Genomic DNA, 57,671 nt, shown 5'->3' on the forward strand with positions numbered 1-57,671 from the left:
CCCACAACGTGTGCATCTACGCGATCAACACCCCCAGCGGCAACAACCCCACCCTCGCCTGCCGCACCGTCACGGTCCGCAACCAGGACCCCACCGGGTTCGTCGACACCCTCACCGGCACCCCCACCGGCATCAACCTGTCCGGATGGGTCCTCGACCCCGACAGCACCGACCCGGTCACCCTGCACATCTACGTCGACGGCACCCCCACCATCCTCAGCGCCGCCGCCCCCCGCCCCGACATCGACGCCATCTTCGGCAAGGGCCCCAACCACGGCTTCAGCACCACGATCGCTGCAAGCACCGGCACCCACAACGTGTGCATCTACGCGATCAACACCCCCAGCGGCAACAACCCCACCCTCGCCTGCCGCACCGTCACGGTCTGACCCCGCGGACCCCCTAGGCTCTCCCCATGCGCGGAATCATCCTGGCAGGCGGGTCCGGCACTCGCCTTCATCCGATCACCCTCGGCGTCAGCAAGCAGCTCGTGCCGGTCTACGACAAGCCGATGGTGTACTACCCGCTGACGACGCTGATGCTCGCGGGGATCAAGGACGTCCTCGTCATCACCACTCCGAACGACGCGGCGCAGTTCCAGAGACTGCTGCGTGACGGGTCGCAGTTCGGGATCTCGATCTCGTACGCCGTGCAGGACGTGCCGAACGGTCTGGCTCAGGCCTTCGTGCTCGGCCGGTCGTTCATCGGCGACGACGACGCAGCGCTCGTGCTGGGCGACAACATCTTCTACGGGCACGGGCTCGGATCCCAGCTGGAGCGCTTCTCCGAGCAGGACGGCGCCACAGTGTTCGCCTACCGGGTCAGCAACCCGTCGGAGTACGGGGTCGTCGAGTTCGACGCCGACGGGCGTGCACTCTCGCTGCAGGAGAAGCCGGTCAAGCCGCGGTCGAACTTCGCCGTGCCGGGTCTCTACTTCTACGACAACGACGTGGTCGAGATCGCCCGCGATCTCAAGCCATCGGCACGTGGCGAGTACGAGATCACCGACGTCAACCGCACCTACCTGGAGCAGGGGCGCCTCAGCGTCGAGCGGTTGCCCCGCGGCACCGCGTGGCTCGACACCGGCACCTTCGACTCGCTGCTCGGCGCGTCCAACTTCGTCCGCACGATCGAGGAGCGTCAGGGCACCAAGATCGGCGCACCCGAGGAGGTGGCGTGGCGGCGCGGCTTCCTGTCGGACGACGAACTGCGCGAGCGAGCCGAGCCCTTGGTCAAGTCCGGCTACGGCACATACCTGCTGGGGCTCCTGGCCGAAGAGTCCTGAGTACCGAGACCAGGCAGCCCGGGATCACCATGTCGCGACCCGGCCTGCCTGGTCCCCGGCCGCCTCTCGTACGCGCGCCACATTCACGGGGTCGACGACGACCACGGCCGAGCGGGCTCGGCGCAGGACGGTGAGTGCGTCGCCGACCGGATCCCCGACGTCCGGTCCCAGCTGACCGATCGCGGGGTTGCTGCCATCCGTCCAGCTGGCGGTCAGCGCGAGGTACCACTGCGCGGCGTGCGAGCCTCCCATACCCGGCGCCAGCGGGTCGGAGATGAACACCACGGGGCGGCCGTCCGCGACTGCGGCCCGTCGGCCCACGCCCGGAGCCATGGCTGCCTGGACCACCCTGTCCGTGGCGGGGTTCGGCAGGTCGACGGCCTGCTGGAGCGCATCGCGGACGGCCCACCCGCCGGTGGGCACCGCCCGCCAGGGGACAAGACTGCCGAACGCCTGGGTCACCGCCACCGCGGCGAGCACCGCGAGCGGAAGCGCCAGGCGCCTGCTCCTCCGGGTGGGCGCGGGCCGTAGCGCGAGAGTCGTGCCGAGCACGACGGCGACGACGCCCGTCCCGGCTGCGACGACACCCGTCGAGTACTTCCAGAAGTAGTAGCTCACCCACCCGGCGTCGCGCAGTTGCCACCACGCGAGCAGACCGGCGCTGGCCAGCCCCACGACCGGCACGACGACCAGAGCGATGCAGCGGAGCACACGCCCGCGCCGAGCCAGCGGTCCGGCCCAGGGCCGCGCGGCCGCCAGCACCAGCGGTAGCAGCAGGGCGGCCGCCGCCAACCAGCCGAGCTCGCGCAGCGCAGGCGGGCGGATCGCTCCGCCGAGCACGAGCTGGTCGGACAGCTGCGTACCGGCCAGCAGGCCCAGGGCCGTCCCGACGCCGAGCGTCGTGACGATCCCGACCGCCCAGGTGACCGCGACGGCGCCCCTCGTCCCCCGCCACCGGCGGCGGTCGAGCGGCACGACGCACGGGACGACGAAGGCGGCCGCGACAAGCAGCAGCAACGCCCACGACTGCGCGACCCCGACGACCGCGGCGCCGATCGCGGCGACGTGGAACGGCTGATGCACTCGCTCGAGCTGGACGGCCAGGGCGGGCAGGACCGCCAGGAAGCCACAGCACAGAAGCAGGTTGGGGAAGCCGTCGAGCAGGATCCTGGCTCCCGGGCCGAGCAGAAGAACGCACGCCGGCAGGAGCGCGATCGGCCACAGCCCGGCCCGGTTGCGCAGACCCGGCAGCGCGCACACCGCGGAGGTCACGAGCACGCAGGTCAACACCGTGAGCACGGCGAGGGCATGCGCGTACACCACCAGCTCGACATCGGCCGAGAGCGGTCGCGGACCCAGCTGCGCCTCGGTCACGGTCGCGAGAACCGCTGCCGCACCCGGCGGGTAGCCGGAGTACGCCCAGGTCGTCCCGTCGGGCGGCGGGTCCAGCAACGCCGCGACGACACCGTGCTGGCGGAGCATCTGCGCCATCGCGTAGTGCGCGGAGTGGTCCCAGCCGAGCACGAACATCCGCATCGCCTCGCCTGCGTTGGCGACCTTCCACCACGGCGCCACCACGTATGCCGCGAGGAGCGCGGTGAGCCCCATGGGTGCGTCGGACAGGCGCGTGCGAGGAACGAGGCGGCGCGCACGAGTACCCACGCGGCCCGGCACCCACCACATCCAGGTGACGAGCACGCCCAGCACTGCGGCACTGACCAGCGTGACCCGGCCCGCGTCCCTGGGGACGGGCAGCCACCACGCCAGTGAGAGCATCCCGAGCGCGATGGTCCCGTTGAGCAGGACCCGACGTGACAGGTCGCGAGCGCTCGGCACGGCGAGCAGTGAGAGCGCGACCAGGAGTAGACCCGGGGCCCCCAGGAGCAGACCCGAGAGGCGTCCTGCGACCACGGCTCCGGCCGTCAGCACCCCGAGGAACACCGCCCCCGTGACCCGCCGGGCCGACGGACGCGCCGCTCGCACCGGAACCAGCACGCGCACGTCCTGGGCTTCGCTGACGGAGCTCACCGGGCGTTCATCCGACCAGCCCGAAGGCCCTCCTCGGAGCAGAGGGGGTTCCCCATGCGTTCCTCCATGCGTGTCGTGCGCGTCGTCGAGCAGGTATGGGGACGGCGGGGGTCCGGCGTCACGCCTCGGGAGTGCGGCCTGCCACCTGGTAGCGGGCCGGGAGTGGACGACCGGCGGCCCCGTCGCGCAGCCCGCCGAGCAGGGCGCCGAGCCGTCGGAACCGCGGCGGCTCGAACAGCAGGATCGTCAGCGCCCAGTACCCGACGATCGCGGCCCACTGGATGGACCATCCCCGAGCCCTGGCGCCGTGCTCGCGCAGCATCACCGCGGAGTTGCGCCCGATCCAGTACAGGCGCCACGTCGCGTGGTGCGTGGCCCGCAGCCGGAACGGCCCCCGGCCGTGCCACCGGGTCTCGCCCAGCTCGTGGGGCAGCAGCACGGTCCGGTCCTGCACCACTCGCCACCCTGCCGCGCGGGTCCTCAGGCAGAACTCCTGGTCCACGCAGTCGACGAAGAAGTCCTCGCGGAACGGCCCGACCTCGTCGATGAGCGTGCGCCGCAGCAGCATGCCGGACGTGATCACGGCCCCGAGGTCGGCCAGCTGCGGACGGCGCGCGGCGCGCGGATCCAGGTACCTGCCCGCCTCGGCATCCCACGGCGCGGGGGCGACGATCCCGATCGAGGGGTCCTCGTCGAGCCGGGCGCGAAGGCGGCTCACCATGTCCGTCGGGATCGTCGAGTCCTGGTCCAGGAGCAGGACCAGCGCATGGTCTGGGTGTCGTGCGATCCCGGCGTTCAGAGCCGCGGCGAGCCCGGAGTTGTAGCCCATGGCCACGATCTCCACCTGGTCCGACGGCGGCAGGACGTCCGCCGCTCCGGCGGCTCCAACCGGGGTGTTGTCGACGACGACCACGACGTCGACCTGGTCCGCGGCCGAGGCCACGACGGCCGCGAGCCCCGGTCCGGGCAGGTACGAGGTCACGACCGCGACGGTCGCGCCCTGGTCCGCGGTCTGCCTCTTCACTGGTGGTTGGTCCCGTTCACAGGTAGTAGTGACGCGCGATGACGGCGATGGACACGAGGTGGAGCGCCAGCACGAGGCCGGCGAGGCTCCATGCGGTGATCGCGGCGGCCCGGGCCCGCGGCACGAACCGCTGGACCAGCAGGACCGGCAGCGCCAGCAGCACCGGCACCACCATCAGGAGGTATCGGCCCTGCAGCAGGTCGGTGCGTCCGGTCGACCGGAAGAACAGGTACTCGATGGCGTACATCCCGAGCAACGACAGCACGCCCGTGCCGACGCACAAGGTCACCAGTCGGTCCAGGCGACGCTGCTCCTGGTCGCGACTGCGCCACCGACGGACGACGGCGACGAACCAGGCGACGACAGCGACCCCGAGCGCCAGGTACGACCACCACAGGATCTCGTAGGCGAGCTGCGGCAGAGGCGTGTTGACCCAGCCGAAGTTGCCCCAGAACTGGGTCACCCACAGGCCGCGGAACTCGACGAACCCAGGGTCCCACTGGGTGGCCAGGTACGTGACCGGGTCACGGGGCACAGGATCGGCGGACGTCGGGAACCCGATCCCCGAACCGATCCCCAGCGCGCGGGAGAGCACGGTCCACAGACCGTATGTGCCCGCCACGCCGAGAGCGGCGAGCAGCGGCTCCCCCACCAGACGACGCCAGTCCGTCACCCGGTGCTGGACCTTTCCGAACACCCATCCGATCGCGACGGGGAACAGGGCGATGGCCCCGAACGGCTTGCCGAGAGCACCGAGTCCCACGGCGGCGCCCGCCGCCAGCATCACCCACGGGGCCCGTGCCGAGCGCACCAGGCGCGCGCCGAGCCACAGGGCGGCGAATCCGCAGGTGATGACCCATCCGTCGTTGTTCACGATCGCGAACTGGTGCGCCAGCATGGGCTGCAGCGCCACGGCCACGACGACGCCCGCCCGCGTCCACCGCTGCAACGGGAAGAGCTCCCCGGCGAAGAGCCACGCGAACGCGATCGCCAGCGCCCCCAGGAGCGCGGACCACAGCCGCACGGCCTGCACCTGCGACACGGTGTCGTCGCCCGCAGCCAGGTAGAAGACGGCGGCGGGACCGTAGTAGGTGGGCGGGTAGGACGCGGCAGGACCCGTCCCGTCGGAGTCGGTGCCCGCCGCACCGTCGGCGGCCAGCAGCGCGTCGACGGCGGCCTCGCCGTAGTCGGGCCGGTCGGTGGGCCGGTGCGACGAGACGTGCATGGCCTCCGTCGCGACACCCATCGACTCCGAGTAGGCGCCGTACCGGTGCTCGGTGGTGTTCCAGACCGGCAGGCGCCCCTCCTCCGCGATGTACTGCACGTTGGCGAAGTGCGCACCCTCGTCCATGCCCTGCAACGGCGGGATGAGTGCGGCCCACACGACCCCGCGGACCAGGACCATCACGACGAGCGCGACGAGCCCCCACCGCGGTCGTGCCACGAGCAGACCCAGGGCACCCACCGCGACGAGGCACAGGAGCGCGAGCGCGCCGGGGGCGCCCCAGGGCGCCGCGTAGTCGCCCATGCGGTCGAGGACCAGCGCGACCCGGTCCCCGATGCGTCGACCTGGGTCGTAGTAGGTCATGAACGAGTCGGTACCCCGGGTGGACTCCCACACCGAGGGGCCCACGACACTGCCGGGGGTGACCTCCAGCGTGAGGTCGTAGGACTGACCGGCCGAGTCCTCGATCGGGTCGAACGCCAGGATCGTCGTCGGCTCGTTGTCCGGGATGCCACCGCACGGCACGGTGCCCGTCGCGACCGTCTGCGAGCCGTCGCGGAGGGTCGCGCGCAGGTCGCAGCTGATCGTGCCCTGGTAGGTCGCGAGGACGGCCCGGATCTCGCTGAGCCGGTCGTCGCGCGCGCGGACCGTGAACTCCTGCGGCTCACCGGGGAGGATGGCCGGCTCCGGGGTCGCGAGGTCGAAGTGCTCGGTCACGTCGGCGCGGACCGCGCCTGCGGGCTGGACGAGCACCAGCGCCGTGCCGGCCATCACGACCACGGCGGCCACCGCGATCCACAGCACGCGCGAACGGCTCCACCACCGACGCCGGAGCGGCGGGGCCGCTGGTCCGACCTCCTGCTGCGCCTGTCCCTGATCGGGCTCGGGCAACGCGGTGTCCTCGGCCATCTCGCGCAACGCGCGTTCCCTTCGTCGACGACCCGGCATGCGGCCGGCGAGCGGGTACCGAGTCTCTCACAGCGCCCGCTGCCCACGGGGCGAACCGTCTGGATCGCAGACGGCTTCGGCTAGAGTCGGGCCCGTGACAGCGCCACCCCGAGTTCTCGCCGTGCTACCCGCGTGGAACGAGGAGGCATCGCTCCCGCTGGTCCTCGAGGAGCTCCGCGCGGCCGCGCCGGACGTCGACGTCCTCGTGGTCTCCGACGGCTCCACCGACCGGACCGTGGCGAGCGCACGCGCGGCGGGCGTCCGGGTGCTCGACCTGCCGATCAACCTCGGCGTCGGCGGCGCCATGCGGGCCGGTTTCAAGTTCGCCCTGGCGAACGGGTACGACGCCGTGGTGCAGTGCGACGCCGACGGCCAGCACGATCCGCTGGACATCCCCCGCCTCGTCGAGGTGGCCGCCGAGACCGGAGCCGACGTGGTCATCGGCGCGCGGTTCGCGGGAGCCGGCGACTACTCGGCCCGCGGGCCTCGCAGGTGGGCCATGCGGCTGCTGTCCACCGTGCTGTCCCGCCTCGTCGGGACCACGCTCACCGACACGACCTCCGGGTTCAAGCTCTCTGGGCCCCGCGCGGTGGCACTGTTCGCCCGTGAGTACCCGGCCGAGTACCTCGGGGACACCATCGAGGCGCTCGTCATCGCTCACCGCGCCGGTCTCACGGTGCACCAGCTGCCCGTCGTGATGCGACCGCGCGCAGCCGGCGAACCGTCGCACAGCCCGTGGAGGGCCGGGATCTTCCTCGCCCGGGCGGGGCTCGCCCTGGCCGTCGCGCTCTCCCGGCCGACGCCGCGCCCGACCACCACGCACGACCTGGTCACCGCGGCATGAGCGGCTACCTGTTCGCCCTGGCCGGGGCCCTGGTCACGCTCGTCTTCATCCTGCAGCTGCTGCGTCGCCGCCGGCTGCGGGAGAAGTACGCCGGCACCTGGCTGGTCGTCTCGCTCGCCATCATCGTCCTGGCGGCGTTCCCCGGGCTGGCCGTGCGGCTCGCGGACCTCGTCGGGGTCGAGACGCCGTCCAACCTGCTCTTCGCGGCGAGCCTCATCGTGCTCCTCCTGGTCTCCGTCCAGCTCAGCACGGAGACCTCGACGCTGGAGGAGGAGACGCGGACGATCGCGGAGCACGTGGCGATGCTGGACGAGCGGCTCGGTCGGCTCGAGGCCGACAGCACCACGCCCGCCAGCCCGCCTCAGCCGCACGCGCACGACGATGTGCCCTGAGGTCGCCGCGGTCTCGGTCGTCATGCTGGCGTTCGGCGACGAGCCGTACCTCGCGGACGCCGTCGCAGCGGTCCTGGCCTCCGTCGAGGTCGACGTCGAGCTCGTCCTGGTGGACAACGGTGCGGCCGGCGACTCCGTGGAGCGCGCGCTGCGCGGCACCGACGGCCGGGTGCGGCTCCTCACGCCGCCGACGAACCTCGGGTTCACCGGTGGCGTCAACCTCGGAGTCAGCGAGACGACGGCTCCTGTCGTCGCGCTCGTGAACTCGGACGCGATCGTCCAGCCGCGCGCCCTGGCCGAGCTCGTCCGCGCCCTCGACGACCCGGAGGTGGGTCTGGTGAGCGGTCTCGTCCGGCTCGCGGCGAGCCCGGACCAGGTCAACACCGTCGGCAACCCGGTGCACGTGCTGGGCCTGTCGTGGGCCGGCCACCTGGGCGACCCCGTCGCCGATCACCAGCAGGCGGTCGACATCGCCTCGGTGACCGGCGCGACGATGGCGATCCGGCGCACGGTCTGGGACGCCCTGGGTGGTTTCCCGGAGGAGTACTTCGCCTACCTGGAGGACCTCGAGCTCAGCTGGCGCGCCTGGCAGCGTGGGCTGAGGGTGCGGTTCGTCCCGACGGCGGTCTCCGACCACCACTACGAGTTCAGCCGAAGCCCGTTGAAGATGTACCTGGTCGATCGCAACAGGCTCCTCTTCGTCCTCACGTGCTACTCCGGCAGGACGCTGGCTCTGCTGGCGCTCCCCCTCGTCGCCTTCGACATCGCCCTGCTCGCCGTCTCCGTCGCCCAGGGCTGGGGGCGGCAGTGGTGGAAGGCCAGGGTGTGGGTCCTGAGCCACCCGGGGTGGTTGCGGTCTCGACGCCGGACGGTGCAGTCCGCACGCCTGGTGGCAGACGCCGCGCTCGTGCCCCGATGGACCGACACGTTCGACACGACGCAGATGCCGCTGCCGCCCGGCGGCGGTGCCATCGAGAAGGTCCTCCAGCTCTACTGGCGGCTCGTGCGGCGTGCCGTCTGACCCCGGCGCGGCCTCGTCCGGACACCTTTCGTGTGAGCGGCACCGGCGCCGCGCGAGCGCCGGTGCCGCTCACCGCACACCCCACCGTGTGCCAGAATCTGTGGCCGTATCGCCTGACCGGCCGAACCGCGACGAAGAATGGATGCCGAAATGAAGAAGGCGCTGGTGACCGGAATCACCGGTCAGGACGGTTCGTACCTGGCGGAGCTCCTGCTGGAGAAGGGCTACGAGGTCCACGGGATCGTCCGGCGCTCCAGCACGTTCAGCACCGATCGCATCGAGCACGTCTACAAGGACCCGCACGACCCTGAGGCGCACCTCTTCCTCCACTACGGCGACCTGAGCGACGGTACGGGCCTGCGCCACATCATCGAGAAGGTCGAGCCTTCCGAGGTCTACAACCTCGCGGCGCAGTCGCACGTCGGTGTGTCGTTCTTCCAGTCGGAGTACACGGCTGACGTGGACGCGCTCGGGACGCTGCGGCTGCTCGAGGCGATCCGCGACTACTCGCAGCGGACCGGGCGCGAGGTGCGCTTCTACCAGGCCGGCACCTCCGAGCAGTTCGGCTCCACCCCGCCCCCGCAGTCGGAGACCTCCCCCATGCACCCGCGGAGCCCGTACGCGGTGGCGAAGCTGTTCTCGTACTGGCAGACGATCAACTACCGCGAGTCGTACGGACTGTTCGCCTCGAACGGCATCCTCTTCAACCACGAGTCCGAGCGCCGCGGCGAGACGTTCGTGACGCGCAAGATCACGCGGGCAGCGACGCGGATCTCGCTGGGGCTCCAGGACAAGCTCTACCTGGGCAACCTCGACGCCAAGCGCGACTGGGGTCACGCACGGGACTACGTCGAGGCCATGTGGCGCATCCTCCAGCACGACACCCCCGACGACTTCGTCGTGGCCACCGGGCAGATGTACTCCGTGCGCGAGTTCGTCGAGAAGGTCTTCGGTCGGCTCGGCCTCGACTGGACGAAGTACGTCGAGATCGACCCCCGGTACTTCCGACCCGCGGAGGTCGAGGCGCTCCAGGGCGACGCGACCAAGACGCGCACCGTGCTCGGCTGGGAGCCGAAGGTCGACCTCGACGAGCTCGTGCGGCTCATGGTGGACAACGACCTGGAGCTCGCGCGCCAGGAGCGCACCCTCCGCGACGCGGGGCACGTCGTGGCGGCACGATCCGGGGCCAACGATTGACGAAGCGCGTCTACGTCGCCGGCCACCGCGGGCTGCTCGGGTCGGCGCTGACCCGGGCGGTCCTGCGGTCCGGTGACGAGTGCGTCCATCCGGACGAGCACGTCGACTTCCGCGACCGTGAGCGAACCGGCGCCGCCCTGGCCGCCGCCCGACCCGACGTGGTCGTGCTGGCGGCAGGGCGCGTCGGCGGCCTCGGTGCGAACCTCGCGGAGCCGGTCTCGTTCCTCGACGACAACCTGCTCATCCAGTCGAACGTCCTCGCGGCCAGCCTGAGTGCGGGTGTCGAGCGCCTGCTGTTCATCGGGAGCGCCAACGCGTACCCGGCCGCCGCGCCCCAGCCGATCTCGGAGAGTTCCCTCGAGGAGGGTCCGCTGGACCCGTCGACCAGGTCCTACGGCCTGGCCAAGCTCGCCGGCGTGCGCCTGTGCGACGCGTACAGCACGCAGCACGGCGTGACCTATCACTCGGTCATGCCCTGCAACCTGTACGGCCCGGGTGACCGGTTCGACCCCCAGACGGCCCACGTCGTGGCGGCCACGCTGCGCCGCTTCGGCCACGCGGTGGCGAACGGCATCGACGAGGTGGTCGTCTGGGGCTCGGGCAACCAACGCCGCCAGCTCCTGCTCGCGGACGACCTCGCGGACGCCTGCATGGTCCTCCTGGACCAGGCGGAGCCGCCGTCGATCGTCAACGCGGGTCCTGTCGGGGACACCTCGATCCGCGAGCTCGCCGAGCTCGCGGCGTCGGTCGTGGGATTCGACGGTGCGATAGCCTTCGACACCACGAAGCCCGAGGGTGTCCTGCGCCGTGAGCTCGACACGACACGCATGCACCAGCTCGGATGGCAGCCTCGGCACACGCTCGAGGAAGGCCTCTGTTCGACGTGGAAGTGGTACGTCGAGCAGCACGACAAGCCCCTGTAACGGAGACCCCTGCATGACCGCGTCGCCTCGCGAGATCCGCTATTCCCTGTCGCAGTCGTCATGGGACGACGCCGAGTACGACGCGCTCCAGCGCGTCATCGCCAGCGGCCAGTTCACCATGGCGGCCGAGACCGCCGAGTACGAGCGGGTCTTCGCGCAGTACCTCGGAACGCCCTACTGCGTGGCGGTCAACTCCGGCAGCACCGCGAACCTGCTGATGGCGGCGGCCCTGCGGTACCGCAAGGAACGGCCGCTCCAGCCGGGTGACGAGGTCATCGTCCCCGCCGTGTCGTGGCCGACGACGTACTACCCGCTGAGCCAGTACGGCCTGCGCCTGAAGTTCGTCGACATCGACGCCGAGACGCTCAACTACGACCTCGACGCACTCGAGGCGGCCGTCACCGACCGGACGCGCCTCGTGATGGTGGTGAACCTGCTCGGGAACTCCAACGACTTCGAGCGCATCCGCGCCATCTGCGAGCCGCGCGGCATCGAGTTCATCGAGGACAACTGCGAGTCGCTGGGCGCGCGGTTCCAGGGCCGGCAGTGCGGTACGCACGGGCTGATGGGGAGCTTCAGCGGCTTCTTCTCGCACCACATCTCCACGATGGAGGGCGGCGTCATCTGCACCGCCGACGAGGAGCTGTACCACATCCTCCTCTCGCTGCGCGCGCACGGGTGGACCCGGAACCTGCCGAAGTTCAACCACGTCACGGGTGAGAAGAGCGACGACCCCTTCGAGGAGTCGTTCAAGTTCGTGCTCCCGGGCTACAGCGTGCGCCCGCTCGAGATGAGCGCGGCCGTCGGCATCGAGCAGGTGGCCAAGCTCCCCCGGTTCATCGACGAGCGCCGCCGCAACGCAGCCCGGTACCTCGAGCTCATGTCCCGGTACCCGGACTTCATCACCCAGCGCGAGATCGGCGAGTCGAGCTGGTTCGGCTTCAGCATGGTCGTGCGGCCAGGGGCACCCTTCGGTCGAGCCGAGGTGGTCCGGGCGCTCCAGGCGGCGGGTATCGAGTGCCGACCGATCGTCGCCGGCAACTTCGCCAAGAACCCGGTCATGCGGTGGCTCGACCACGAGGTCCACGCCTCCCTCAGCAACGCCGACCTGATCGACACCAACGGCCTCTTCGTCGGCAACCGTGAGGGCGACCTCGACGCCGAGCTCGCCCTCCTGGCGTCCGTCCTGGACGAGCTGGTCGGAGCGTGACCGGGGAACGACGACCGCATGTGCTGGTCGACATGCTGTTCTGGACGGGCACCAAGGGCGGGATCGAGACCTACGCCCGCGAGCTCTACTCGGCCTTGCGCGAGACCGACCGGTTCTCGTTCACCGCGCTCGCCAGCACCGAGTTCGCGGCGAGCGACACGTCGTGGTTCCCGGGCACCGTGGTCGACTCCGGCATCAGCGGCAACATCGCCGGGCTGAACCGTCTGCGCTGGTCGTGGGAGGAGCTGTTCGGGGTCTCCCGCTGGGCTCGACGCCTCCACGCGGACCTCATCCACTGCCCGTCGCTGCTGGGGCCGCGTCGCCCGCCCGTCCCGTCCGTGGTGTCGATGCACGACCTGCTCTACTGGACGAACCCCGAGCACATGCCGTCGCAGCTCTTCGTCAAGCCTGCGCAGTGGATGGAGTCGATGGTCGCGTCGGGCGCGACCAGGATGATCACCATCAGCGAGTCGTCGGCCCGTGACATCGACAAGCACCTCGGCTTCCCGCGCGAGCGTCTCGATGTCATCCCCCTGGCGGGCTCCGTCAGGGAGTCCGCGGCCCGTCTGCGCACCGGCACACCGCAGAACGTGATCCTGGCGACCGGGAACCGCCTCGGCCACAAGAACTGGGGCTCCCTGATCCGTGCGTTGCCCCTGGTGCCGGAGGACGTGCGGCCCCGCCTGGTCATCACGGGCAGCAAGGGCGACGACCCGCTCGTGCCGATCGTCGACGAGGTGGGCATGCAGGACTGGGTCGACCTGAGGGGTTGGGTCACGTCGGAGGAGATGGACCAGCTCCTGGCCAGTTCCGCCGCCCTGGCGATCCCCTCGTTCCACGACGGGTTCTGCCTCCCGGCGCTCGACGCCATGCTGATCGGACTCCCCGTCCTGCTCAGCGACATCCCGGTCTACCGGGAGGTCGGCGGGGACGCCGCCATCTACGTCGACCCGCACTCGCTGGAGTCGATCGCTGAGGGGATGACGGTCGTCGCGACCGACCCGGACCGCATGGCTCGTGCCGCAGAGCTCGGCCGCGAGCAGGCGGCCCGCTTCTCGTGGCCGTCCACGGCCGCGCGGACCCTGGATGTCTTCGACAAGGCCCTGGCACCGTCCGCATGAGTCAGGTCACGCGGTCTGCCCCCCTGCATCGGCTCTCCTTGCTCTCGCTGATCGGGGGGGCGGCCTCGGGCGTCGGGATGTTCGTGCTGAACATCGTCGTGGCACGGTCGACGAGTCCGAGCGGGTTTGCGGACTTCGCGTTCTTCCTGGCTCTGTCGCAGGTGTGGTTCATCCTCACCGTCGCGGGTCTGGAGCTGGCCGCGCCTCGGCTCCTGGCACGGCATCCTGCCGAGCAGCACGGCGAGGCCGTCGGCAGCATCCTCGCGCTGGCGTCGGTCCTGGCGCTTGTCGCCTGCCTCGTCGCCGCGATCGCAGCTGATCCGCTCGCGGGACTGACGAAGTCGTCACGCGCCCTCGTGGTCATGGCCGCCGCGTTCGGTATCGCGACGGGTTGGCGGGCGATCGGGGAACGCATGACTGCTGCCGTCGGGCGGGTCGGCGCGGTCGCTGCGGTCAAGTCCGTGGAGGCGAGCATCATCGTCACGGGCGCGCTCGCCGCCGCGCTCCTGGTGGGTGGCCCTTCGTGGAGCGTGTTCGCCGGCCTGGTGGTCGTAGCTGCGTTCCTTGCGGTCGGCGCCTATCTCGCGCTCGTCCGCCACCGGACTGGCCCGTGGAGGACGACCGCGCACACGCGGCGCCAGCTCGTCTCGTTCGCCCGCTACGCCGCACCGACGACAGTGTTCGCCGTGGCGATCGTGTACATCGACAAGTTCGCCATGCGGATCGGCGGCACCGATCTGCAGTATGCGCAGTACTCCGCGTACTTCTCCGGATCCGTCCTTCTGGCCGCCCAGGCGGTCTTCGTGCTGCAGAGCGTGGTCCTACCTGCCACCGTTCGTGCCGCGTCCGGCGCGCAGGTGCGCCACCAGATCTTCAGGCTGCTCCCGCTGCTCGCAGTCGGGCTGCCCGTCCTCTACATGTGCTCCGGCTGGACCGTGCTGAAGGTCCTCGGCCCGAACTACCACTACCTGCTGGCCGAGGGCGTGCTCTTCGCCTGCTGGGCCACGCTCTACACGATCAACATCCTCGGGATGACGGCGTGCGTCGGCCGGTCCTCCCGAGCCATGCGCCGGGAGTCCCTCGTGCTGGTGGCACGGGTGCTGCTCGCCGCCGGCGCGCTCGGAGGGCTGATCGCCGCCGACCGGATCAGCATCACGTCCGTCGTGCTCGTCATGGTCACGCTCGAGCTGTGCGAGACCGCCAACGTCGTGACGATGATGCGGCGCTACCTCGTCTGACGGCGGTCCACGCCACCCGAGATCACCAGGTGTAGACCCGGTTGGCCATCGGGCCCGCCGCGGCACGGACCTGCTCGACGTGCGCGGGGTCCACCACGACGACAGCGTCCGGGTCGGCGCCCAGGATCGTGACGGCCATCGAGGCCGGTTCCTGCGTGGTGAGGCCGAGCAGCCCGAGCGACGGGTTGGCCCCGTCGGTCCAGGCGCCCGTGAGCGCGAGGTACCACTGCCCGGCCTGGGCAGCGAAGAGACCTGGTGCGTCCGGGTCGGACAGCAGGACGGCGTGACCGGCCACGAGCGGGGGCGCGGGTACTCGCGCGGCCTCGACGAGCCGCTGCGCGGCCGCTGACGGGTCGACCGACCCGACGCTCAGTGCGCCACGGGCAGGCATGGCGGGCGACAGCGGCGTGAACGGGGCGGGGATGTGCGCGGGAGCGGCGAAGCCGAACGCCTGCGTCACGACCAGCGCCGCGACCGAGGCGGCCGGCCACGCGAGACGCGGGGCACGCGTCCGGTTCGGGCGAGCGACGACGGCCAGGACGACGCACACCGCCACGACGGAGGACGCCGTGACGCTCGCCGCGATCGCGTACTTCCAGAAGTAGTAGCTGAGCGCACCCGTCGAACGGGTCTGCCACCAGGCAAGGGCCAGTGCACCGCCGGCCCCCACGAGGGCCACGGCAAGGAGCGCGACGCCACGGGTCACACTGCCGGCCCCGGACGTGAGCCGGCCGCGGGCCTTGAGCACCCACAGGACCACGGGCGCCAGGACCGCCGCGCCGCAGATCGCGACGACCTGCCGCAGCGATGGTGCGTTGACTCCCCCGCCGAGGGTCAGCTGGCGGCCGAGGTCGGTACCCGCCAGCAGCATCAGCGCACGGGCGGTCGCGCCTGCGGTGACCGCGGCGATGACGCCCGTCGACCAGAGGCGGGCGCGGGACCCGTGCCAGCGTCGCCTGGCCCACGGGAGCAGGGCGGGCACGGCGAAGGCCCCGGCCACGGGGAGCAGCAGAGCCCACGAGTGCGCGACGCCCACGACCGCAGCGCCGAGAGAGAGCAGGACCACGGGCAGGTGCACACGCTCGAGCAGCACGACGAGCGCGGGCAGCACGGCGAGGAAGCCGATGGCGACCATCAAGTTCGGGAAACCGTCGAGGAGCAGCCGCGCCCCGGGGCCGAGGGCCAGGACGGTGACGGGGACGAGAGAGAGCGGGAGCACGAGGGGGCGGCGACGGGCACCGGGGATCGAGCACACGGCCGCCGCGGCAAGGATGCACACCACGACGGCCAGGAACCCCAGACCGTGCGCGTAGGCGACGAGCTCCTCCCTCACCGGGCCCACGGCGCTACCGCGCTGAGTCTCGACGAGCGCGGCGAGAACCGCGTGGGTGCCCTGGGGGTAGCTCGCGTAGGACCAGTGCTGGCCGTCCGGCGCCGGACCGAGCGTCGACGTCAGAACCCCGTGCACGCGGATCATGTGCGTCATCGCGTAGTGAGCGGAGTGATCCCACCCGAGCGCGAGGGCCCCGAGCGCCGAGGCGCCCTCACGCAGACGCCACCACGGCGTGACGATCGCTGCCGTCCCGAGCCCGGCGAGCAGCGGGCCGAGGTCGGCGAGCGCCACCTGCGGGACCAGCCTGCGTGACCGCGCACGGATCGAGGGCCCGCCGCCGACCCATCCCACGAGCACACCGGTGGTGATCGCCATCAGCAAGGTCACCCGCCCGAGCGGATCGACCGGAAGCCGGACCCACCACAGCAGAGGGAGCCATCCGAGGGTGATGGTCGCGTTGAGCAGGATCCGGCGGGACAGCAGCCGTGAGCTCGGCACCGCAAGCACGAGCAGCGAGCACAGACCGAGCCCCCACCACCCCTCGAGGATCCCGGCCGTGCGGAGCGCGGCGATAGCGGTCGCGGTCAGGAGACCCAGCAGAACGCCCCGCGCGCGCCGGCGCGCGTCCGCGCGCGGGGTCTCGGCGGAGACAGGGTCGACGGCCGGGAGCCGGGCCGGGACGTCGCGGGTACTGACCAGCAGGTCGGCCGTGACGCCACTCAACGAGGCTGCGCCCTCCGACATGTGTGCTCAAGACCCCTTCGCGCAGCGTCGACCACACGGCCGACGGACGGCCCGATCCTCCCACAGGGGAGGCAGGCGCCAGGGCCGTAGCGGGCACCGGATCGCCACACGCCCCGCAGCGCACGCATGACGACCTGACGCCATCACCGCACGTGACGGCTCAGGTGCTGGGTTCAGCCCGCGAGCACGGTCTGCGCAGCCGCCTCCCACCGCTCGGCCCAGGGGCCGATCGGTGCCACTCCGACGGCGTCCAGCTGGTCGTGGGCGAGCACCGAGTACGCGGGCCGCACGGCCGCCCGCTTGAACTCGCCGCTGGTCGTCTCCCGGACGATCTCGGGGTCCATGCCGGCGGACCTGACTGCTGCCTGGGCGAAGCCGTGCCAGGACGTCTGCCCGCCCGACGTGCCGTGGTAGATGCCCGACGGGGCGGCAGCGCGCACGAGGCGAAGCACCAGCCCTGCGAGGTCCACGGTCCACGTCGGCTGACCGACCTGGTCGGCCACCACGTCCAGGCCGCCGCGCTCCCCGGCGACCCGCACGATCGTCCGGGGGAAGCAGGGCCCGTGCGCCCCGTACAGCCACGCGGTCCGCACGACGAGGTGGTCGGGGTTCTCCGCCCTGACAGCCCACTCCCCTGCTGCCTTGGTCCGGCCGTAGGCCGACGCAGGCGCCACGGGACCGTCGGCGGGGTACGGGACCGTGCCCACGCCGTCGAACACGTAGTCGGTCGAGATCTGGACGATCCGTGCCTCGCGCTCACGGGCGGCACGAGCAAGGTTCGCGGCGCCGACGGCGTTGACGGCGAACGCGAGCGACTCCTGCTCCTCGGCGGGATCGACCGCGGTGAAGGCCGCGCAGTTCAGCACGACGTCGACGTCACCGACGGCGGCGGCGACGGACCGCGGGTCGGTGATGTCGATCGCCTCGCGGTCGATCCCGACGGCCTGCTCGCCCTCGCGCTCCAGCAGCGTCATCGCGTCCTGCCCGAGCATTCCCGCTGCCCCGACCACCAACCACCTCACGTGCAGACCTCCCGCTCGACAACCGGCGGCCAGCATAGCGAGGACGCCCCGACGCACCACCCCGCGCCCGGACAAGCATTAGCCTGTGCCGGTCCCTCGTCACCGTCGCCTCACCCAGGAGTCCACCGATGCAGGTTCGCGAGCTCGCCGTCCCCGGAGCGCTGGAGCTGACGCCACGACAGTTCGGGGACGACCGCGGCGTCTTCCTCGAGTGGTTCAAGGCCGACACCTTCACCGAGGCGACCGGTCACCCGTTCGAGCTCGCGCAGGCCAACTGCTCGGTCTCCGCCGCGGGCGTGCTCCGCGGCGTGCACTTCGCTGACGTCCCGCCCGGTCAGGCCAAGTACGTCACCTGCGCACGCGGTGCCGTGCTCGACGTGGTCGTCGACATCCGGGTCGGGTCTCCGACCTTCGGCACCTGGGACACCGTGCTGCTCGACGACGTGGACCGCCGGGTGATCTACCTGGCCGAAGGGCTGGGGCACGCGTTCATGTCCCTGGAGGACGCATCCACGGTCCTCTACCTGTGCTCCACCGGGTACGCGCCGGGTCGCGAGCACGGCATCCACCCCCTCGACCCGGACCTCGCGATCGCGTGGCCGACCACCGGCCGCGACGGTGCACCGCTGACCCCGCTGCTGTCGGACAAGGACGCGGCAGCGCCTGGTCTGCGGGACGCCGCCGACCAGGGTCTCCTCCCCACGTGGCAGGCGGTCAACGAGTACGTCGAGGGGTTGCGTGCCTGAGCCTCGCAGTAGCCACCCGGAGGTCGCCGCGATCGTGGTGACCTACCACCCGGACCCGGCCGCGCTCGACGCACTGATCGGCGCGCTCGCCCCCCAGGTCGGTCACCTCGTCGTCGTCGACAACGGGTCCTCCAACGCCGAGCTCGGGCGGTGCCGGGCCTCGATCGAGGCCGCCGGTGGCATGCTCGTCGAGCTGGGCGCGAACCGCGGCATCGCGACCGCCCAGAACATCGGGTGCCAACGCGCCGTCGCCGCGGGCGGAGTGACGCGCCTGCTTCTGATGGACCAGGACTCGGTGCCGGCCGCCGACATGGTCGGCCGCCTCGCCGCAGCCCTGGACGAGGGGCCCGGCCCGGACGGGCTCCCTGTCGCTGCGGTCGGCGCCGTCGCCACGGACGGCCGCGACGGTGAGCCACCGTTCGTGTACGCGTCTCGTCGGTGGGGCCCCCGTCGGGTGGAGCTGCCTGACACGGACGGCGCCCGCGTGCAAGCCGGGTTCCTCATCGCCTCCGGCTGCATGATCGAGGCCAGCGCACTGGCGTCCGTCGGGCCCATGGCGGACGACATGTTCATCGACCACGTCGACCTGGAGTGGTGCGTGCGCGCGCGCCGCGCGGGGTGGGCCGTGTACGCGGTGGTCGGCGCGACCATGTCGCACTCACTGGGCGACGAGCCTGCGCACCTGCCGGGGCGCCGTCGCTCCGTGCATGTCCAGTCCACGTCACGCAACTACTACATGGTGCGCAACACGGTCCGGCTCATGAGGTGGCGCGGTCTGCCGCTCGGGTGGCGCCTGGGGTACGTGCTGTACCTGGGGAAGTACCTGGCCTACTACTCGCTCGTCGCGGGGCCCCGACGGGTGCGGGTGCCGCTGCTCGCCCGCGGTCTGGTCGACGGGATGCTCGGCCGCACCGGGCCGATGCCCGCGCGCCGGTAGCCGCAGGGAGCCCGTGCAGGCGCCCGTCGAGCCTCAGCCGCGGCGCACGCGGCGCCGGACACCGGCGACCACGGCACGAACTCCACCGTCGCTGTAGGTGTGGCGCACGACCGCGACGTACCGACGCCACGCGGCGGCCGGCCGTCCGGCGGGTGGCGGGTAGGCCTCCACCCAGTGCGCGGCAGCCGCCGTGTAGGGCTCGTCGTCGGACACGGGGCTCCACGTCGAGACGCGGGCCTCACCGCCCTCGGCCACCCGGCGTGCGGCGTCCAGGAGGATGGCGCGGTACCGCTCACCCTGCCGGGCGGGCGAGTAGCGCAGCAGCGCCGACCGTTGAGCCCTGGCACCGATGAGTGCCCGTTGGTGCTCGTCGCCGATGAGCATGTCGAGCGCCTCGACCCACTCCTGCGACGTCGCCGCCAGCAGGCCCGTCTGCCCGTGCTCGATCGCCTCGGCGAACGGCTGGGTCGGTGAGGCGACGGTCGGTGTCGCGACGAGCGCGGCCTCCAACCACTTGATGGCCGACTTGGCCTCGTTGAACACGCTGCCGAGGACCAGAGGGGCCAGGTTGACGTCGAGGTCCCGGAGGCGACCCGGAAGGTCCGTCCACGCCAGCATCGGCAGCCTGCGCACGCGGTGTTCGAACGGCGTGAGGTCGTCGCCGGTGCGCAGGTGCCCGCCGAGCCACAGCTCGATCTCGGGATACCTGCGCAGGATCTCGACGACCGCCGGCTCGATCAGGGCCCAGTCCGCGTCATGCGTGGTCGTCCCCGAGAAGTAGCCGATCCGGAGCGGCCCCGGGCTGCGGGGGCGGCCCAGCGCGTGCTCGGCCAGCTGTCCCATGGTCGTCCCGACGCCATTGGCGTAGCGGTAGGTCGGCAACCCGGTCAGCGCGCCGACCTGCTCGCACAGGGCGTCGGTGCTGCCGATGTACGCGTCGGCGGCCTCCAGAGTGGTCCGGTAGCGCGCCACACCACGCCACCACAGGTCGAGCTCCGCCTCGGCCATACCCTCGAGCCCGTGGACCTGGCCGCGAAGCTCAGGGTCCACGATCAGGTCGTCGACGTCGAAGAGGATGGGCACCCGCCGTTCACGGGAGCGGATGGAGCCGACCAGCTCCAGCACCTGGTCGGTGGCCGGCACTCGGTAGAGCACGACCGCGTCGGCGAATGCCGCCAGTGCCGGGAGCTCGGGGTCTCGGTAGTGGCGGACCTCGCTGACGATCCCCATCTCGGCCAGCGCCTCGGCAGGTAGCTGGGCCCGGTACCTCAAGGGCGCCCCGGGGATGCCGACGATGAACAGCACTCGTCGCACGAGCGGCTCGACCGCAGACGCCACGTCGGCCGGCTCCGCGAGGAGCTCGACGAACAGGGCCTCCGTGCTCGCGACCTGCTCGTCGAGTGTGCGGACGCGGACGTCCGGTGCATGCTCCTGGAGCGTTGCCACCCGTGCGGGGTCGGTCACGAGCGAACGGATGGCCACCGCCAGCGCGTGCGCGTCACCGGCCGGGACCACGAGACCGTTGGCGCCGTCGACCACGACCTCCTCGGGCCCGAGCGTGTCGGTGCACACGACCGCGAGTCCGGCCATCAGGGCTTCCCGGGTCAGGATCGAGTGCGACTCGCGCATGACCGAGGCCAGCACGAGCACGTCGTGCTCCGCCAGGACCCCGGCCAGCTCGTCGGGGCGGTAACGCTCCCGCGCCCGCACGTGCGACCCCAGGCCTTCGACGTCCTCCGGGGTCACACCGAACAGGTCGATGCTCCACGCGCCGGGCGGCACCTCGGCCAGCGCCTCCCGCAGCACCGGCAGCCCCTTCATCGGGTCACGCCCCCCGGCGAACACGAGGCGGATCGCCCCGTCAGCGGGCGACACGTGATCGACCGCCTGCGGGGTCGGGATGCCGTTCTCGTCGACACGCATCCGGCCGGCGGGCACACCGTTGGCGATCATGACGTCGGCGGCCGTACGAGAGGGTGCCAGGACGACGTCCGCGCGAGCGAGGTGCGTGCCGAGCGCACGGTTGCGGGCGCGCAGCCACTCGTGGTCCACGGCACAGGGGCATCCACCGCACGCGACGACGAGCGAGCAAGGCCTGCGGTCCGGCGCGACGAGGAACTGACGGGCGCACGACCACCAGAAGTCGTGCATCGTGACGACCACCCGCGCGCCCGACTCCGCAGCGATGCTGACGAGACCTGCCCCGAAGGTCTGCAACGAGTGCAGATGGACGACGTCGACCGGGTGCTCGCGCAACCACGCGCGGAACTCGTCCTCCACGGCCGGGTTGAGGCTGTTGAGCGGGTCGGACCACGACGTGAAGGGCGTGATGGAGATCCAGTGGATCGGTAGGCCCGTCTCGTCCCTCTCGTCCCAGGTGCTGAGCGGTTCGCGTTCGTCTCCGAGGTGCCCGGCGTAGACACTCACCTCGTGCCCGCGGGCGGCCAGGCCGCGCGCCAGCCGTTGCGGGACGAGGGTGCCACCGCTGGTGTGGTTCGGCGGGTAGTGAGCCGACACGACGAGGATGCGCACCCGCCCATGCTAGGTGGGCACCATCGTGAAGGTCCTGTGAAGAGGGCGGGAGCCCCAAATGCCCTACCCTGTGCGCATGCCGATCGACGACCGACGCGCTGCCTGGTTGACCGGGCTTCGCACCAGCGACGACGCGGTGCACCGCCGCCTCAGCGACGAGGCAGCCCACCGCGAGGTCGAGGCGCTCGAGGGCCGTCTTCTCACCCTCCAGGCAGAGCTCGTCGCGTTGCGCCGCGCCGTCGGGGTCCGGGACCACCTCCTGCACGATCAACGCGTCGCGATCGCGGAGCGGGACGCACGGATCGATCACCTCGCCGCCCTCGACCAGAGGTCCCACCAGCACCCGACGGGCCGTGCCACCGCGGCCCGGGCGGGCCGCGCGGCGGCGCGGGTCGCCCGGGCGCTCGTGCGAGCTCCGCGCAGGGCCCTCGGTCGCCTGAGGGCGAGCGTGACCGCGCGATGACGGTGTCCTTCTCCCTCCTCGTGGCCGCAGGGCTGGACGGGAGCGGGTTGGCTCAGACCATCGCCGCCGCGCGCGCGGCCCGCTCGCCGGGTGCACGGTGGGAGCTCGTGCTCATCGGCCGGGACCCCGTGCCGGAGGCCCCCGGGTGGGTTCGCTGGGTGAGCAGCCAGGAGCACTCGACGGCCGGCCTCCTCGGCGCGGGCCTCGAGGTGTCCCGCGGCACGTGGGTCGGTGTCCTCGGCCCCGGTGACCAGCTTGAGGTCGGCGCCATGGAGGCGCTGGAGTGGTGGCTGGCCGAGAAGCCGGGCTCGGATGTCGTCTACACCGACGAGCAGTGGCAGGCCGCGGACGCCTCAGGGATCTTCACCAAGCCGGCGTGGAACCCCGAGTACGAGCGCGGCCTCGACTACCTCGGACGGCTGTGCCTCATGCGCAGGTCGCTGCTGGTCGAGGCCGGTGGGTTCCAGGCTGACGCAGGCCCGGCCGTCGAGTGGGACACCCACCTGCGGGTCGTGGAGCGCACGGACGCGATCGACCACATCCCGGTGATCGGGGTGACGCGCGCCGAGCCGCCCGCCGTCGACGCGAGCACCTGGGACTCCGGGGTCGGCGCCGTCGAACGCCACTTCGCACGCTGCGGCCAGGACGTGCGGTGCGAGCGCGGGCCATTCCCGGGGTCGGTCACGACCTGGCGAGCGGTGCCGGAGCCGCCGCTCGTCTCGATCGTCGTGCCGACCGGCGGTGGCCGCCGGGCGATCAGAGGCACCGAGCAGGTCCTCGCCGAGATGTGCGCCCGGTCGCTCGTCGACCGGACCAGCTACGCGCCGTGGGAGCTGGTCCTCGTCCCGTCCGAGGGAACGGACCCGGCCGTGGTCCAGGCCGTCCGGGAGATCGTCGGTGACCGCCTCGTCGTCGCTCCTGCCAGAGGGCCGTTCAACTTCTCCGCATCGGTCAACACCGGCGTCGCGGCGGCCACCGGCGAGCTCGTCCTCCTGCTCAACGACGACGTCGAGGCGATCGAGGCGACCTGGCTGGACCGGATGGTCTCGGTAGCCCAGGACCCCTCCATCGGGGTCGTGGGCGCTCGACTCGTGCACGAGAACGGGCTGATCCAGCACGCCGGGGTCGTGCACAACGACGAGTGGGTGCCTGTCCACCTGTTCCAGCAACGACCCGACGGCGAGACTCACTTCGGCATGGGGCTCATCGACGCGGAGTTCTCGGCGACCACCGGCGCATGCCTGCTCATCAGCAGAGAGCTGTTCACGGAGCTCGGCGGCCTGACCGAGGAGCTGCCGCTGAACTACAACGACGTGGATCTCTGCCACAAGGTCGCCGCGGCCTCCCGACGCGTCGTGGTCACGCCGCTCGCGCACCTCCACCACTACGAGTCGTCGAGCCGGGTACCGGTGCTGCTGCCGGAGGAGACTGCCCACCTGCGCCGGTACTGGTCGTGGCGGGCATGGAGCGACCCGTGGACCAACGCACGGTCGACCCGGTGAGGACTCCCCGTTCCGCACCCACGCACCGCAGCCCGTACGCTGACGCGCCGGCCGCCCGCCGTCGCCGAGAAGGAGAACCTGTGACCGACCAACCCGCCATCGCCGACACCGGCGAGCGCATGGTGCCCGAGTTCCACCGAGGAACGCTGCTCTACGCCGAGCACCTCACCCGCTACACCGTGGCGGCCGAGGCTGTTCGCGGCCTGCGCGTCCTCGACATCGCCTCAGGCTCGGGATACGGCAGCCGCCTGCTCGCCGACTCCGCGGCGTCCGTCATCGGCGTGGACGCCAGCCTCGAGGCGGTGACCTACGCCCGGGCGCACTTCTCGGGCAGCAACGTGGAGTTCCGTCACGGCGACGCCACGGCCATCCCGCTCGAGGACGACTCCGTGGACGTCGTCGTGTCGTTCGAGACGATCGAGCACATCGACGACTACGAGAAGTTCCTGGCCGAGATCGATCGGGTGCTCGCGCCCGACGGCATCCTGCTCCTCTCCACGCCGAACGACCCGGAGTTCGTGGAGGACAACCACTTCCACCTGCACGAGTTCGTGCGCGACGAGCTGCTCTCGCTCGTGCGCACCCGCTTCGAGCACGTCGACGAGTACTTCCAGTCGACGTGGAAGGCAGTGACGATCGGAACGGAGGCACAGCTGACGGAGCTGGGCGCGCTCGAGGTGCCGCTGGAGCGCCTGAGCACGGCAGCGCCGGAGCAGTGCCTGTACTTCTACCTCGTCTGCTCGCGCGTCCCCGTCACCACGCGGTTGACGCCGCTCGCCGCGCTCGGCGAGCGGTACTCGGACCGCGCCCTGCAGGAGATCGCACGGGACGCCTCGGAGCGGATCACCAGGCTCGAGGCCGAGCTCGACACGGCTCGACAGGACCTGGTCGCCATCCGGGCGACGCGTTCATACCGGCTGGCCCACCGGCTCTCGACCGTGTGGGGCTCGGTGCGTCGGACTCCCACCGAGCGCTGACCAGCGGCCCGGCCGCGCTGCGCGGACACTCCCGGCGCCGCTCACAGGACGGGCCGCTGTGCAACCCGCGATGCGGGTGCACAGCGGCCCGTCGACCGGAGAGCGCAGGGCGACCTCAGTGCGTCCCCTTCCGCCGGGCAAGCCGGAGACGGACGGCGTCGACCACCCCGCGGATCCCGCGCGTGCGCAGCGTCCGCCACACCCGGCGGGCATCGCGTGCCGGCGACGCCGACAGCGCCGGCCTGGGCGAACGATCCACCCTCACCCGTGCCGCATCAGCGGCCGGTTCCGCACCCTCGCACAGGTCGACCACCGGCTGGAGCACGACCGGCCAGACGAACTCACGTGCGACCTCGCGGACGTTGTCCCGGTGCCGCGCAAGCGCGACCTGGTCCGTCAGCTCCGCGCGGAGCGCCGCCGCTAGCGCGTCAGGGTCCTCCGCGGGGACGACCCTGCCGAGGTCGCGCTCGGCGATGATGCGGGCGAACGCGTCCCCCTCGGTCGCGACGATCGGCAGACCGGCCCACAGGTAGTCGAGCATGCGCGTGCGGAAGCTGAACTGCGTCTCGAGGCTCGGGAAGTGGCAGCTGACGCCGAGGTCGGCGTCGAGCAGGAAGTCCGCGCGACGCTCGTAGGGGACCCACTCCTCGTTGAAGAACACGTGGCGCCCTGTCAGACCAAGTTCGTCGGCCAGCTCGCGCGTGCGCACCGCCATCCGCATCCGGGGGACGTCGGGGTTCGGGTGCGCCATGCCCATGAACACCAGCCGGACGTCCGGGACGTCCGCTCGGAGCCGGTCGATGGCGTGCACGAGCGTCAGCGGGTCGAACCAGTTGTAGACCCCACCACCCCACAGCACGACCCGGTCATCGGCCGAGATGCCCGGGATGACACCCCGGATGGCGGGCTCGGTCCTGACGGGCGGTTCGGCCGAGATGCCGAACGGCACGATCCGGACCAGATCGGTGAGCGAGGGGTCGGCGTCGTACGTCAACGGGTTGATCCGGCCGGCCGCCGCCAGATGCCCGATCCACAGGTCACGCTGGCGGTCGGATGCGCACAGGACCACGTCGGCGCGCCCGAGCTGGAGGTTGATCTCCCCCAGGGCGGAGGCCAGCGCCTGGTCGCGTACCCCCAGCGCGTCCTCACGCTGCACCTCGAGGCTCTCGATGTGGAACGGGTCGTACATGTCGGCGACCATCAGGACGTCTGCGGTACGCAGCCAGGGGAAGGCGACCCCGATGTAGCCCTGCACGATCAGCACGTCCGCGTCGTCCACGCACGCGCGGAAGTCCTCGACCGCGATCCGCTCGACGACGAACCGGTCCGAGCGCCGCGTGCACTCACCGAACGTCACCAGGCGCACGTCATGCCGCTCGGCGAGCACCGAGGACAGCTCCCACGCGCGGATCGCGGGCCCGGCCATCCGCTCACCGAGGGTGTCCAGGGTCGCCACGAGAACCCTGCGCCTCACCGGCAGGCTCATCCCTCGCTCACCTCGACGGCCGCGGACCACCGGGCGGGGATCGCCAGGTAACCGCCCGACCACGTCCGGCCACCGTTCTCCACGGTGAATCGCGTGATGTCGCGCACATGGTCGATCGCGTGGGTAGTCGTCTCGTCGGTGACCGCAGCCGTGACCAGGTAGGACCCCGGGTGCAAGGTCACCGACGGGATCTCGCACTCGATCGTGCCACTGCCCTTCACGACACCGAGCACCTGTCCTGCGTCGCGGGTGTTGGTCGCGCCCAGATACGTGCCGTCGGTCGCCTCGAAGGCGAAGCCGATGACCGGGCTCGTGACGGCCTCGGTCGCGGTGTACCGCAGCCGGACGATCCCCGGTTCGCCCACGGCGACCGCACCGGGGCGCCCATCCGCCCGGACCACCTCGGCCGAGTCGATCCTGATCTCGCCGGTCCCGGAGTGAGTGAGTCCGCCGTAGGTGGTGCTGGTGCTGGCGTGCGTGAAGTCCTCGTAGCGTTCGAGGACACCGGATGCCGGCCCGATCTCACGCAGGCGGCCGTGGTCGATCCACGCTGCGGTGTCTGCCATCGCCCGCACCGACGGCAAGGAGTGCGAGACCAGGACCACGGTGCGGCCCTCGCGCTTGAAGGTGGCGAACTTCTCGGTGCACTTCTCCTGGAAAGCGGCATCGCCGACGGCGAGCACCTCGTCGACGAGCAGGATCTCGGGCTCGACGTTGATGGCGACGGAGAAGCCCAGCCGGACGTACATCCCCGAGGAGTAGTTCTTCACCGGCTGGTCGATGAACTGCTCGACCCCCGAGAAGTCGACGATCTCGTCGAACTTCCGCTCGATCTCCTTGCGCGACATACCCAGGATCGAGCCGTTGAGGTAGATGTTGTCGCGGCCGGACAGCTCCGGGTGGAAACCGGACCCCACTTCGAGGAGCGCTGCCACACGCCCGTTCATCGTGATGTTCCCGCTCTCCGGGAACAGGATCTTGGCCATGCACTTGAGCAGCGTCGACTTGCCCGACCCGTTGTCGCCGATGAGGGCAAAGCTGCTCGCCTCCGGAACCTCGAGACTCACACCGTCCAGCGCGAGGAAATCCTCGTAGCTGCCACGTCCGCGGCGCATGACGGCAGCCTTCAGACTCTGGTTGCGTTCGTGGTAGATGCGGAACTTCTTGACCACGTCCTGGACCTCGATGGCCGTGCTCACAGCGCCTCCGCCAGTCGCCGCTGGTGCCGACCGAAGACCCAGCCGCCGAGCAGGATCGCTCCGACGGCCCAGCAGCAGACCCACAGCACGGAGTCGCCTGCGGGCAGCCTGTTGTCGTACAGCAGGTTGCGGAACACCTCGGCGAATCGCTCCATCGGGTTGAGGCGGTACAGGTCCAGGAGGGTCACGTCACCCACGAGTGGGCCGACGGCCTCCGACTGCCGGGCGACCTCCTTGATCGGGTACACGATCGGCGTCAGGTAGAACCAGACCTGGAAGAGGATCGCGACCAGGTGCTGCATGTCCCGGAAGTACACGTTCGCGATGCTCAGCAGCAGGGCGACACCGACCGAGAACACGAACAGGACGAGCATGAAGAGCATCGTCAGTGGGATCCACGGGAGAACCTCGGCACCGAACAGAACCAGCACGACGACCAGGACCAGCATCTCGATCGCCCAGGTGTACAAGGCGGCGAGCCCACTCGAGATGACCAGGGTCGATCGCGGGAAGTAGACCTTCTTGATCAGGTTCTCATTCCCCACCAGGGAGTTCATCCCGCCGGTCACCACACCGGTGAAGAAGGACCACGGGAGCAAGGCGCACATGAGCCAGATCGCGAAGACGTCCAGGCCGCTGGGATCACCGGGGTCGGGCTCCATCCGGATGATGAAGGAGAAGACGAGCGAGTAGACCAGCATCTGGGCCACGGGGTTGGCCAACGACCACAGCTGACCCAGGGCGGTGCGCTTGTACTTCCCCTTGATCTCTCGGCGTGTGAGGTTGACCAGCAACTCACGGGACCCGATCACGTCGGCGACGAGACTCAACACACCTCCTGGTGGGAACCGTCCGGCGTCGTGAGATGAGCCCGCAGCGGCCTCCTGCCCGGTTCGGCGCCCTAGGATAACGCGATCCGGACACTGCCCCAGGTCACCGGAAGTAGCCGAGCACGTCGACCACGAGATCCGCCTGGCCTCGATCGTTGTAGCCCTGGACGCGGGGATCAGCGCCGTCGACCGGCACGGCGGTGGAGTTCGCCTGGTCGCGTCCGGCCCCGGTGTTGAGGTCGGAGGCGACGGGTCGCGGCACCGCCCGCGGCCACACGCTGAGGAACGTCACGCCGGCACTCTGACGGGTCGCCGCGAGCGAGAGCACAGCCACCCTCGCGTCCGCGGGGAGCATGGCCGCCGCCAACGAGTACTCGCGGGTCTGACCCTCGCCCAGCTGCGTGCCGTCGGTGCGGGTGTCGAAGGCCCGCTTGGGCGTGATCGGCGTGAAGGCGAGCGTGCCCGACGGTCCGTACCAGCCGACGACATCGAGCACCACGTCCGCGCTCGCCCCCTGCAGCGCGAGGTCGAGCCGCCCCGATGCGCTCAACGGCACGACAGACCGGTTGCTGACGTTGCCCCCCGGAAGGTGGTTCACGCTCGCCGTGGTGGGCACCGCTCCGCCGGAGGGGAAGGCCGAGACGTTGCCGCCGCCCGACGGCAGGACCGAGGAGACGTTCACGAGCACCGCGGTGGCGTCGGCCGGGATGCCGTCGCGACCGGCGACCTGCACCGTCCTGCGCTCGGCGGAGGTCATCCGCCCGCCCTCCGTCCGCGTGTCGAGCACGCGCGCACCCGCAGGCAGCGGCGAGTACAGCGCCCCAACCCCCGGGGAGTCGGTGTAGTAGCCGAAGACGTCGACGACCAGGTGGGTCGCACCGGCGTTGTTCGACAGGCTGACCTTGCCCTGGCCGCCGACTCCGACCATCGTCCCTGCCCCGGTCGTCCTGCTGGGATCGGTGTTGAGGATCGAGGCGTCCGGCGTGGCCTGACCTGCCGGCCACGCCCGCACGAAGGTGCCGGCCGAGCTGTGCACCGCGGTGACGTTCAGAGCCACCGCCTTCGCGTCGGCGGGGATGCCGCCGACGCCCGCCACGGTGAGGTCGATGCGGGAGCCCGCCCCGAGCGACTGCCCCGTCTGACGAGTGTCGAGCAGGCGCTGCGGCGTCATGGGAACGAAGGTCAGGTCGTCGGCTGCGGGCACGGGAGCGACCGTGGCGGGATTCGGGCCGGTCGTCACCGTGACGGTCGCCGCCCAGGGAACGGCTGGCGTGCCCGTCGCCGCGCCGGTGCCCGTCAAGGTCAGCCGGTACGGTCCGGGTCCCACGGGCACGCCGGCCGGGCCACGCCCGTCCCAGGCGGCCAGCTGACCTCCTGACGGCTGGTCGACCACGCCCGTCCTGCTCGCCATCGTCACGCCCGTGCGCTCATCCACGACTGTGAGCGTCCATGCGGTCGAGCCCAACGTCGCACCGTTGACCGAGATGGGCGTCCCGGAGACGACCGAACCCGCGCTCAGGGACGGGTTGACCCACCCGGTGTCGATGAGCTGACGCGCACGAGCCCTGAGCCCACCCAGGAGCGAGTACCCGGCCTGCCCGGGGCACGCGGTGTAGGCCACGTCACGATGGCCGATCACCGTCGGGAGTGCCAGGTACGTGCCGGCCGCGTAGCGGGAGTTCTCACCGCCGCCCGTGGTGTACCCCACCGTGCTCATCGGGTCCCTGTGGTAGCTGCCGAGCCGCCACGCGATGACCTTCGCGACTGCCTCCTGCATCGCAGGCGACGGCGTGATCGTGCTGAAGTCGCCCAGCATCGCGATGCCCACGGTCGCGGTGTTGAAGCCTCCGGCATGGACGCCGATGACCGGCCGGTCACCGCTGCCGGCCCGGCCTTCGTACACGTTGCCCCACTTGTCGACGACGAAGTTGTAGCCGATGTCGCACCAGCCGCGTCCGTCGATGTGATACGCCTGATCGTTGCGGATCTGCTGCATCGCCTGCGCGACGGTGGAGTAGGAGTTCGAGTCCGCCGTGTGGTGCACCACCGCCGTCAGCAGCGTGCCCGCCACACCGGGCGCACACACCTCGGGACGGGCGCCCCACGCAGCACGGGTGTACATCTGCGGTGCGACGGCCTGAGCGGGTACATAGGCGGCGGTCCGCACGACCGCCTCCTGCGTGGCGGCGTCCGGGTCAACCTCGTCCGGAGCGGCCTCGTCCGACCCGGACGCCTGCGGGGCTCCGATCAGTGCCAGGCGCATGCCCTCGACCGCCTCGTTCCCAGCGGGATCGAAGGACAGCTGGATGGCCTCGGCATCGCCGATCCAGAGCGAGTCCGTTCCCCCGCGCACCTCGCGCGCGTCGTCGGGCGTCCCGGGGTCCGGGGCGGCGTCAGACACGTCGAGCGCTCGCCAGGGCGACCACCCGTCGCCGTCGAACGTGCGGACCTCCGGGGTCAGGGCCGACCCGTCCGCCCCCTCCGGCCAGGTCACCCCGATGGTCTGCGCCCCGCTGGTGTCCACCGCGGGCGTCTCGAGCCGACCTTCGACAGTGGGCTCTGAGGCCACCACGTCCTCGTTCGCCGGGTCGACGAGGTCGGCTTCGCCACTGGGCTCGCTCGCCTCGGCGGGCTGGTCGACCGAGTCGATGACGATCTCCGTCTCGACGACCTCGACCTGCGCACCCGCCGCGTCCGGCGCATCACTCGCAGCGCGAACCACCGCCGCGCGCCCGACGACGCCGTCGACGCCGCCCCCCGCAGTGGTCGCCGACGTCTCCGGAGCCACCTGCCCGCCCACGAGGAGACCGAGGGCGACGGCGAGCGCGGCCAGGGAGACGAGTGCGCGCTGACGCATGGGATGACCTCGGATCGCGAGTGGGGGTGACAGGGGAAGCGTGAGCCCCCGGAACGACCGGGTCAAGGACGTCCGGCGCGTGTCAGAGCAACCTGTCGCCAGGCTCGCAGACGTGATGACGGCGAGGCTGGGCCGTGAGAACGGCCCGACGGACGCCTGCGCCTAGCCCCACCTTGGCTATCGTGGGGCACCACCACCCGTCCTCGAAGGAGTGCCCCGTGCGCATGCTCGTCACCGGCGGAGCCGGTTTCATCGGCTCCAACTTCGTCCACCACACGGTGCGCACACGCCCCGACGTGCACGTCACGGTGCTCGACGCTCTCACGTACGCCGGCGACGAGCGCAGCCTGGACCCGGTGGAGGGCAAGGTCGTCTTCGCCAAGGGCGACATCGCGGACCCCGACATCGTCGACGCGCTCGTGAAGGACGTCGACCTGGTCGTGCACTTCGCGGCCGAGTCGCACAACGACAACTCGCTGCACGACCCGTGGCCGTTCCTGCGCACGAACGTGATCGGCACGTACCAGCTGCTCGAGGCGGTCCGCCGCCACGGTGTGCGCTACCACCACATCTCGACCGACGAGGTCTACGGCGACCTCGAGCTGGACGACCCGGCGAAGTTCACGCCGGACACCCCGTACAACCCGTCGAGCCCGTACTCCTCGACCAAGGCGTCCTCCGACCTGCTGGTGCGGGCGTGGGCGCGCAGCTTCGGCGTGCAGGCCACGATCTCCAACTGCTCGAACAACTACGGCCCGTACCAGCACGTGGAGAAGTTCATCCCGCGCCAGATCACCAACGTGGTCGACGGTGTGCGGCCCAAGCTGTACGGCACGGGCGAGAACGTGCGCGACTGGATCCACGTCGACGACCACAACGCAGCCGTGTGGGCGATCATCGACAAGGGCCGCATCGGCGAGACGTACCTGATCGGCGCCGACGGCGAGAAGGACAACAAGACCGTCATCGAGCTGATCCTCGAGCTGATGGGCCAGGAGCCGACCGCGTACGACCACGTCAACGACCGGCCGGGCCACGACATGCGGTACGCGATCGACGCGAGCAAGCTGCGCACCGAGCTGGGCTGGGTGCCGCAGTACACGACGTTCCGGGACGGGTTGGCGGCGACAATCGACTGGTATCGGGCGAACGAGGCGTGGTGGCGGCCGCAGAAGGACGCCACCGAGGCGAAGTACGCCCAGCTGGGTCGCTGATCTGCACAGTTCCTCCACCACGCCCGCGCGCGGGCTCCCGGTCGAGGGCCGTCCCGCCTCCTAGGATCCCGATGTGACCACCCGCCACGCGGCTTCTCCGCGCCCTCGCGTCGTCCGCCATGCGCGGACGACGGGCACGCACCGGGTCCTGCGTGGCCTGGCGATCACCATGACCGGTGTCGTGACCTTCGGGCTCGCGGGGGCAGCCTCCGTGTACGCCAAGATGAACTCGAACATGGACAGCGTCAGCGTGGCGGGGCTCGTCGACCCGATCATCGAGGCGACGCCGGCCGACCCGGACGACCCGAATGCCGGCAAGGACGTCAACATCCTCATCATGGGCTCCGACGTCCGTGACGGTGAGAACGCCTCGATCGGCGGCGAGGCCTCCGGCATGCGCTCCGACACGACGATCGTGGTGCACGTCTCTGCCGACCGGCAGCGGGTCGAGCTCGTCTCGATCCCCCGCGACTCCCTGGTCGACGTCCCCGCCTGCCGGATGACGGACGGCTCCTCCACCGGCGCCTACAACGGCATGTTCAACTCGGCCTTCGCCACGGGCGCGGACAACGGCGGCGACATCGCCTCGGCCGCCGCGTGCACCATCAACACGGTCCAGAAGAACACCAACGTGCGGATCGACCACTTCGTCGTGGTCGACTTCGTCGGCTTCATCTCGATGGTCGACGCGCTGGGCGGTGTGAACATCTGCATCCCCGAGGCGATCGACTCACCCAAGGCCGCGCTCGTCCTCTCCGCAGGCAACCAGACCTTGAACGGGTCCCAGGCGCTCGGTTACGCGCGTGCGCGCACCGGCGAGGGGCTCGGGGACGGCTCCGACACCAACCGGCTCGGGCGCCAGCAGCGCCTGATCGCCGCGGTCGTCAACGAGGTGCTCTCCAAGAACCTGCTGACGGACCTGCCGTCGCTGCTCCAGTTCGCCTCCGCAGCGACGTCGTCGCTCACGACCGACCCGGGGCTGGCGTCCGTCGACGCGATCCCTGGCCTCGCCTACAGCCTGCGGGGGGTCTCGACGAGCAACGTGTCATTCATGACGATCCCGTTCGCCGCAGCCCCCAACGACCCGAACCGCGTCGTGTGGACGTCCGAGGCCGACGAGGTGTGGGCGAACATCGCGTCGGACGTGCCCATGCTGGGGGTCGAGGAGACGCCCTCGGCCACGCAGACCACGGCCCCCTCCGACCCCACGACCGCACCGCCGGCGGACACCACCACGACGGCGCCCGTCGACCCGACGACAGTCGTGCCCGAACCCGTCGAGACGAAGGAGGCCGGCAAGGAGGCGTTCGACGCCGGCGACGTCACGGGGGTGTGCGCGCCGTGACGCCGCGCGTGCCGGACGACCAGAACCCGCCCAGTTTCGCCCCGAAGAAGGCGGGTGCCCGGCCCGTGCCACCGGAGACGCCTCCCGTGGTCGTGGGCCGCGGTCCGCAGGCAGAGCGGCCCGCCACCGACCGAGGGCGACCGGATCCCGTGGCCCGCCAGACGTCGAGCGCACCGCGTCGCCCCGCCCAGCCGCATCGCCCGGCCTCCGCACCGTCCGCAGCTCCGGCGTCCATCGCACCCGGCACAGCCCGACCAGGACGACCGAGCCGGCCACCGGCACCGGCGACCCCAGCCTCGGGCGAGACAGCCCCGGCGACCCGCAGCACCTCTTCGCATCCGCGCACGGCAAGCCGGGCGGGCAACAGCCAGCCACGCCCCGTGGCGTCGCGGCGAGCAGCGTCCGGTCCGGGCGCGAGCGGCAGCCGACCTCCGGCCGCAGGTTCCGGCGAGCACTCCGGTGGCGCCGGCGCCACGGCAGCCGGCGGGCGACAGCGCCTGCGTCGCCGTGTGCTCATCGTCGGCGCCCTGGTCCTCGTCCTGGCGCTGGCCTGGCCGATCGGTCTGGCGATCTGGGCCAACGGGCTCGTGCAGCACACGTCCGCGCTCTCCGGGGCGCCCGACACCCCCGGCACGACCTACCTGCTCACCGGCTCCGACTCGCGGGCGGACGGTGCCATCGCGGAGGACGGCACGGAGGGTGCTCGCACCGACACGATCCTCGTGCTGCACGTGCCCGACAGCGGGCCGGCGGCGCTGATCTCCCTGCCCCGGGACACCCTCGTCGACGTCCCTGACAACGGCCAGGCGAAGCTCAACGCGGCCTTCGCCTGGGGGGGTGCGCCCCTGCTGGTGCGCACGGTCGAGGGGCTCACGGGACTGACGGTCGACCACTACGCCGAGATCGGGATGGCCGGCGTCGAGCAGGTCGTGGACGCGGTCGGCGGTGTGGAGCTGTGCTACGACAGCGACGTGAACGACGCCGACTCGGGCATGGTGTGGACGGCGGGCTGCCACCAGGTGGACGGCGTGCAGGCCCTGGCCTACGCCCGCATGCGCAAGGCCGACGTCGAGGGCGATATCGGCCGGGCGAAGCGGCAGCGTGCGCTGATCAGCGCCGTGACCGGGGCCGTCTCGCCGTCGCAGCTGCTGCTGAACCCGGGCAAGCAGGTCGCCCTGATCCGATCCGGCACCGGAGCTCTCACGGTCGACGACGGCAGCGACGCCATCGATCTGGTGCGCCTCGCGCTCGCCTTCAAGGCCGCCAACGGTCCGGGCGGGATCACAGGGACGCCGCCGATCGTGAGCCTCGACTACCGCCCGGGCGACGGTCTCGGGTCGACCGTCCTCCTCGACCCCGACGCGACACCGACGTTCTTCGCGGCGATCGCCGACGGTTCGCTTCCGCCCGGTCAGGTCGGAGGAGTGCCCAGCTCCTGACGGGCACCTCGGTCAGCGCTGGTGCGCGGTGAAGCCCGTCGCAGGACCACGGCCGTCCGCCAGGGAGCGCAGGCGCGCGCCCTTCGCCTCCGCCTGGGTGCGCAGCCCGACCTGGAACTCCTCCATCGCGGCGCGTAGCGTCCGGGCGAGAGGGTCCGCACCCGACGACAGGATGCGTACGGCGAGCAGGCCTGCATTGCGGGCGCCGCCGACCGACACCGTCGCGACGGGCACCCCGGCCGGCATCTGCACGATCGAGAGCAGCGAGTCCATCCCGTCGAGGTAGGCCAGCGGCACCGGGACACCGATCACCGGCAGCGAGGTCACCGACGCCAGCATGCCGGGCAGGTGCGCCGCCCCACCGGCACCCGCCACGATCACCCGCAGGCCCCGGTCGGCGGCGGTCCGACCGTACTCGATCATCTTGTCGGGCTGCCGGTGGGCGGAGACGACGTCCACCTCGACGGGCACCTCGAACTCGGCAAGGGCCTGAGCCGCTGCTTCCATCACGGGCCAGTCGGAGTCCGACCCCATGACGATCCCGACGAGGGGTTGACCTGCCATCGTTCGTGCTCCGTCCGTCTCGCGTGCTCCGCAGCCGACGCATCCGACCACGACCTGCCCATCATCGCCCCATCGTGAGGGGCGCGGACCTGTCAGCCGTTCTGCTCGCCGCGAAGTGCGGCGGCGGCTGCACGCGCCCGGGTGCGCGCGTCGGCGAGGTCCGTACCGCGGACGGTCACGTGGCCGAGCTTGCGCCCGGGCCGCACCTCCTTGCCGTACAGGTGCACGCGGGCCTGCGGGTCACGAGCCAGCACGGCCGGCAACGCGTCGGTCGGATCCTCCAGCGACGACCCGAGCACGTTCGCCATGACGGTCCAGGGTGCGAGCGCCGCCGTGTCCCCCAGCGGCAGGTCCAGCACGGCGCGCAGGTGCTGCTCGAACTGGCTGGTCGTGGCGCCGTCGATGGTCCAGTGCCCCGAGTTGTGCGGACGCATGGCCAGCTCGTTGACCAGCACGCGCGGTGCACCCCCGTCGGGGTCGGCCACCTCGAACATCTCGACGGCCAGGACCCCGGTGACCCCGAGCCCTTCGACCACCTGGGCGGCGACGGCGAGCGCCTGCGCGCGGGTGTCCTCGTGCAGGTCGGGCGCGGGGGCGATCACCTCGGAGCAGACGCCGTCCTGCTGCACGGACTCCACGACGGGCCAGGTGCGGACCTCGCCCGAGGGCCGTCGCGCCACGAGCACGGCGAGCTCGCGCAGGAAGGGCACCTTCTCCTCGACGAGCAGCGGGGCTCCGGTGCCGTCGGCCGCGGCGGCCAGCCACGCAGCGACCGACTCCGCACGGTCGACGACACGCACACCCTTGCCGTCGTAACCACCGCGGGCGGTCTTCACCACGACAGGACCGCCGGCACGGGCGACGAACGCGTCGATCTCCGCTGCGGTCGAGACGGGGGCCCACCGCGGGATCGGCGCACCGATCGCCTCCAGGTGGGCGCGCATGACGATCTTGTCCTGCGCGTGCACCAGCGCGGCGGCGTCGGGACGCACCGGGACCCCGGCGGCGACCAGACGGTCGAGCAGGGCGTTCGGGACGTGCTCATGCTCGAAGGTCAGCACGTCGGCCCCCTCGACGAGGGCGAGGATCGCAGCCTCGTCGGAGGCAGCCCCCACGGGGGCGTCGACGACGACCTGCGCCGCGGAGGAGTCCGGGTCCTCGACGAGGACGCGCAGGTGGATGCCCAGGGCGGTCGCCGCCGGGGTCATCATGCGCGCGAGCTGTCCGCCTCCGACCACGGCCACCACAGGTGCTGTCACGGGCGCTGAGCCTAATCGAGCCGACCGGCGGCGACGGCTCCCGTCCGCGAAGGGCCCAGGGAATGCACGGAGATCGGGGATATCCTCGGCGCGTGAGCCGGAGCGACGCGCCCCCTGCCACCGCTGTCGCCTCCGACGTCGGTGCGGGCACCGACGTCCTCGACCGCTCCCCCGCAGCCGTCCCGGCGTGGTTCCCGGTCCGGGTCCCGGCAGCCTGGTGGGCGCGGGCTCTCGAGCTCAGCCGCTTCCTGTCGGTCGGGGCCGTCGCCTTCGTCGTCGATCTGGGGCTGTTCAACCTGCTGCGGTTCGGGCCCGGCGAGCTTCTCGGGCACAAGCCGCTCACCGCGAAGGTGATCTCCGTGGTCGCCGCGACGCTCGTGTCCTGGTTCGGCAACCGCCGGTGGACCTTCGCCGAGCACCGCACGGCGAGGCGAGGACGTGAGCTGGTCGTCTTCGCGGCCGTGAACCTCGTCGGCATGGTGGTCCCGGTGGCCACACTCGCGTTCTCGCACTACGCGCTGCAGCTCACGTCTCCCCTGGCCGACAACGCTGCAACCATCTGCGGCATCGTCCTGGCGACCGCGCTGCGCTACGTCGGCTACAAGCGATGGGTCTTCATCGCCTGATCAGGGCACGTCCGCCTGGATCAGGACCCCTTCGCCGGTCGCCGTGATCGCCCCCTCGGCCGACGGGACGAAGACCGCCTGGCCCCGAGTCAGACGCAGCGCTCCGTCACCGTCGGCGGCCACCTCGATGACCCCCTCGAGGCACAGCAGGATGCGCGGACCTCGTCCGGGGACCCGGGTGGTCGCGCCGGCAGCCAGCCTGGTGACCGACAGCTCGAAGTCGTCCACCGGTGCGTAGAAGATCTCGGTGGACGTGAACACGTGCTCGGGCGCGATGCGGATGGGCGGCGCCGCCACGCAGTCGAGGTTCGCCAGCAGCTCAGGCAGGTCCACGTGCTTGGCGGTCAGCCCGGCGCGCAGCACGTTGTCGGAGTTGGCCATGATCTCGATGCCGAGACCGTGCAGGTAGGCGTGGACCGAGCCCGCGGGGACGAACAGCGCCTCTCCGGGCCGCAACGTCACGGGGTTGAGCAGCACGGATGTCACGGCACCGGCGTCACCCGGGTAGGCCGCCGCCAGCTGCATGACGGTCCGGTCGGTGCGCGGTGAGGGCGAGCCCTCGGCGAGGCGCCGGGCACACGCGTCGACGAAGTCCGCCACCTCCTCCGCCCCGGGACGGGTCGCCGGGGCGAGCAGCCACTCGAACGCGGTCCGCACCCCCGAGGACGTCGAGTCCGCCGTCAGCAGCACTGTCAGGGTGGCCGCCAGCGGCGTGTCGAGGTCGGCGAGCAGCTCGGCGGCCCGACGTGGCGCCCGGAACCCGACCATGGCCTCGAACCGGGTCAGCGCGTAGACGAGCTCGGGCTTGTGGTTGCGGTCCTTGTAGTTGCGGTGCGGAGCGGTGACGGGGATGCCGGCGGCCTCCTCGCGCGAGAACCCCGCCCGGGCACGCTCCGGGCTCGGGTGCACCTGCAGCGACAGTGGCGCGTCGGCGGAGATGACCTTGAGCAGGTAGGGCAGGTGGTCACCGAACCGCTGGGTGACCCCTGCCCCGAGGTGGCGGCCCGGCTCCCGGGCGATCAGCTCGTCCAGCGGCACCGGACCGGCGGCGGTGTGGGCCTGGGCGGGGGCGTTGGGGTGTGCACCGAACCACGCCTCGGCGACCGGCGTGCCGTCGGACGGCAGCTCGAACAGCTCGGGAATCGCCGTGGTCGACCCCCAGGCGTACTGCTGGAACACATGCGAAAGCCGGTACACGACATCCTCTCCTGGTCCACCTCGGCAGCGGTCTCCGGGGGTTGAGGCGCGCCTACGCGGCCCCTGACGGTCACCATTGTCCCGCGGTCACCACCGACGCCGGTCCTTGCTCGTCGCGACGACCGCGCCACGCGGCAGCACCACGTCCGGCCGCAGCGACGCGGGCACACCGGACAAGAAGAGCGCGAAGACCGCAGGCCGCCGCTGCGCCAGCTCGAGCCGCCCCCCGTCGGCCGAGGCGAGGTCGCGGGCGAGAGCCAGACCGAGCCCGGTGCCGGCCCCCGAGGTCGCACCCCGCTCGAAGATGCGCGGGGCGAGGTCGTCAGGGACCCCCTCCCCCTCGTCCCCGACCTCGACGACGACCGCCTTGGCGGGCCCGCCGCCGCGGGTGCGCACCGTGGTGGTCCCGGCACCGTGCTTGAGGGAGTTCTCGATGAGCGTGGCCAGCACCTGGGCGAGGGCACCGGGCGTGGCGAGGACCTGCACGGCCGGGTCGACGTCGACCACCAGCCGCCGTCCCTGGGCCTGGAACGTCGGCCCCCACTCCTCCTCCTGCTGGTGCACGACCTCGAGCAGCGGCACGGCCTCCGTCGTGCCGCCCTGCGACCGGCGCGAACGGGCCAGCAGGTCGTCGACCACCCGCACGAGGCGTTCGACCTGCTCGAGGGAGATGCGCGCCTCCTCGGAGACCTGCTCCTCGGAGGCCGTCGCCATGATCTCCTCCAGCCGCATCGACAGCGCCGCCAGAGGGGTGCGCAGCTGGTGGGAGGCGTCCGAGGCGAACTGGCGCTCGGCTGCCAACCGACCGGCCATGCGGTCCGCGCTGCGGGCGAGCTCGGCGGCCACCAGGTCGATCTCCTCGACGCCCGACGGCTCGAGCTGGGGTCGAACCTGCCCCGAGCCGAGCTGTTCGGCCGAGGCCGCCAGGTACACCAGCGGCGCGGCGAGGCGGTTCGCCTGCCACGTGGCCATCGCGATCCCGGCGGCGAACGCCACGACGGCGGCCACCACGACGAGCGCGATGATGCGCAGGCTCAGCCAGAAGACGTCCCACCACCGCACCTCGAGCTGCACCAGGGCACCGGTGCTCGAGGTGGTCTGCACGGACAGGGAGCGGCCCTCGATCGTCGGCCCCGCCTGGAACACCTGGCCGTCGGCCGTGCGCACCAGCACGGACGCCGCGAGGTCGCCGTCGGCGCCCGTGTACGGCTCGAGCATCCGTTCGGTGAGCTCGATGTCCTGGTCGACCCGCAGGTCGACGGAGCGGGCCAGGGCCTCCGCCCGCAGGTCCAGGCCACGCATCTCGTTCTCGCGGACGAGCTGGGCCCCGAGGAACGCCAGCGGGAACCCCAGCAGGACGACCGCGACGGTGACCGCCGCGATGGTCGCCTGCAGCACGCGACGACGCATGAGCTCAGTACCGCTCGCCGGCGCCCGTCTCGAACCGGAACCCCATGCCTCGCACGGTCGAGATGTAGCGCGGCGCGTTCGCGTCGTCGCCGAGCTTGCGGCGCAGCCACGACACGTGCATGTCCAGGGTCTTGGTGGAACCGGTCGGGTCGGACCCCCACACCTCGCGCATCAGGGTGTCGCGCGAGACGACCGTGCCGGCCGCGCCGACCAGGACGCGCAGCAGGTCGAACTCCTTGGCGGTCAGGTGCAGCTCGCGGTCGCCCTGGAACGCACGATGGGCGGCGACGTCGACCCGCACGTTCTGGGCGTGGACCTCGTCCTCGTCGGACGGGTCGGCGCCCGTACGGCGCAGCAGCGCCCGCACCCGCGCGAGCAGCTCGGCGAGCCGGAACGGCTTGGTGACGTAGTCGTCGGCGCCCGCGTCGAGCCCGACGACGAGGTCGACCTCGTCGGCGCGGGCGGTGAGGACCAGCACCGGCGTGGTCAGCCCCTGGTTGCGGATCGCGCGGGCGACGTCGAGGCCGTCCATGTCCGGCAGGCCCAGGTCGAGCACCACGAGGTCGGCGGCTGCCGCACCGTCGATCGCACCTTGACCAGTTCCTTGCACGTGGACGTCGTAGCCTTCACGACCGAGGGCGCGAGCCAAAGGCTCGGCAATCGCCGGATCGTCCTCGGCCAGCAGCACGTGGGTCATCGCCCCATGCTAGGTCACGAGTACGTCAGGGCAACCTCACTCCCGCGCCCGACGCGCCGGACGACCAGGCGAGGCGCCGCGTGGCACCACGCTCCGACCCGGGTCGGACACGGCGGCGCCGGCCGCCCACCCGGGGACGCACGACGGGCACCGCAGGCCCCCCTACGCTCGGGGCGTGAGCCTGTGGGAACGTCTGACGCGCTGGGAGGAACGGCACCGCTTCGCCGTCGACGCCACGGGCACCGCGCTCTTCGCGCTCGTCGCCGTCCCGGCCTCGCAGTCGCTGGCGATGACCGACCCGTTCGCGGGGACGAGCGTGCAGCGGTGGGCCATGTTCTCGGTGATCGCACCCCTGGCCTGGCGACGTGTCCGCCCCGTCGGGTCGGTGGTCGCCGTGTACTCCTTCGCCCTGGCGCACATCGTGCTCGGCTACCCGTTCTTCTTCCCCGCCGACCTGGCGGTGCTGACCGCGCTGTACTCCGTGACCGTCAACGGTCCCCGCTGGGCCCACCGCACCGCCATCGCCAGCGCCATGGTGGGCAGCCTCGTCCTCGGCCTGACGCTCAGCGGGGGCGCCCCGCTCCAGGTCGGGTTCACGGCGCTGTTCACCGCCGCGGTCGCCCTGACCACCTGGGCGTTCGGCCTGGTGCGACGCCAACGACGCGAGACCCTGGAGTCGCTGCGCGACCGGGCCCGCCGCCTGGAGATCGAACGGGACCAGCAGGGCCAGATCGCCACGGCCGCCGAACGTGCCCGGATCGCCCGCGAGATGCACGACATCGTCGCGCACTCGCTGACGGTGATGATCGCCCAGGCGGACGGTGGGCGCTACGCCGCCGATGCGGATCCCGCCGCTGCCACGCGCGCGCTGTCCACGATCGGCGAGACGGGACGTGCGGCACTGTCCGACATGCGACGTCTGCTCGGCGTGCTGCGCACCGATGGCGTCCACACACGGGACGGTGCGCCCGGCACGGCCCCAGGCGGGCTCGCCGGGACAGGGACGGCCCCCGGGCGGCTGCCTGCGGGCGCACGCTCCGTCGCCGCCGCACGGGCCGGCGCACCGGGACCGGACGCCCGCACCGGTACCGGCGCGGGCGCGGGTACGGCGCCCGACGACCGCTACACGCCGCTGCCCGCCGAGGGTGACCTCGACGCGCTGGTCGAGCAGATGCGCTCCAGCGGGCTGCACGTGTCCCTGGTGCGCATGGGCACCCCGCGGTACCTGCCGCCAGGCGCCGGGCTGACGATCTACCGCATCGCGCAGGAGGCCCTGACCAACGTGCTCAAGCACGCCGGTCCCGGTCCGAAGGTCACTGTGCTGCTGCACTGGCTGCCCGGGTCGGTGGCCGTCGAGGTCGCCGACGACGGCCGCGGCGCCGCGGCCGACACCGACGGGCTCGGCCAGGGGCTGCTCGGCATGCGCGAGCGCGCCGCGATGTTCGGCGGCACGGTGACCGCCGGACCGCGACCGGGCGGAGGCTTCCGCGTGCGCGCCCAGCTGCCCACACCGGGCGACGACACCGCAGATGAGAGGCTGGAGGCATGACGACCCGCAGCGCCGACGGCCCCCTCGACAGCAGTCCCGGCCGTGACGGCGCCGGCACCGGGTCACGCCCCGTGCGGGTGGCCCTCGTCGACGACCAGCAGCTGGTCCGCGCCGGGTTCCGCATGGTCATCGACTCGCAGCCCGACCTGGAGGTCGTGCTCGAGGCCGGCGACGGCGAGCAGGCGGTCCGTGACCTCGACCCCGCCGCGCGCACCCTGACCGGGCCTGTCGACGTGGTGCTGATGGACATCCGCATGCCACGCATGGACGGGTTGGACGCGACCGCCCGGATCACCGCCCGCGGCACCGACGACCACCCCGCCCCGCGCGTCATCGTGCTGACCACGTTCGACCTCGACGAGTACGTGCTCTCCGCGATCCGGGCCGGGGCCAGCGGGTTCCTGCTCAAGGACGCGCCGCCCGAGGAGATGCTCGCCGCGATCCGCACCGTGCACCGCGGCGACGCGGTGATCGCCCCCTCGAGCACCCGGCGGCTGCTCGAGCACCTGGTCACGGTGCTGCCCGACGACTCCCCCGGGGCCGACACGGCACCGGCGCGGCGCGCGGTCGCCGACCTGACCGACCGCGAGCGCGAGGTGTTCGTGCTCATGGCCCGCGGCCGCTCCAACACGGAGATCGCCGGTGACCTGTACGTCGCCGAGGCGACCGTGAAGACCCACGTCGGTCGGATCCTGGCCAAGCTCGGCGCGCGGGACCGTGTCCAGGCGGTCGTGATCGCCTACGAGACGGGGCTGGTGCGCCCGGGGTCGTGAGGCGATCCGCGGGGTGTGCGACCGCGGGACCGCGCCCGGGTCGGCCCACGGGATGACGCCGTGACCTGCAGGACCACCCCAGGGCCCGACGACCGCGTCGGCTGCGGTCCCTAGCGTTGCCGGTGTCGTCAACCGGCGGCCGCACCGGCCGCGCCAACCCAGGAGACCAGCCGTGGGAACCACACCTGACCGCACCCTCGCACCCCTCGACCAGCAGATGACCGCGTCCCGCGCCCGGGGGCTGAGCAAGGTCTACGGGCACGGGGCCTCGGCGGTGCACGCGCTCGACGGCGTCGACATCGACTTCACGGCCGGGGCGTTCACGGCGATCATGGGCCCCTCCGGCTCGGGCAAGTCCACGCTGATGCACCTGCTGGCCGGGCTGGACCAGGCCTCCGCGGGCAGCGTCCACCTGGGCTCGACCGAGCTCACGTCCTTGGACGACGACGCCCTGACCCGGCTGCGCCGCGACCGGGTGGGTTTCGTGTTCCAGTCGTTCAACCTGCTGCCGATGTTCACCGCGGAGCAGAACATCCTGCTGCCGCTGGAGCTGGCCGGTGCCCGACCGGACCGTGCCTGGTTCGACACGCTCGTGGCGACGCTCGGCCTGGGCCAGCGGCTCACGCACCGGCCCAGCGAGCTGTCCGGTGGCCAGCAGCAGCGGGTGGCGATCGCCCGGGCCCTGATCGCCAAGCCCGAGGTGGTGTTCGCGGACGAGCCGACCGGCAACCTGGACTCCCGCTCCGGCGCGGAGGTGCTCAGCTTCCTGCGCCGCTCGGTCCGTGAGCTCGGCCGCACGATCATCATGGTCACGCACGACCCGGCCGCGGCGGCCTACGCCGACCGCGTGGTGCTCCTGGCCGACGGCCGGATCGCCGGGGAGGTCCTCGACCCGACGCCCGAGTCGGTCCTGGCCGCCCTGGACGCGCTGCGCCAGCTCGACGACCGGCTCGACGGCGTGCGTGAGCCGGCTGCGGGCACGGGTGCCATCTCGGTGGTGGGTGCCTGATGCTGCGACTGACGTTGGCGCAGATGCGCCGCAGCATCGGACGGCTGGCTGCGGCCGCCGTCGCGATCGGCATCGGCGCGGCGTTCCTCACCGCGACGCTGCTGGCCGGCAAGGTGATGACCCGCGCCGGGTACGACGCGGTCACCGCGACCTACGCGAAGGCCGACCTGGTGGCGATGGGCGACTTCACCCCCGCCGACCTGGAGACCGCCCGCAAGCAGCCCGGGGTCGTGGCCGCCGACGCGCTGCAGGTCAGCGGCCTGCAGCTGACCTCGCCGCTGCGCACGGTGTGGCAGCCGATGCTCGCGGCCGCCACCGATCCGCGGCTGTCGTCGTTGACCATCGTCGACGGCGTCGCCCCGACGTCGCCCGGGCAGGTCGCGCTGGACCCTGACGCCCTCGAACGGTTGGCCGTGGGGGTCGGGGACGAGGTCACCGTCTCCTGGTACGTGTGGGGGGACGACGACGCCGAACCGGTCGAGCACACCGCTCAGGCGCAGGTCGTCGGCGAGGTCGCCGACTCCGCCGGCGCGTGGTCGCAGTACGGCGGGGCCGGGCTGGCGCTCGACTCCGACCTGCGCGCCTGGATGGACGGCGGGCAGGACATCACCGCGGCGCGGCTGCTCATCGCGGCCGACGACGTGGCGACCGCGCGCGACCAGCTGACCCGGGCCCTGCCCGACGCCGAGGTCGTCACGCGGGACGAGGCGGCCGCGGCCACCATCAGCGAGATGTCCGGTGAGGGCAACGCCCTGCTGATGGTGGTGCTCGGCTTCGCCGCCGTGGCGCTGCTGGTGGCCGCCCTGGTCATCTCGAACACGTTCCAGGTGCTCGTCGCGCAGCGCACCCGGACCCTCGCGCTGCTGCGCGCCGTGGGGGCCGTGCGCGGCCAGCTGCGACGCTCGGTGGTCACCGAGGCGGCGATCCTCGGCCTGGGCGCCTCGGCGCTGGGCGTGCTGCTCGGCGGCGCGCTGACCCAGGTGGCGCTGAGCCTCGCCGCGCGCACCGACATGAGCGTGCGGCTACCGTCGCGGATCGACGTGGACGCCACGGTCGTGCTGGTGCCGCTGCTGGTCGGCACGCTCGTGACGATCCTGGCCTCGCTGGTGCCCGCACGGGCGGCCACCCGGGTGTCGCCCATCGCGGCGCTGCGGCCCGCCGACGCACCGACGGTGGACGACCGTGCCGGGCGGTTCCGGCTGGTCTCCTCCCTCGTGCTCGTGGTGCTGGGGCTCGTCACGCTGGCCGGCGGTGCCACCCTGGCGGTGCTGGGCGCCGGCGACCCGATGGGCGCGCTCGGCATCGCGATGCTGGGCGGTGGCGTGTCGTTCGTCGGGGTGCTCATCGGTGCCGTGTTCTGGGTGCCCAAGGTCGTCTCGTGGACCGGTCGGCTGGTGTCCCGCACCGGTCCGAGCGCACGGCTGGCCGCGGCCAACACGCTGCGCAACCCGCGACGGACCGCCGCCACGAGCACCGCTCTGCTGATCGGCGTCACCCTGGTGACCCTGATGAGCACCGGTGCGGTGACGGCCAGGGCGTCGCTGGGCAGCGAGCTGGACACCCGGTACGCGGTGGACGTGATGGTCTCGCTGCCGGACGGCGAGGGCGACCTTCCCGCCTCGGCCGTCACCACGATCCGCTCGGTGGACGGCGTCGACCAGGTGGTCGAGCTGACCTCGGCGGCGGTCGAGGTCGACGGCACCGAGGTCCGGGTGATGGGGCTGGACCCGGCCGACGCCGCGGTGCTGCGTCGACCGCAGCTGCTGTCGGCCCTCGACGACGGCACGGTCGTCCTGAGCGAGCAGCAGGAGAAGCTCGTCGACGGCGATCTCAGCACGCTGACCGGCGAGGCGGGTTCCGCCGCGCTGACGGTCCTGCGGCCGGGCATCGGGGGCAGCGACGTCCTCGTGACGCCGTCGACGCTCGCCTCGCTCGACGCCGCGCCCCGGTCGAGCACCGTCTGGGTCTCGCTGGACGGCACCCGGTCGGCGGTCGACGTCATCCAGGATGTCACCGACGCCTTCCCCGGCACCGCCCTGCAGGTCGACAGCGGCGCCGTGGAGCGCGAGCAGTACACGCAGGTCATCGACACCCTGCTGGCCGTCGTGGTGGGCCTGCTGGCCGTCGCGGTCGTCATCGCCCTCATCGGCGTGGCCAACACGTTGTCGCTGTCGGTCATCGAGCGGCGCCGCGAGTCGGCGACGCTGCGGGCCATCGGTCTGACCCGCCGCCAGCTGCGGGCCACGCTGGCCGTGGAGGGTGTGCTGATCGCCGGGGTCGGTGCCGTTCTCGGCATGGGGCTGGGCGTCGTGTACGGCTGGGCGGGCGCGGCCACCGTGTTCGGCGGCATGGGTCCGCTGCGGCTGGCGGTGCCGTGGCGCGACCTGGCGCTGGTGATGCTGGTGGCGTGCACGGCCGGTCTGCTGGCCTCCGTGCTGCCGGGGCGCGCGGCGGCCCGGACGTCACCGGTCGCGGCACTGGCCGTCGACTGACGATCCGCTGCGCAGGGTCGGCGCCGGTCGGCCCTGCGCAGCGGTGGGGCCGGTCGGCGCGGGCCGCGACCCGACCGGCGCCCCTGTGGGCGAGGACGTCGTCCACGGCTCAGGTCCCGTGTCGAGCCGCGCGAGCGCGGCCCGCGGCACGCTCGCCGGGTGCTCCTGACCGTCGTCCACCCCGATCTGGCCCGAGGGCCTGGCCTGCACCCCACCGATGTGGACGTCGACGAGGGGATCGCGTTGCCTGCGCTGCTGGCTCACCTGGCGCGGCTCACCGGGTGGGCCGGGTGGCCCCGGACGTCCGTGGCGGTGGGTCCCACGACGCTCACCACCGGCCACGCGACCGGTCACTACCCGCTGGTGGCCGGCTGCACGCTGCGGCCTGGCCCCACGGAGCACGACGAGCTGGGGGGCGCCGCCGCCGGTGCGTCGCGGGCGGCGTGGCACCTGGCGGTGGTGTCCGGGCCCGACTGCGGCGCGCTGCACGGACTCGAGCCCGGAGCAGCGCCCCTGCGGGTCGGGGCGGGTCGCGACCGCGTCGACGCGTCCGCGTCGTCCGGGACAGGCGAGGGCACCGACCCGCACGTGGAGGTGAGGGTCCGGGATCCTCGCTGGGGTGACCTGGTGGTGCAGGTGCGGACGACCGTCCGCCGCGGGCGCACGCGGTTCCACGTGCGGCTCAGCGGCCGCACCCCGGACGGCCCGGGTGTCGCCCGCCTGGTCCGTGACCCTCGGCTGCACCGTGGCCGCGGCCGTGCCCGTCGCCCCGTCCGTGCCCCGCACCTGGCGCTGCACCACCCGTGGCGCCGCTGGCGCCCCACCGAGACGCTGCAGGTCGGCACCACCCGCCTGGCGCTGCGCCCCGCACCGGACGCCACCGCTCCCGACGTCCTGGCGACGGCGGGCGCAGACGGGGTGCGCCGCGGTGGCGCCGGGCGCACCGAGGCACTCGGGATGCTCGCGCCGGCGATCGGCTCGATCGCCTTGGCCGCCGCGCTGCGTCAGCCGTTGCTGCTGCTGACGGCTCTGGTCGGCCCGGCGACACTGCTGGCCTCCAGGACCTCCCGCACGAGCGGGACGCCCGGTCCGGGCTCGCCCGGGCGGGGCGGCGCGTCGCAGGGCACCGACACCACCCGACCGGCACCGGCGGACCCCGCGGCCCTGGCCGCCGTGACCGTGCAGGCGCTCTGGTCGGCAGGTTCCCCGACGTCCGCGCAGACCCCGGCCATGGCAGGACGCCACGCCTCCACGCCCGCCCGCACCGGCATGCTGGACCAACCGGGGGCCACGCTGGCCGTGGTCGGCCCGCCGCAGGAGGTGCGCGCCGCGGCACGAGCACTCGTGCTCGGCGCCGTCGGCCCCCACGCCGACCGTGCGGTGCAGGTCCGCTGCGGCGCGGGGCTCGACTGGGCCTGGACCAGGTGGCTGCCCGGCGGAGCCGGGACCCTGCCAGGGCGGGACGACCCGCCGACCGTGGTCGTCGCCGACCTGACCGGACCCGCCGGCAGCGCCCTGGACGAGATGGCCGCACTGGCCCGGTGGCGGGCACAGGTGCCCTCGCCGCACCAGCTCCTGCTGCTCGTCGCCGACGAGACGGGCCGCGGCGGGCCCCGCGTCCCGGGGTGGTGCCGGCAGGTCCTGCACGTGCGTGCCGGACGCGCCCGCCTGCGCACACCTGACGGACGCTCGAGCGAGGTCCCTCTGCACGCGGTCACCGTGGCGTGGGCGGACGCTCAGGCACGCCGCGTGGCCGCGGTCGTGCACACCCGGCCCGGGGCCTCGTCCGCGGGCACCCCCGGCGCCGGCGACGGTCGCGGGGCGAGCGACGCGCACGCCGGCCGGACCGGTCGTGGCGTCCCCACCACGGCCGACCTGGGCGCGCTGCCCGGCATGCCTCCGGCGCAGAGCGCGCAGGTGGCCGCCGCGTGGGGCCGAGACGGCACGATGACGGCGGCGCTGGGCCTCGGCGAGGGAGGTCTGCCCGTGCACGTCGACCTGGTGCGCGACGGGCCGCACCTGCTGGTGGCCGGCACCACGGGCTCCGGCAAGTCTCAGCTGCTCAGCGACCTGGTCCTCTCACTGGCCCTGACGAACCCGCCCGACCGCCTGGCTGTCGCGCTCGTCGACTTCAAGGGCGGCACCAGCCTGGGTGCCGTCGCCGACCTGCCGCACGTGGTCGGGCAGGTCAGCGACCTCGACGCCGCCCACGCCTCACGCGCACTGGCCGGACTGCGGGCCGAGCTGCACCGACGCGAACGTCTCGTCGCCGCCGCCGGGGCCCGCGACCTGGCCGAGCTCGACCCCCTCGACCCGACGACGCCCGCCCGCCTGCTCGTGGTGGTCGACGAGTTCCGCGCCCTGGCCGACGAGCTGCCCGACGCGTTGCCCGCCCTGGGCAGGCTCGCCGCCCAGGGACGTTCGCTCGGCATGCACCTGGTGCTGGCCACGCAGCGACCCGCCGGCGCCGTCACACCCGACCTGCGCGCCAACCTCGCCCTGCGGGTGTGCCTGCGGGTGACCGACCCGGCCGAGTCGCAGGACGTGCTCGACGCACCGGACGCGGCCCGGATCAGCCCCCGCACACCGGGTCGGGCGTGGCTGCGACGCGGTGGCGGTCCGCTCGAACCGGTGCAGGTGGCCCGGACGCGAGCCGCCGGCGCGTCCGCACCCGTCCGCCTCGCGCGCCCCTGGTGCGGGCCGGGCGAGGCGACTGCCGGGGCCCACGGGCGAGGCCACCTCGACCTGTCCCCCGGCGAGGACGAGGCCGTCGACCGCGACGCCCGGGCGTGGGTCGAGGCAGCCCGTGCGGCGGCGATCGGGCGCCGCGTACCGACCAGCCCGTGGCTGCCCGAGCTGCCGGACTCGGTGACGCCCGGCCAGGCACGTGCCGCGGACCCGCGCGCCGCTGCAGATCCCCGCGGCGGACGGTTGACGGTGGCGCTGGGCGACGTGCCGCACGAGCAGCGCCGGGCGCACGTCACCTGGGACGCGACGCACGGGCACCTGCTGATCCTCGGTGGCCCCCGGTCCGGGAGGACGAGCACGCTGGTGAGCCTCGGGCGGCAGGCCGCCGCGCAGGGCTGGACGGTGCACGCCGTCGGCCTGCCTGCCGACGCCGTCGCGGAGCTGGCCCGCACCGGCTGCCTCGGCACGGACGTCGGGACGGACGACCCGCGCCGGATCGCCCGGCTGCTCGAGCTGCTGCCCGCACGGACCGGCGCCGGCCCGCGGCACCTGATCCTGCTCGACGGCCTCGAGGCCGCCCTCACCGCGCTGGAACCCGTGGCCCGTGGTGCCGCGGGCGACCGCCTGGCGTCCCTGTGGGCCGAAGGCCCCCGCGCCGTGACCGTGGCCGCCACCGCGCAGGTCACCGCCCGCACCGCGGGGCTGGCCGCCTCGTTCGGGGACCGTCTCGTGCTCCCCGTCACCGATGCCGCGCTCGACGTCGTCGCCGGGGTGCCGCCCGCCCTGCGCGGAGCCCGGCGATCTCCCGGACGGGCGGTTCACCTGGGACCGGCCGGTGCGCTGCTGTGCCAGGTGGCGCTCGAGCCGTCGACGCCGCCCGCCACGCCGGATCCTCGGACCCGGGCCACGCCACGGCTGGCCCCGCTGCCCTCGCACGCCGTGCTCCCGGCGTTCCTGCCCCGGCGGGCCGACGACCCACGGCCTCCCACGACCGTCGTGCTGGGGCCAGGAGGCGACGATGCGGCGGACCTTCTCCTCGACGTCGGTCGCGGGCTGCTGGTGGTCGGCCCGCCGGGGTCCGGGCGCACGACCAGTCTGGTGACCGTGGTGACGCAGCTGCGCCGTGCGGGGGTCGAGGTCGTGCAGGTCGGCACGGCGGGGCGTACGTCGGCCGGCGTCACGCACGCCGCCTCGGTGGCCGAGATCGTGTCGGGGGCCGGCCTCGGACGTGCCGGGACGACGACGGTCGTGGTGGACGACCTGGACGAGCTGGAGCTCATGGACCCGCTCGAGGCCGAACGGCTCGAGCAGGCGGTCCTGGCAGGTGCCGTGCGGCTGATCGCCTCGGCGCAGACGGAGCGGGCGGTCGGAGCGTTCCGCGGGCCGGTGGCGCTCGCCGCCCGGACCTCGACGCTGCTGGTGCTGGAACCGGCGACCGCGGGGTCGTCCGACCTGCTCGGGCCGCGCGCGCCCTGGGTCACCGATCCGCGGGGTGGCGCGGGGCGGGGTGCGGTCCGGATCGGCCACCGCGTCGAACCCGTGCAGGTCTTCATGTCCGCGTGAGCGGCGACTCCCGGTGCGCGCAGGCTCGGGTGCGCCCTCTTCAGTCGCGGGCGCGGCGCGCATCCTCGGGGACCGTGGCCGCCACCACCGGGGGCAGCACCAGGCCGACTCCGACGAGCACGGCGACACCCACCACGGCGGCGGACCACCAGCTGGCCTCGACCCCGAACCAACCCAGGGCCAGCACCAGCAGCATGATCTGCCAGGTCATCACCGGGGACCGGGCCCACCGTCTCCCGCGCCACAGCCCACGCGCGCAAGCGGCCAGTGCGGCGGCGACCCCGAGGCAGCACGCCGCGAGGAACACGGTCGCCGTCGGCATCGTGGCATCGCCCGACGCGAGCCCGAGCAGGAACACTGCGCCCAGACCCGCAGACGCCAGCGCCTCGACCAGGACGAGCACGCACACCACGGCCAGCTGCACGGGACGGTCGCGGAGTCTCACGGCGCCGACCCTACGACCCCGCGGCGGTGCGGGCGCACCGGGGCGGACGGGCGCCGTCACGGCGGGCGCTGGTCATGGCGACGCGCGCCGCACGGTACTGTGTCGTGTGTATGCCACAGGCTCCTCTCAGATGTGACGAAGGCCTCAGCATTCACCGACTGGAAACCTGCCCTTAACTCTTGTGCGCCCCGTTTCCTGGTGTGACGCTTGGAGCAGCACGTTCCCCACCCCCGAACCTGACCGTCTAGACGCACGCCCTCGTCCGGGCGGCGCCTCGACGCGTGCCAAGGAGAGCTGACATGGACTGGCGCCACCGCGCAGCATGCCTCGACGAGGACCCCGAGCTGTTCTTCCCGATCGGCAACACGGGCCCGGCCCTGCTGCAGATCGAGGAGGCCAAGGCGGTGTGCCGTCGCTGCGACGTCGTCGACACCTGCCTGAAGTGGGCCCTCGAGACCGGTCAGGACGCCGGCGTCTGGGGCGGCCTGTCGGAGGACGAGCGCCGCGCGCTCAAGCGCCGCACGGCCCGTCAGCGTCGCGCCGGCTGACCGGACGCACCTGCACCACCCGCCCCGCCCCCGCGGAGGCAGCACAGCAGCACGAAGGCCGGTCCCCTCGAGGGGGCCGGCCTTCGTCGTGCTCGGCCGCTGGGTGCGCAGACCGCTGGGCGCGCAGACCGCAGGTCAACGCACGATCGAGCCGGCCTCGCGACCGTGCCGCAGCGTCGCGGCGATGACGACCGCCGTGCCCCCACCCTCACGCGGCATCCAGTCGATCGTTCCGCGCAGCTCGTTGACGACCAGCGTGGACACGATCTGCGTGCCCAGGCCACTCCCGGCTCCCCTGCCCTCGGGCAGACCGGCACCATCGTCGGCGACCTCGACCCGCAGCGAGTCTCCCGTCCGCTCGACCGTGATCTCGACCGTGCCGGAGGGACGCCCCTCGAACCCGTGCTCGACGGCGTTGGTGACCAGCTCGGTGAGCACCAGGGCGAGCGCCGTGGCGTCCTCGGCGGGCACGGCGCCGAAGGTGCCGGTGATGACCGTGCGCACCTGGGTCCCGGCGGTGGCCACGTCGGCGGCCAGGCGCAGGCTCCGGCCCACCAGGTCGTCGAAGGGCACGGCCTCGTCGAGGGTCTGCGAGAGCGTCTCGTGCACGAGGGCGATCGTCGCGACACGACGCATCGCCTCGTCGAGCGCCTCGCGGGCCTCGGGGGTGCTCATCCGTCGTGACTGCAGGCGCAGCAGCGCCGCCACCGTCTGCAGGTTGTTCTTCACGCGGTGGTGGATCTCACGGATCGTGGCGTCCTTGGTGATCAGCTCGCGTTCCCGACGGCGCAGCTCGGACACGTCGCGGCACAGCACCACCGCCCCGGTGCGGTCCCCCAGCTCGGTGAGCGGCACGGCCCGCAGCGAGAGCGCCACCCCACGGGCCTCGATGTCGGTCCGCCACGACGCGCGCCCCATGAGCACCAGCGGCATGGATTCGTCGACCGTGTCGTGCTGGTCGATGAGCTCGGTGGTGACCTCGACGAGCGACCGCCCGACGAGGTCACCCAGCGCGCCGAGCCGGTGGAAGCAGGAGAGCGCGTTGGGGCTGGCGTACAGGACCTCACCCTCCGAGTTCAGGCGCACGAGGCCGTCTCCCACGCGAGGGGCGCCACGTCGGGGCCCCGTTGCGGCGTTCGGGGTCGGGAACTCGCCGCGGCCGATCATCCCGAGCAGCTCGTCGGCGGCCTCGACGTAGTTCAGCTCGAGCCGGCTGGGGGTGCGAGCGCCGCCGAGGTTCGTCTGGCGGGCGATCACGGCGATCGCACGCCCCTGCCGCACCACGGGAACCGCTTCCTCCCGCACGGCGTAGGAGCCGAACCAGCGCGGTTCGCGGGACCGCTGCGGACGCAGCTCGTCGAGGCTGCGCTGCAGCTGGGGGCGCTGACCGTCGGGCGGGTGGGAACCGACGACGTCGTCGTAGTGGACGGTCGCCCCCGTGGAGGGGCGGCACTGCGCGATGGCGACGAAGTCACCGTCGGGCGTGGGCAGCCACAGCACCAGGTCGGCAAAGGCCAGGTCGGAGACGACCTGCCAGTCCCCGACGAGCAGGTGGAGCCACTCCAGGTCGGCGGCGTCGAGCGACGCGTAGCGGGCGGCGAGGGTGCTCAGTGTGGACACGGGGTCCAGCGTAGGTGGGCGCGTGCACCCGGCGGTCGGGCGGTCCAGCGGTTAGTGTCGAGCACCACCTCGACCCCGCCGCCGCACCCCGTGGCCCGGCGGGGCGACGCCGCGAAGGGAACCACCGTGCAGGTGCTCGTCACGCTCGACCTCCCCACGGATGCGCGTGCCGCCGCCGTGATGCTCGCCGACCCGCTGTACGTGCAGCAGAAGGTGCAGGCCAGCGGTGCGCTCGACCAGCAGGTCGACGTGGTGGGCGATGCGGGAGCCGGTTTCACGGTGACGATCCGTCGGGGCCTTCCCACCGACGCCATTCCGGCGAACCTGCGCGGGTTCGTCGGCGCGCGCCTGGACGTGCGCCAGGTCGAGGTGTGGGAGCCGGCGGTCGCGGACGGCTCACGGGGCGGCACGGTCGTCCTGGAGATCACGGGAGCCCCGGTACGGCTGACCGGTCGGGTGGGCCTGGCGGCGCTGGGCCCGGACGCCAGCCGCCTCACCTACGAAGGTGAGGTCAAGGCCGCCGTGCCGCTGTTCGGCGCCGTCGTCGAGGAGGCGGCCTCGGAGGCCGTGCGCGCCGCCCTGCAGGTGGAGCAGTCGGTCGCCGAGCGCTGGATCGAGACGCACCCGGCCGGGTGACACCGTTTCACCTGACCGTGGCCGCGACCTGCTGAGGGTGGGCCTCGCGGTGGTCACGACGCGGCCGAGCAGCCGTAACGATTGGATAACGCGCTGATCCGTATCAGCGTCCTGACCTGCACGAACAGGCTCATGGGATCGCTACCACGGCGTGATCCGGGCCCCGTCTCCTTGACACCTGACCAACGCCGGACGACAGTTCATCGCAGCGCGTGGGAACGCTCCCGCCCGAACGGGAGCGGTGCCACGCGAGGGTCCACAACGGCCCACGGACGCCTGACGGCAGACGACTCGTTCGCTGCCGACAGATGTTCGCCCAGGGGTACGGCGAGGAAGCCGTCCGACTGACAAGGGAGTCACAGTGCGCAAGACCACACGCAAGATGTGGGCGGCTGCAGCAGGCGTCACGGGTATCGCCCTGGTTGCCACCGCCTGCTCCAGCTCGACGCCGGCAGACGACGAGTCCGGCTCGTCCGACGAGAAGATCACGCTGACGATCTCCACGTTCAACGAGTTCGGCTACGACGACCTGCTCGACGAGTACATGGAGCTCAACCCGAACATCACGGTCGAGCACAACAAGTTCGGCACCTCGAACGAGGCGCGCGACCAGTTCTCCACGGCGCTCGCCGCGGGTTCGGGCCTGGCGGACGTCGTGGCCGTCGAGGTCGACTGGATGCCGGAGATCAAGCAGTACGCCGACCAGTTCAACGACCTGGCCAGCGACACGGTCGAGGGCCGCTGGGAGCAGTGGACCATCGACCAGGCCACCACCGAGGATGGCCAGCTGCTGGCCTACCCGACGGACATCGGCCCCGAGGCCATCGCCTACCGCTCCGACCTGTTCGCCGCGGCCGGCCTGCCCTCGGACCGCGAGTCCGTCAAGGCGCTGTTCGAGGAGAACGGCGGCGACTGGGACCAGTTCTTCAAGGTCGGCCAGGACTTCGTCGCGGCCTCCAACGGCGTGCCGTTCGTCGATGGCATGGATGCGGTCGGCCAGGGCATCCTGAACCAGCTCGAGGCGCCGTTCGAGGACCCGTCCACCGGTGAGATCGCGATCGACCCGCAGGTCGAGGAGATCTACAACCAGCTCCTCGAGAACACCAACCTCTCCTCCCACAAGGCGCAGTGGAGCGAGGACTGGGTCAACGCGTTCCAGAACAACGGCTTCGCCGTGATGCTGGCGCCGTCCTGGATGCTCGGCGTGATCGAGGGCAACGCGGCCGGCGTGACCGGCTGGGACATCGCCGACACGTTCCCCGGCGGCGGCGGCAACTGGGGCGGTTCGTTCCTCACCGTGCCGACGCAGTCGGCGCACCCGGCTGAGGCCCAGGCGTTCGCCGACTGGCTGACGGCTCCCGAGCAGCAGCTCAAGGCGTTCGCCAAGACCGGCAACTTCCCGAGCCAGATCGAGGCTGCCGCCTCGGACGAGCTCGCCGGCATGACGAACGAGTTCTTCAACAACGCCCCCACCGGCGCGATCTTCAAGGAGCGCTCGGCCGCCATCTCGGTGACGCCGTTCAAGGGCGAGAACTACTTCGCGGTCCGCGACGCCCTGTCGCAGGCGATCAACCGCGTGGACGTCGACCAGACGGAGGACGCCGCCACCTCGTGGGCGGGCTTCCAGACGGCCGTCGAGGCCCTCGGCTGATCTAGCCGCACCAGGGGTCGGGTCGCCGGCACACGCCGGCGGCCCGACCCCGCCCCACGTCCCCGCTCCCCGCGACGAAAGAACTCCCTCATGGCCACCCAGTTGGCACCCACGCGCGGTGCCTCCCGCAGCGACCAGCGGCCGCCCCGCAAGATCGGGTTCCGCCAGACGCTCGGACGGTGGGACGTCAAGGTCTCGCCCTACCTGTACATCTCCCCGTTCTTCATCCTGTTCGCGATCGTCGGACTGTTCCCGCTGCTCTACACCGGTTGGGTGTCGCTGCACGAGTGGAGCCTGCTCGGCGGCAAGGGTGACTTCGTCGGTCTCGACAACTTCACCTTCGTGCTGGACCAGCCGTACTTCTGGACCGCTCTGCGCAACACCCTCAGCATCTTCCTGCTCTCCAGCGTTCCGCAGGTCATCACGGCCCTGATCATCGCGGCGATGCTCGACGCGAACCTGCGTGCCAAGACCTTCTGGCGCATGGGCGTCCTGCTGCCCTACGTGGTGGCCCCCGTCGCCGTCGCGCTGGTCTTCTCCAAGCTGTTCGCCGACGAGTCGGGTGCGATCAACGCGGTCCTCGGCAACTTCGGCATCGACCCGATCGGCTGGCACAAGGACGTGCTGCCCTCGCACGTGGCCATCGCCACGATGGTGAACTTCCGCTGGACCGGGTACAACGCCCTCATCTTCCTCGCCGCGATGCAGGCCATCCCGCGCGATCTGTACGAGGCCGCGACACTCGACGGAGCCTCCCGGCTGCGGCAGTTCTTCTCCGTGACGATCCCGATGCTGCGCCCGACGATGATCTTCGTCATCCTCACCTCCACCATCGGTGGTCTGCAGATCTACGACGAGCCGCGCATGTACGACCAGCTCGGACAGGGCGGCAACAGCCGGCAGTGGATGACCGTCACGCTCTACCTGTACGAGCTCGGCTGGCGCCAGCGTGAGCTCGGCCGCGCAGCGGCCGTCGCCTGGCTGCTGTTCCTGCTGATCATCGTCTTCGCGATCCTCAACTTCGCGATCACGCGGCGGATCTCGTCCGCGGACGACATGGCCAAGGCCGCCAAGAAGGCCCGCAAGTCGACCAAGGCCCTCGAGAGGAGCGCCCGATGAGCGCCCCGTCCATCCCGTTCATCGAGCAGAGCGCAGGCAAGGGCGCGGCGCGTTCCGCGCGCCGCCGCCGCAAGGGCGTCGCTCTGGCCGGTGGTTCGGACCGCCGTCCGGGCTGGGTGACCTACCTGCTGCTCGGCCTCGTCATCGTGGGTTCGGCGTTCCCGCTGTACTTCGCCCTGCTGCTGGCCTCGTCCAACGCGCAGGAGATCGCCCAGAACCCGATCCCCTCGCCGATCCCCCAGGGTCAGCTGTGGGACAACCTGATGCGCGTCTTCGAGTCGGACATCAACCTGTGGCAGGCGACGCTCAACTCGCTCGTCGTGGCCGTGGTCACCGCCGCCTCGGTGGTGTTCTTCTCCACGCTGGCCGGGTACTCGTTCGCGAAGCTGCGCTTCAAGGGCCGCGGCCCGCTGCTGGTGTTCGTCATCGCCACGATGGCCGTCCCCACGCAGCTCGGCGTCGTGCCGTTGTTCATCGTCATGAAGGAGCTCGGCCTCGTCGGGAACCTCATGGCCGTGATCCTGCCCGGCATGGTCACCGCGTTCGGCGTGTTCTGGATGACCCAGTACCTGGACAGCGCCCTGCCGTACGAGCTCATCGAGGCGGCCCGCGTCGACGGTGCGTCGATGTTCCGGACGTTCTGGTCGATCGCACTGCCGGCGGCCCGTCCGGCGGCGTCGATGCTGGCGCTGTTCACGTTCATCGCCTCGTGGACGAACTTCTTCTGGCCGTCCATCGTGCTG

Annotated in this window: 45 protein-coding genes and 1 pseudogene (1 of these 46 running past the window's edge); 29 read left to right on the plus strand and 17 right to left on the minus strand. The window is 72.2% G+C overall.

Translation table 11 applies throughout. The features are described from left to right. Together ACTHAM_RS08005 and rfbA are read left to right on the plus strand one after the other, a co-directional pair. Window positions 1–389 (plus strand): annotated as a pseudogene (locus ACTHAM_RS08005) (hypothetical protein); the annotation flags it as partial. 26 nt (window positions 390–415) lie between these two features. Next, window positions 416–1,285, plus strand: coding sequence for a glucose-1-phosphate thymidylyltransferase RfbA (gene rfbA, locus ACTHAM_RS08010; RefSeq protein ID WP_440686154.1), 870 nt, complete (start codon window positions 416–418; stop codon window positions 1,283–1,285). A gap of 24 nt (window positions 1,286–1,309) precedes the next feature. Here the strand turns inward: rfbA and ACTHAM_RS08015 are convergent, their stop codons facing one another. The 3 genes from ACTHAM_RS08015 to ACTHAM_RS08025 all read right to left on the minus strand — a co-directional run bounded on the left by ACTHAM_RS08015 (window position 1,310) and on the right by ACTHAM_RS08025 (window position 6,471). Next, window positions 1,310–3,313: a hypothetical protein gene (locus tag ACTHAM_RS08015; RefSeq protein ID WP_440686156.1), complete on the minus strand. Its 2,004-nt coding sequence runs from the start codon at window positions 3,311–3,313 to the stop codon at window positions 1,310–1,312. Between the two features lie 118 nt (window positions 3,314–3,431). Further along, window positions 3,432–4,337, minus strand: coding sequence for a glycosyltransferase (locus ACTHAM_RS08020; protein ID WP_440686158.1), 906 nt, complete (start codon window positions 4,335–4,337; stop codon window positions 3,432–3,434). Between the two features lie 16 nt (window positions 4,338–4,353). Further along, window positions 4,354–6,471, minus strand: a complete 2,118-nt coding sequence (locus tag ACTHAM_RS08025) for a DUF2142 domain-containing protein (RefSeq protein ID WP_440686497.1) — start codon at window positions 6,469–6,471, stop codon at window positions 4,354–4,356. Between the two features lie 133 nt (window positions 6,472–6,604). On the opposite strand from ACTHAM_RS08025, the gene ACTHAM_RS08030 reads away from it, so the two are divergent. From ACTHAM_RS08030 to ACTHAM_RS08065, 8 genes are all read left to right on the plus strand, one after another. Then, window positions 6,605–7,354, plus strand: coding sequence for a glycosyltransferase family 2 protein (locus tag ACTHAM_RS08030; RefSeq protein WP_440686160.1), 750 nt, complete (start codon window positions 6,605–6,607; stop codon window positions 7,352–7,354). Beyond that, complete coding sequence (locus tag ACTHAM_RS08035; protein ID WP_440686162.1) at window positions 7,351–7,746, plus strand: DUF2304 domain-containing protein; 396 nt, start codon at window positions 7,351–7,353, stop codon at window positions 7,744–7,746. Before ACTHAM_RS08030 ends, ACTHAM_RS08035 begins: the two co-directional genes overlap by 4 nt. Continuing rightward, on the plus strand, window positions 7,736–8,767 hold the full coding sequence (locus ACTHAM_RS08040; protein WP_440686164.1) for a glycosyltransferase: 1,032 nt from the start codon (window positions 7,736–7,738) through the stop codon (window positions 8,765–8,767). The genes ACTHAM_RS08035 and ACTHAM_RS08040 overlap by 11 nt, the downstream gene beginning before the upstream one ends. 150 nt (window positions 8,768–8,917) lie before the next feature. After that, a complete protein-coding gene (gmd, locus tag ACTHAM_RS08045; RefSeq protein ID WP_440686166.1) occupies window positions 8,918–9,964 on the plus strand; it encodes a GDP-mannose 4,6-dehydratase in 1,047 nt (348 codons plus the stop codon). Next, window positions 9,961–10,887, plus strand: coding sequence for an NAD-dependent epimerase/dehydratase family protein (locus ACTHAM_RS08050; RefSeq protein ID WP_440686168.1), 927 nt, complete (start codon window positions 9,961–9,963; stop codon window positions 10,885–10,887). The genes gmd and ACTHAM_RS08050 overlap by 4 nt, the downstream gene beginning before the upstream one ends. A gap of 13 nt (window positions 10,888–10,900) precedes the next feature. Next, the gene (locus tag ACTHAM_RS08055; protein WP_440686170.1) at window positions 10,901–12,097 is read left to right on the plus strand and encodes a DegT/DnrJ/EryC1/StrS family aminotransferase; all 1,197 of its coding nucleotides are present in this window, start codon (window positions 10,901–10,903) and stop codon (window positions 12,095–12,097) included. Next, window positions 12,094–13,218, plus strand: a complete 1,125-nt coding sequence (locus ACTHAM_RS08060) for a glycosyltransferase family 4 protein (RefSeq protein ID WP_440686172.1) — start codon at window positions 12,094–12,096, stop codon at window positions 13,216–13,218. The genes ACTHAM_RS08055 and ACTHAM_RS08060 overlap by 4 nt, the downstream gene beginning before the upstream one ends. 38 nt (window positions 13,219–13,256) lie before the next feature. After that, window positions 13,257–14,456: an oligosaccharide flippase family protein gene (locus tag ACTHAM_RS08065; protein WP_440686174.1), complete on the plus strand. Its 1,200-nt coding sequence runs from the start codon at window positions 13,257–13,259 to the stop codon at window positions 14,454–14,456. Window positions 14,457–14,478: 22 nt separating this feature from the next. On the opposite strand, the gene ACTHAM_RS08070 is transcribed toward ACTHAM_RS08065, so the two are convergent. Then, on the minus strand, window positions 14,479–16,533 hold the full coding sequence (locus tag ACTHAM_RS08070; RefSeq protein WP_440686176.1) for a hypothetical protein: 2,055 nt from the start codon (window positions 16,531–16,533) through the stop codon (window positions 14,479–14,481). A 173-nt stretch (window positions 16,534–16,706) separates the two neighbouring features. Beyond that, on the minus strand, window positions 16,707–17,555 hold the full coding sequence (rfbD, locus tag ACTHAM_RS08075) for a dTDP-4-dehydrorhamnose reductase (RefSeq protein WP_440686178.1): 849 nt from the start codon (window positions 17,553–17,555) through the stop codon (window positions 16,707–16,709). A gap of 128 nt (window positions 17,556–17,683) precedes the next feature. On the opposite strand from rfbD, the gene ACTHAM_RS08080 reads away from it, so the two are divergent. Together ACTHAM_RS08080 and ACTHAM_RS08085 are read left to right on the plus strand one after the other, a co-directional pair. After that, the gene (locus ACTHAM_RS08080) at window positions 17,684–18,301 is read left to right on the plus strand and encodes a dTDP-4-dehydrorhamnose 3,5-epimerase family protein (RefSeq protein ID WP_440686180.1); all 618 of its coding nucleotides are present in this window, start codon (window positions 17,684–17,686) and stop codon (window positions 18,299–18,301) included. After that, entirely contained in the window at window positions 18,294–19,238 is a 945-nt protein-coding gene (locus ACTHAM_RS08085; protein ID WP_440686182.1) for a glycosyltransferase family 2 protein, read from the plus strand. Before ACTHAM_RS08080 ends, ACTHAM_RS08085 begins: the two co-directional genes overlap by 8 nt. 33 nt (window positions 19,239–19,271) lie before the next feature. On the opposite strand, the gene ACTHAM_RS08090 is transcribed toward ACTHAM_RS08085, so the two are convergent. After that, window positions 19,272–21,770, minus strand: a complete 2,499-nt coding sequence (locus ACTHAM_RS08090; protein WP_440686184.1) for a glycosyltransferase — start codon at window positions 21,768–21,770, stop codon at window positions 19,272–19,274. Window positions 21,771–21,846: 76 nt separating this feature from the next. On the opposite strand from ACTHAM_RS08090, the gene ACTHAM_RS08095 reads away from it, so the two are divergent. The 3 genes from ACTHAM_RS08095 (at window position 21,847) to ACTHAM_RS08105 (ending at window position 24,712) form a co-directional block, all read left to right on the plus strand. Next, window positions 21,847–22,233, plus strand: coding sequence for a hypothetical protein (locus ACTHAM_RS08095; protein ID WP_440686186.1), 387 nt, complete (start codon window positions 21,847–21,849; stop codon window positions 22,231–22,233). Continuing rightward, the gene (locus ACTHAM_RS08100) at window positions 22,230–23,735 is read left to right on the plus strand and encodes a glycosyltransferase family 2 protein (protein ID WP_440686188.1); all 1,506 of its coding nucleotides are present in this window, start codon (window positions 22,230–22,232) and stop codon (window positions 23,733–23,735) included. The genes ACTHAM_RS08095 and ACTHAM_RS08100 overlap by 4 nt, the downstream gene beginning before the upstream one ends. An 80-nt stretch (window positions 23,736–23,815) precedes the next feature. Next, a complete protein-coding gene (locus ACTHAM_RS08105) occupies window positions 23,816–24,712 on the plus strand; it encodes a class I SAM-dependent methyltransferase (protein ID WP_440686190.1) in 897 nt (298 codons plus the stop codon). A gap of 115 nt (window positions 24,713–24,827) precedes the next feature. Here the strand turns inward: ACTHAM_RS08105 and ACTHAM_RS08110 are convergent, their stop codons facing one another. The 4 genes from ACTHAM_RS08110 to ACTHAM_RS08125 all read right to left on the minus strand — a co-directional run bounded on the left by ACTHAM_RS08110 (window position 24,828) and on the right by ACTHAM_RS08125 (window position 31,084). Next, window positions 24,828–26,198, minus strand: coding sequence for a glycosyltransferase family 4 protein (locus ACTHAM_RS08110; RefSeq protein WP_440686192.1), 1,371 nt, complete (start codon window positions 26,196–26,198; stop codon window positions 24,828–24,830). Then, entirely contained in the window at window positions 26,195–27,397 is a 1,203-nt protein-coding gene (locus ACTHAM_RS08115; RefSeq protein WP_440686194.1) for an ABC transporter ATP-binding protein, read from the minus strand. The genes ACTHAM_RS08110 and ACTHAM_RS08115 overlap by 4 nt, the downstream gene beginning before the upstream one ends. Continuing rightward, entirely contained in the window at window positions 27,394–28,227 is an 834-nt protein-coding gene (locus ACTHAM_RS08120) for an ABC transporter permease (protein ID WP_440686196.1), read from the minus strand. The genes ACTHAM_RS08115 and ACTHAM_RS08120 overlap by 4 nt, the downstream gene beginning before the upstream one ends. A gap of 103 nt (window positions 28,228–28,330) precedes the next feature. After that, window positions 28,331–31,084 (minus strand): peptidoglycan recognition protein family protein, encoded by a 2,754-nt coding sequence (locus ACTHAM_RS08125; protein WP_440686198.1) that lies wholly within the window; start codon window positions 31,082–31,084, stop codon window positions 28,331–28,333. Between the two features lie 218 nt (window positions 31,085–31,302). Between ACTHAM_RS08125 and rfbB the strand changes: the two genes are divergently transcribed. From rfbB to ACTHAM_RS08140, 3 genes are all read left to right on the plus strand, one after another. Next, window positions 31,303–32,298, plus strand: coding sequence for a dTDP-glucose 4,6-dehydratase (gene rfbB, locus ACTHAM_RS08130; RefSeq protein ID WP_440686200.1), 996 nt, complete (start codon window positions 31,303–31,305; stop codon window positions 32,296–32,298). A gap of 73 nt (window positions 32,299–32,371) precedes the next feature. Further along, window positions 32,372–33,643, plus strand: coding sequence for an LCP family protein (locus ACTHAM_RS08135; protein WP_440686202.1), 1,272 nt, complete (start codon window positions 32,372–32,374; stop codon window positions 33,641–33,643). Between the two features lie 509 nt (window positions 33,644–34,152). Beyond that, window positions 34,153–35,082, plus strand: a complete 930-nt coding sequence (locus ACTHAM_RS08140) for an LCP family protein (RefSeq protein ID WP_440686204.1) — start codon at window positions 34,153–34,155, stop codon at window positions 35,080–35,082. A 12-nt stretch (window positions 35,083–35,094) separates the two neighbouring features. Here the strand turns inward: ACTHAM_RS08140 and purE are convergent, their stop codons facing one another. Beyond that, entirely contained in the window at window positions 35,095–35,646 is a 552-nt protein-coding gene (gene purE / locus ACTHAM_RS08145; RefSeq protein WP_440686206.1) for a 5-(carboxyamino)imidazole ribonucleotide mutase, read from the minus strand. Window positions 35,647–35,738: 92 nt separating this feature from the next. After that, the gene (locus ACTHAM_RS08150; RefSeq protein WP_440686208.1) at window positions 35,739–36,905 is read right to left on the minus strand and encodes a 5-(carboxyamino)imidazole ribonucleotide synthase; all 1,167 of its coding nucleotides are present in this window, start codon (window positions 36,903–36,905) and stop codon (window positions 35,739–35,741) included. A gap of 92 nt (window positions 36,906–36,997) precedes the next feature. Here ACTHAM_RS08150 and ACTHAM_RS08155 point away from each other — a divergent pair, with 92 nt between their 5' ends. Then, entirely contained in the window at window positions 36,998–37,531 is a 534-nt protein-coding gene (locus tag ACTHAM_RS08155) for a GtrA family protein (protein ID WP_440686210.1), read from the plus strand. Here the strand turns inward: ACTHAM_RS08155 and manA are convergent, their stop codons facing one another. From manA to ACTHAM_RS08170, 3 genes are all read right to left on the minus strand, one after another. Continuing rightward, window positions 37,532–38,728: a mannose-6-phosphate isomerase, class I gene (gene manA, locus ACTHAM_RS08160; protein WP_440686212.1), complete on the minus strand. Its 1,197-nt coding sequence runs from the start codon at window positions 38,726–38,728 to the stop codon at window positions 37,532–37,534. A gap of 87 nt (window positions 38,729–38,815) precedes the next feature. Next, window positions 38,816–40,138 carry an ATP-binding protein gene (locus tag ACTHAM_RS08165; RefSeq protein WP_440686214.1) on the minus strand — a complete coding sequence of 441 codons (1,323 nt, stop codon included), beginning with the start codon at window positions 40,136–40,138 and terminating at the stop codon, window positions 38,816–38,818. Window positions 40,139–40,142: 4 nt separating this feature from the next. Beyond that, window positions 40,143–40,835, minus strand: a complete 693-nt coding sequence (locus ACTHAM_RS08170) for a response regulator transcription factor (protein ID WP_440686216.1) — start codon at window positions 40,833–40,835, stop codon at window positions 40,143–40,145. Window positions 40,836–41,010: 175 nt separating this feature from the next. Here ACTHAM_RS08170 and ACTHAM_RS08175 point away from each other — a divergent pair, with 175 nt between their 5' ends. From ACTHAM_RS08175 to ACTHAM_RS08195, 5 genes are all read left to right on the plus strand, one after another. Then, window positions 41,011–42,384, plus strand: a complete 1,374-nt coding sequence (locus ACTHAM_RS08175) for a sensor histidine kinase (protein ID WP_440686218.1) — start codon at window positions 41,011–41,013, stop codon at window positions 42,382–42,384. Continuing rightward, the gene (locus ACTHAM_RS08180) at window positions 42,381–43,157 is read left to right on the plus strand and encodes a response regulator (RefSeq protein WP_440686220.1); all 777 of its coding nucleotides are present in this window, start codon (window positions 42,381–42,383) and stop codon (window positions 43,155–43,157) included. Before ACTHAM_RS08175 ends, ACTHAM_RS08180 begins: the two co-directional genes overlap by 4 nt. Before the next feature lie 217 nt (window positions 43,158–43,374). Further along, window positions 43,375–44,166 carry an ABC transporter ATP-binding protein gene (locus ACTHAM_RS08185; RefSeq protein ID WP_440686499.1) on the plus strand — a complete coding sequence of 264 codons (792 nt, stop codon included), beginning with the start codon at window positions 43,375–43,377 and terminating at the stop codon, window positions 44,164–44,166. Further along, the gene (locus tag ACTHAM_RS08190) at window positions 44,166–46,658 is read left to right on the plus strand and encodes an ABC transporter permease (RefSeq protein ID WP_440686222.1); all 2,493 of its coding nucleotides are present in this window, start codon (window positions 44,166–44,168) and stop codon (window positions 46,656–46,658) included. Before ACTHAM_RS08185 ends, ACTHAM_RS08190 begins: the two co-directional genes overlap by 1 nt. A gap of 159 nt (window positions 46,659–46,817) precedes the next feature. Then, the gene (locus ACTHAM_RS08195) at window positions 46,818–50,909 is read left to right on the plus strand and encodes an FtsK/SpoIIIE domain-containing protein (RefSeq protein ID WP_440686224.1); all 4,092 of its coding nucleotides are present in this window, start codon (window positions 46,818–46,820) and stop codon (window positions 50,907–50,909) included. A gap of 40 nt (window positions 50,910–50,949) precedes the next feature. Here the strand turns inward: ACTHAM_RS08195 and ACTHAM_RS08200 are convergent, their stop codons facing one another. Beyond that, the gene (locus ACTHAM_RS08200; RefSeq protein WP_440686226.1) at window positions 50,950–51,354 is read right to left on the minus strand and encodes a hypothetical protein; all 405 of its coding nucleotides are present in this window, start codon (window positions 51,352–51,354) and stop codon (window positions 50,950–50,952) included. Window positions 51,355–51,653: 299 nt separating this feature from the next. Here ACTHAM_RS08200 and ACTHAM_RS08205 point away from each other — a divergent pair, with 299 nt between their 5' ends. After that, window positions 51,654–51,902: a WhiB family transcriptional regulator gene (locus tag ACTHAM_RS08205; protein WP_440686228.1), complete on the plus strand. Its 249-nt coding sequence runs from the start codon at window positions 51,654–51,656 to the stop codon at window positions 51,900–51,902. A gap of 135 nt (window positions 51,903–52,037) precedes the next feature. Here ACTHAM_RS08205 and ACTHAM_RS08210 read toward each other — a convergent pair whose 3' ends face one another. Then, window positions 52,038–53,522, minus strand: coding sequence for a sensor histidine kinase (locus ACTHAM_RS08210; protein WP_440686230.1), 1,485 nt, complete (start codon window positions 53,520–53,522; stop codon window positions 52,038–52,040). A 54-nt stretch (window positions 53,523–53,576) separates the two neighbouring features. Between ACTHAM_RS08210 and ACTHAM_RS08215 the strand changes: the two genes are divergently transcribed. The 4 genes from ACTHAM_RS08215 to ACTHAM_RS08230 all read left to right on the plus strand — a co-directional run. Beyond that, window positions 53,577–54,158: a DUF2505 domain-containing protein gene (locus tag ACTHAM_RS08215; protein ID WP_440686232.1), complete on the plus strand. Its 582-nt coding sequence runs from the start codon at window positions 53,577–53,579 to the stop codon at window positions 54,156–54,158. A gap of 361 nt (window positions 54,159–54,519) precedes the next feature. Next, window positions 54,520–55,809: an ABC transporter substrate-binding protein gene (locus ACTHAM_RS08220; RefSeq protein WP_440686234.1), complete on the plus strand. Its 1,290-nt coding sequence runs from the start codon at window positions 54,520–54,522 to the stop codon at window positions 55,807–55,809. Between the two features lie 90 nt (window positions 55,810–55,899). After that, entirely contained in the window at window positions 55,900–56,928 is a 1,029-nt protein-coding gene (locus tag ACTHAM_RS08225) for a carbohydrate ABC transporter permease (RefSeq protein WP_440686236.1), read from the plus strand. Continuing rightward, window positions 56,925–57,671: the 5' portion of a carbohydrate ABC transporter permease gene (locus ACTHAM_RS08230; RefSeq protein ID WP_440686239.1), read on the plus strand. Its footprint extends 177 nt past the window's final position; only the first 747 of its 924 coding nucleotides appear in the window; the start codon lies at window positions 56,925–56,927; the stop codon falls past the right edge of the window. Before ACTHAM_RS08225 ends, ACTHAM_RS08230 begins: the two co-directional genes overlap by 4 nt.

Source organism: Cellulomonas soli (genome assembly GCF_052036975.1).
Lineage (GTDB): Bacteria > Actinomycetota > Actinomycetes > Actinomycetales > Cellulomonadaceae > Cellulomonas > Cellulomonas soli_A.

What these genes read in the sequence shown, in the direction of transcription:
- rfbA (WP_440686154.1), top strand. Translation starts at nt 416, where the DNA reads ATGCGCGGAATCATCCTGGCAGGCGGGTCCGGCACTCGCCTTCATCCG.
- ACTHAM_RS08025 (WP_440686497.1), bottom strand. Translation starts at nt 6,471, where the DNA reads ATGGCCGAGGACACCGCGTTGCCCGAGCCCGATCAGGGACAGGCGCAG.
- ACTHAM_RS08035 (WP_440686162.1), top strand. Translation starts at nt 7,351, where the DNA reads ATGAGCGGCTACCTGTTCGCCCTGGCCGGGGCCCTGGTCACGCTCGTC.
- ACTHAM_RS08040 (WP_440686164.1), top strand. Translation starts at nt 7,736, where the DNA reads ATGTGCCCTGAGGTCGCCGCGGTCTCGGTCGTCATGCTGGCGTTCGGC.
- gmd (WP_440686166.1), top strand. Translation starts at nt 8,918, where the DNA reads ATGAAGAAGGCGCTGGTGACCGGAATCACCGGTCAGGACGGTTCGTAC.
- ACTHAM_RS08055 (WP_440686170.1), top strand. Translation starts at nt 10,901, where the DNA reads ATGACCGCGTCGCCTCGCGAGATCCGCTATTCCCTGTCGCAGTCGTCA.
- ACTHAM_RS08070 (WP_440686176.1), bottom strand. Translation starts at nt 16,533, where the DNA reads ATGTCGGAGGGCGCAGCCTCGTTGAGTGGCGTCACGGCCGACCTGCTG.
- ACTHAM_RS08080 (WP_440686180.1), top strand. Translation starts at nt 17,684, where the DNA reads ATGCAGGTTCGCGAGCTCGCCGTCCCCGGAGCGCTGGAGCTGACGCCA.
- ACTHAM_RS08095 (WP_440686186.1), top strand. Translation starts at nt 21,847, where the DNA reads ATGCCGATCGACGACCGACGCGCTGCCTGGTTGACCGGGCTTCGCACC.
- ACTHAM_RS08100 (WP_440686188.1), top strand. Translation starts at nt 22,230, where the DNA reads ATGACGGTGTCCTTCTCCCTCCTCGTGGCCGCAGGGCTGGACGGGAGC.
- ACTHAM_RS08110 (WP_440686192.1), bottom strand. Translation starts at nt 26,198, where the DNA reads ATGAGCCTGCCGGTGAGGCGCAGGGTTCTCGTGGCGACCCTGGACACC.
- ACTHAM_RS08125 (WP_440686198.1), bottom strand. Translation starts at nt 31,084, where the DNA reads ATGCGTCAGCGCGCACTCGTCTCCCTGGCCGCGCTCGCCGTCGCCCTC.
- purE (WP_440686206.1), bottom strand. Translation starts at nt 35,646, where the DNA reads ATGGCAGGTCAACCCCTCGTCGGGATCGTCATGGGGTCGGACTCCGAC.
- ACTHAM_RS08165 (WP_440686214.1), bottom strand. Translation starts at nt 40,138, where the DNA reads ATGCGTCGTCGCGTGCTGCAGGCGACCATCGCGGCGGTCACCGTCGCG.
- ACTHAM_RS08170 (WP_440686216.1), bottom strand. Translation starts at nt 40,835, where the DNA reads ATGACCCACGTGCTGCTGGCCGAGGACGATCCGGCGATTGCCGAGCCT.
- ACTHAM_RS08180 (WP_440686220.1), top strand. Translation starts at nt 42,381, where the DNA reads ATGACGACCCGCAGCGCCGACGGCCCCCTCGACAGCAGTCCCGGCCGT.
- ACTHAM_RS08185 (WP_440686499.1), top strand. Translation starts at nt 43,375, where the DNA reads ATGACCGCGTCCCGCGCCCGGGGGCTGAGCAAGGTCTACGGGCACGGG.
- ACTHAM_RS08190 (WP_440686222.1), top strand. Translation starts at nt 44,166, where the DNA reads ATGCTGCGACTGACGTTGGCGCAGATGCGCCGCAGCATCGGACGGCTG.
- ACTHAM_RS08205 (WP_440686228.1), top strand. Translation starts at nt 51,654, where the DNA reads ATGGACTGGCGCCACCGCGCAGCATGCCTCGACGAGGACCCCGAGCTG.
- ACTHAM_RS08225 (WP_440686236.1), top strand. Translation starts at nt 55,900, where the DNA reads ATGGCCACCCAGTTGGCACCCACGCGCGGTGCCTCCCGCAGCGACCAG.